This is a genomic window from Tabrizicola sp. T74 (assembly GCF_057219935.1).
This window is the reverse complement of sequence record NZ_JBXVVT010000007.1, coordinates 1-54,022: the sequence shown is the minus strand read 5'-3', so window position 1 is coordinate 54,022 and position 54,022 is coordinate 1. Positions and strand designations below refer to the sequence as shown.

The following is a 54,022-nucleotide window of genomic DNA, read 5'->3' as shown; positions in this document are numbered from 1 at the left end:
CTGGCTCGGCATGCTCTTTACCTTGCTTTCACTGGTGCTTTGGCTCGCGCTCGGCCTTGGGCTTGCCGTGCCGCAGGCCCTCTACTTCCTGCCGCTCGCGCCGCTTGCCCTGATGATGGCGTCCGGGCTTTACCTTTTCTTCCGGCCGTACCTGACCCGGGCGGCCTAAAGCCCCAGGTGCGGGATCTCGATCGCCGGGCAACGGTTCATCACCACCCGCAGCCCGGCGTTCCGCGCACGAGACGCCGCAGCCTCATCCACCACGCCGATCTGCATCCAGACCACCTTGGCGCCGATCCGCACTGCCTCGTCGGCCACGGCGCCTGCTTCTTCGCTGCGACGGAAGATGTCGACCATGTCCACGGGCCCGGCATCCGCCAGCGTCGCCACCACCGTCTCGCCCAGCGCCGTCTCTCCGGCATGGCCGGGGTTGACCGGAATCACCCGATAACCCTTGCGCTTCAGGAACTCGGCCACCCGGTGGCTGGGGCGGTCGGGCTTCGGCGACCAGCCGACCAGGGCGATGGTCTTCACCGATGTCAGGATGTCACGGATGTCGGCATCGCTGGGCATGGAACCTCCTTGACGGCTGGGCGGGTCAAGAAAATGGCGCCCAAGGTGAACCTCGGGCGCCAAGTCGCGGAACGAGGGACAGTGAAGAGAGTACGGGGTTCCGGTCCCGTGCCTCTCCACTGTTATTTAGAAAGGTGAATGAGTGGTTAAAGACCTGTCGCAAAGACGTGAACTCTCACGCGCTCACGTCCGGGTCGCCGCATAGAGCGAAACGGCCGCCGCGTTCGACACGTTCAGGCTGCCGAACGCGCCCGCGAAGGGGATGCGCGCCAGTACGTCGCAGGTCTCGCGGGTCTTTTCGCGCAGGCCCGGACCCTCGGCGCCAAGGACCAGACCGATGGGCCGCCCGCCCACGCCAGCCACCGCGTCGGCCAGCGTCACCGTCGCCTCGCCGTCCAGCCCGATCAGGGTGAAACCCATCGCCTTCAGCTCTTCCATCGCCTCGGCCAGGTTGGTGACCTTAAGGTAAGGCTGCCGTTCCAGCGCGCCGCTGGCAGTCTTGGCCAAGGCCCCGGTTTCCGGCGCCGAGTGATGCTTGGGCGCGATCACCGCGCGGGCCCCGAACACCTCGGCCGACCGCAGGATCGCACCCACGTTGTGCGGATCGGTCACCCGGTCCAGCAGTACGACGAGGGGCAGCCCCTCGCCCGCCGCGCAGACATCGCCGAACCGGCCCCAGTTCAACGGCCGCACTTCGACCGCCGCGCCCTGATGGACCGAGCCCTCGTCGATCGGCGCGTCGAACCGGCGCGGTTCCACCACCTCCGGGGTCATCCCCGAAGCCGCAACCGCTGCCTCAAGCTTGTCGAGCGCGTTCTTCGTGACCACCAGCCGCAGCTTTTCCCGCCGCGGGTTCAAGAGCGCGTCGCGCACCGCGTGCAACCCGAACAGCCAGACGGTTTCCCGCGCCTCGCGCCGCTCGCCACGCTCTTTCTCGACCACCCAGGCCGGTTTCTTTCCGCCCGCCGCCATCTGCCCAACCCTTCGAAAAACCAGCCCGGACCTTTGCTTGCGCCTGCCCCCGGATGCAAGCCGAAAACTTGCCACACGGCCCGCCGACTGCCCTTGACGCCCTCGGCCCCCTTGAGTACACGACGCCGCAGTGGGCGATATGCTACAAGGTGTGGCAGCGGACTGTAACTCCGCCGAGGCGACTCATGCCTGGTTCGATTCCAGGATCGCCCACCATTCCCGGACCGATCAGAACGGCAGCGACGCGCGCATTTCGCGGGCGGCCCGGACGAAGTTGCTGTCCCGTCCTGAGACGGGGAATGAGCCGAGTACGGTCCACAGCTGCTGTGCGCGCTTGACCTCGCCATTGATGGCCGCCTCGACAAAGCGCATCGCCGCCAGATCGGCATCGCCAAGATGGCTGGCAAGTTCGTCCCGCACCCAGTCCACCCAGTCGCCGCGCCCATCGTGGACGGCCTGATACCAGATTGCGGCAATTGCGCTGCGCGACGGCTGCAAGGCGCGCAAAGCGGTGCCTTCGGGGCTATAGAATGCGATCATGCCAGGCCCTCGATCATCTTGCGCAGGGGAACATAGCGGATGGTAAAATCGAGAAGCGGCTCCATCTTCAGTCTTGGCGCAAGCGGGCCAAGCTTGCTGGCGATCTGACGATTCGCCGCCTCAAGAAAGCGCTGCCGCTCTGCGCGGACACGGTCCAGTGTCTGACGGCGCACCTCGTCACGCCCAATGCCTCGGGCCAGCATCGCATCAACCCCTGCACGCACCGCGTCCGGCGTCGGTTCGACAATCAGCGCGGTGTCAATGGTGAACAGAAGCTCGCGCCCACCGATCGAGGGGACCGAGACGATGGGCAGGCCCGCCAGCAGACACTCGACCGAGGCCCGCATGCAGCCTTCCTCGCTGCTCAAGGCCAGGGCAACCCGTGTCCGTGCCATGACAGACGCCAGCTCTTGCCGCCCCAGATAGTGGTACCGCCCGCGGCCAAGCCGGTGATTGATGAAGGACCCCAGCGGGAACTTGCCCCGCAGCCGCTCGAACTGCTCGGCTTCGGACGGATCGCCAGGGTCGCCATAGACGAACAGCGGGTCTTGCAACTGTGCGGCAAGCTCATGCTGCTTCCACGGGGCCAGGCGCGCGACGTAGACCGCTTCGCTGTCGGGCACATCGGGGTGCGGCTCGGAGTCGCCTACGAAGTGGGCTTCGTTGGTGAAGAGGTTCGGATTGCCCGGGACAGACGCAACTCCGACCTCGCGGTACTTCTGCGCCTCGCGGTCCGAGACGTGCATCGCCACGAAGCTGTGGCCCGGATTGCAGGCCTCGGCCCGATGCAGGGTCTCGGCCAAGGGACGCAGGTCGGTCGTCTCCATTGTCCAGGTCGGCTTAAGGAAGTGCACGCCGCGCCGTCTGCCGAACGCCGGGTCTGGCCCTGCCATCCACTCGGCCATGAAGGACCGGCCGTACTGGATGGCGGTAAAGGTGATGACCGGATCGGTGGACACCGCGAAGTTGTAGCCGCCCTGGTCCAGCAGACTGTCGTCCCTCGGGGGCACAGCCTGCGCGGCCATGGCAGGCTTTCGCAACGGTCGGTCGTCCAGCGGCGCGCCCTCTGCATAGGCCAGCAGCCCCAGGCCCGCCAGGGCGGCGGCCGCGTCGAAGGCGTTCGACACCTTGCCGCGCCAGTTGTCGTTCTTGTCCTGCTTGGCCAGCCACCCTTCCGAGTTCGGGTTGAAGCTGGCCTCCGAACACCCGATCTGCTCCAGCACGGCGCGGATCCGGTCGCCGCGCTGATCTGCGGCAATGTCCAGGTCCTCGTCATAGCCCAGATAACCAAAGCGAACGCCGCTCTTGATGACACTGTCGAGCATGGCATCGTACTGCTGGTCGATCTCGAAGGCTTGGCGCAGGAAACGCTGCACGTTCAGCTCGGGGCGCAGCTCGGTATAGTCCTGCTTCACATATGCCTGCGTCAGATGCCCCTTCATTCCCGAGATGAACCGGTCGATCCGGCTGCGCGACAGGAAGATCACGCCAAGGTTCGGCCGGGCCAGGATGCGGTCAAGGTGCGGGATGCTGATCTGGTTGCCGAAGATCTTGCAGGACATCGAACTGAACCCGGCGGCCCGCGTTGCGGCGGACAGCGCGTCGAAGAATGCCGGCGGATCGGCGTCGCGCGCCGCAATCAGGGCGGGATCGTCCTCGGCCGTCGCCGGGCCGAAGGCGGCATAGATGGACCCGGACACCTTGGGAACGTATCGAAGCCCGACGCAGGAATCGTTCTTCATGATTTCGAAGAAACCGGCATTGCCCTCGATGCTGCGCAGGATCGAGCACAAGAGGTTCGACCCCGACCGCCCAGCGCCAAGGACCAGGATTTCCTTGAAGTCCGTCATCACTGCCCCGAACCCTTCCACGTTTCCCAGGCCGGCGACGTGGTCAGCAGCCCCATCCGGGTCAGCTGCCTGTCGCACCTGTAGGTCCGGGCCCAGAGGCCCCGCCTGATTCCATTGCCTTTCAGCTGGGCCAGCATGTCGCGGTAGAACCGCCCGCCCAGAAAATGTTCGCCCCGCTCCACGGCCTCGACGAAGCGCGCCTTTGCGTCGCCGACGAACTTGTAGTGGAGCAGCGCCGTCGTCACGTCGCAAGGTGGCAGATGCGTGTGCAGGTGGTTGTTCTCTAGAAACACCACATCGGGATCGACCCGCACCAGGGGCGACTTCGTGATCAGGAACTGCCGCCCGGTGAACCGTCCCCGCACGCCGCCCTGCACCATCCGGTAGGGCGGCAGGACCGAGGGGAAGCTGACATAGGTGCGGTCGAAATAGCGGTGCCCGCCAAAGCCTTCGCGGGCGGATGCCGGGCTTGCGAACATGTCCAGCATGTAGGACGGGAAACAGCCCGCGCCCTGGCTTTCGGCAAAGTCGACCAGATCGGCCAGCTTGCGGCCCTGGTCGATGCCCGGGAACACCAGGTGCTCATCGATGTCGACAAACAGCGCCCAGCGACCTTGCGCGTGCTCCTGGATCAGTGGGTTGATCCAGGCCACGCCGTGCGCCGAGGCGCGAAAACTGCCGGGCTGGTCGTACAGCACCACATCGGCCGCCTCCGCCAGCGCCTCGCGGGTGCCATCGGTCGACCCGTTGTCGACGATGACGAACCCCTCGACCCCCAGCGCACGGTAGTGGGCCAGGAAGGGCTGCAGATAATCGATGCCGTTGAAGACCACCGCAAAGACGACGACGCGACCCTGCGGCACCCGCCCTGGAACCGCCGGATACGCCGGAGCGGTCTCGGCCGAGAACACCCGGTAGCCGCCATGCCTGGCATGGTCGACCCAGGCTTTCCGCACCCCGTCATGGTCGCCCGCGGCCTGGCGAAAGCTGAACTCGACCTCTCGCACCAGGCGCGAATTGTGCAGGCCTTCGGGCAAGCTCTCCAGATGCGCCCTCGCCGCAGCGGACTGCCCGCAGGCGATCAAGAGCGACAGGTACAGCCGGTGGAAATAGGGATTGCCCTTCGCCAGCGGCAGGCCGGTGCGGACCACGGACAAGGCCTCGGCCAGGTCGGCAGGACGGCGCGCGGCGTTCAGCAGATAGCTGCCGAACTGCATCTCGGGTCCGGCATGCTGGACCCCAAGCCCGCGATAGGCCCGATAGGCCTGCCGCGCCACCTTGCGGGAACAGGACGGGTCCGTCGTCGCAATCCCCAGCCGCAGGCGGATCGCCGCCTCGCCCGCCGGGTCGCCAAGCTGGGCCAGACAGTCCCAGGCCGTCCGGTAGTCATCGGCATCCAGCGCCGCCAGCGCCCGCAGCTCCAGGGCTTCCGGTCGCCCCGCCAGCGCCTCGGCACAGCGATGTAGCCAGGGCGTGACTTCAGCCAGCCGGTCCAGCCGGATCGCGACATAGCGGATCAGCTGCACCACGTTCGCACTGGCCGGAACGCGCTCCAGGAAGGCCATCCCTTCAACCAGACAGTCGTCCAGCCGCCCGGTTGCCTCCAGCGCGGACAGGTAGGATGCGGCCATCGGGGCTTCGGTCAAGGTCGCCATGCCGCCCGCCGCCGCGATCTGGGCGCATAGCTCGGCATGGGCGCTGGCGGCCTGGAAGGTCTCGGCCATCGCCCGGCTCAGATCGGCGTCAACCGATCGGGCCTTTCCCCGGGCAAGGACCAGCGCCTCGTCCAGCCGCCCCGCGGCGACCAGACCGCGCAGCTGGGCCGCCTCGACCCGCGCGGTATCATGATCGGGCGCACAATCGACCAGCTCGGCCAGCCGCTCGGCCCCCGCGTCGAAGTGCCCCAAAAGGAAATCGGCCCGCGCCAGCGCGTCCAGGATCGTGGGCTTCCGACGCTCGTCGGCGGACAGGCTGGACAAGACCGCCCGCAGCGTCCGGACAATCCCGGTCTGGCCTCGGATCGTTTCGTGCAGCATCCAGCGCGCGACCAGTTCCATGTCCTTGGGATAGCGCTTCGCCGCCTCGCGGTCGGCCCATTGCACCCAGTCATCCGCGCCCGTGGCCTCGGCGCGGTCGATCAGAGACAGAAAATCAAGGTAGTCGTCGGCCGCTTCGCGCGCGTCGACGCCTTCTGCCGATGCAAAGGGCGGAAGCAGGTCATGCTTCCGCCCAATGTCTTGCTCTTCTTGCACCACAGCCTGCTGGGATCAGTAAACGTAGACCGACATGAACCCGTTCGGGTCGTTGTCTTCCCAGACGATCCGCTCCACATTGGCTGGCATGTTGACGTAGTTTGCCGTACGCTGCACCACGATCTCGCGGGCGATCGCGGCATACTCCGCCGTCAGGGTCGAGGAACCGCAGGCTTCCAGATAGGCGATGTAGACCTCGGTCTTGTCGGCCTCTTGGACATGCGCCCAAAGCTTGGCGCTCTGCTCGGCATACTCGGGTTTCGAACAAACATCGGAAATCGATACACCACTGCCCTCCTGGGCCAGGACTACCGTCGGGGCGATAGTAGCGGCTCCCAGCGACATCAGGAACCGGCCAACAATCTTCTTCACGACTTTCTCCATTCTTATATTCGCATGTTTACGTATAATCGTCAGGACTCGACGTCAATCATGCCGCAACAGTGGTTCATACAATTCAGGAAACACTGCGACCCGAATGCGGCGGAACTTGGCGGCGCTAGAAAACAATCGCGCCGACACATCTTCCGATAGCAAGGGTCCGCACCCGGCGCGTTCCGCAGCACAGGCGGGCTTCGACGGGCTGACGCTCTGCAAGTCAGCGAAGAAAACTCTCGCCCAGCCCGGTCGATTCGTGTAATGTTAATCCTATTAACAAATGTGAGGCCGTGATGGATCGCCGTCAGTTCACCCTCTCGACCCTTGGCCTTGCCGCAGGTCTGGTGGCACCGCACGCGGCCCTGTCGCAATCCCCAGCCTATCGTGGCCCGAATGTCATCCTCGTCCGCTTCGGCGGCGGCGTCCGGCGGGCAGAGACGATTGATGAGGCCGCGACCTGGGCGCCCTACCTCCGCCATGTCCTGGCACCCCGCGGCACCTTCATCCCCGACCTGCGCATCGACCGGCTGGAGGGCGTGAACACCTCCCACGCCGAAGGCACGCTGAACCTGTTGACCGGTCGTTACCTCGCCTATCGCGATGCATCTGTGGAGTTTCTTGAGGATCGGCTGGAACCGACCGAACCCACCCTGTTTGAGTATTTGCGCACCAGCTTCGACATCCCCTCGCATCAGGTCCTGCTCGTCAACGGCGAAGACCGCCCGCAGGAAGAGTTCTTCACCTTCGGCGCGGGCGATCACTTCGGCGTCGATTACCGGTCCGAGATGCTGTCCCTGCACCGCTACAAGCTGTACCGCACCGCCATGCAACTGGCCGAAGGTCGCCTGCCGGAAGATCAGCTGCTTGCCATTCGGGCCGAACGCCAAGAGCTTCTGACCAAGGACCCGCGCGGGGCAACGCCCGACCCCTCGCCCGAGGTTACCGCCTTCTGGGCGCGCTGGCGGCAGGCCTATGGCGACACCGGCTTCAAGAACCCCCGCGGCGACCGGCTTCTGACCGAGCTTTCGGTCCGCGCCATGGCGGAACTGAAACCCCGCTTCCTGATGGTGAACTACCAGGACCCCGACTATGTCCACTGGGGCAACCCCAGCCACTATACCCGTGCCATCGCCATCATCGACGAGGGCCTGCAGCGTCTGGTCAGCGCCGCCGATGCGAGCCCCTTCTACCGCGACAACACCATCTTCGTGATCACCCCCGACTGCGGCCGCGACGCGAACCCCTTGGCCGAGGTGCCGTTCCAGCACCATTTCAACTCGCGGTCCGCGCATGAAACCTGGGCCGTGCTGTTCGGCCCCGGCATCGGCAAGGGCACCGTCGACAAGCCCATCGACCAGTCCGCCATCGCCCCCACCATCGCCGCCGCCATGGGCTTCCGCGCGGACCGCGCCGAAGGCACCGCCATCGAGGGGGCTTTCCTGTGACCTCCACTCCACTGATTTTTCGTAGAAAAATCGTAACCACGAGTTTTCTGCGAAAACTCGGATCCCGCCCGGACCGGCTGCCATGACCACGCTCCCCCGACCCGCCTATGCCCCTGGCCGTCTTGCCCGCTTCGGTCGCCTGATCCTCGACAGCGCAATCGGCACGCTTCTCTGCACCGGCCCAGTGACGGCCGTGATCGCGCTCGGCTGGCTGACCCGCCGCCAAGGCCATCTCGCCCGCGACCGCTTCGGCAGCGCCGAGGAAGCCCCCGGCTGGCTTATCGGTCCCCGCGAACGGGGCCGCCTTGCCCGCGCCCTCGGCGGTCTCGCCGCCAACATCCGCGGCGGGGTCATCGCCCTGACCGCCCTGCTGGCCTGGACGCTGCCCTTCACGCTTCTGTGGCTTGGCGCCTGGTGGGCGGGGTGGGAAAACTCGTTCAACAAGGGTTATGAACAGGCCTTCGTCGGCCCCTCGGTCTTCCTGTTCGGGGCCCTCCTCGCCGCCCTCATCCTGCCCGCCCTGCCCTTCGCCCTCGCCCATCTCGCCGCCGAGGATCGCCTCTCTGCCGCGTTCGAGCTCCGCCGCCTCCGCTCGCTCCTCGCCCATGCCGGTTGGCGCGTCCCGGCGCTGATGGCCCTGACAACCCTCGCCGCCCTGCCCTTCGCCGCCGCCCGCGGCCTGATCACCACGGCAACCGACTGGGCGCCCTGGGTGCAGGACTTGGCGCCCGAGGACGCCACGGCGCTGAAAGGTCAAATCACCCTTGCCCTTGCCGCAGTCGCGTTCCTTGCCACCTGGACGCTGCGCAGCCTTGCAGCCCGCGCCTATGCCACCGCCGCCCCCCGTGCTGCGGGCCTGAAACCCGGCCTCTGGGACGGTGCCCAGGCGACCGAAGCCGCGATGCCCGCCCGCGCCAGATCCCGCCTCCTGACGGCGCTCTGGTATGGGCTGGCCATGGGCATCACCCTGCCGCTGTCCTTCCTGATCCTCGCCGGACAGTTCCTGGACCACGCCTGGTGGCGCTGGCTTTTCCACCCCGCGCTGACCCTGCCCTGGGGGGGATAGCGGCTTGCGAAGCCCGTCTCGTGATGTCACACAAAGGCATCCCCTCGGCGCGCGCAGGTCATGTCCGTCTCCACCCGTTTCACCCATGCGATCACCAGGGCGCCCGCAGCCTCGATCACCCGCGGCCTCCGCGCCGTCGACACCGGCACCCCGGATCTTGGCCGGATGCAAGCCCACCACGCCGCCTACATCGCCACCCTGCGGGAAACCGGTGCGACGGTCATCGAACTCCCACCCCTCGACGCCTACCCCGACTCTGTCTTCGTCGAGGACACCGCGCTCTGCCTCCCCCAAGGCGCCGTCATCATGCGCCCCGGCGCGCCCTCCCGCCTGGGCGAGGCCGCCGAGATGGCCCCGCACCTTCGGGCGCTCTACCGCGAGGTCGTCGCCATAACCGAGCCCGCCAACTTCATCGAAGGCGGCGATATCCTGGTGACCGAACGCGAAATCCTCGTCGGCCGCTCCGCCCGCACCAACGCCGCCGGCATCGCCGAGCTGACCCGCCTCGTCACCCCCTGGGGCCACCGGGTGCGCGAGGTTCACACGCCCCCCGGCGTCCTCCACTTCAAGACCGACTGTTCGCTCCTCGACGCAGACACCATCCTCTCCACCAAACGCCTCTCCGCCTCCGGTTGCTTCACCGGCTACACCGTGATCGACGTCCCCGAGGGCGAGGAAGCCGCCGCCAACACCATCCGCTTCAACGATCTTGTCCTGATGCCCGCAGGCTTCCCCCGCACCCGCGACGCCATCGCCGCCGCTGGCTTCACCGTGCGCGAGATCGGCAACTCCGAATGCGCCAAACTCGACGGCGGCATGTCCTGCCTCTCGCTCCGCTTCACCCCGTCATGAGCTTCAACATCCTCGCCGTGGCCCAATCCGGCCGCCTGGAACATGAGGCGATCCTCCTTGCCGCCTCGCTCCGTCACTCCGACCCCGGCTTCACCGGCAGCCTCTTCATCGCCGAACCGCAACCCGGGCCAAAGTGGCAGGACGACCCCCGGATCTCCGACCGCACCCGCAAGACGCTTACGAGCCTCGGCGCGCAGATCCTGCCCTTTGAAACCCGCGCCTTCGGCAGCGACTATCCGCACGGCAACAAGATCGAGGCCCTGGCGGCCCTCCCCGACGCGCCGTTCCTGTTTCTCGACACCGACACGCTGGTGACCGGCCCCCTGTCGCAGATCCCCTTCGACTTCTCCCGGCCCTCCGCCTCGATGCGGCGCGAAGGCACCTGGCCCAAGGCCGAGCTTTACGGCCCGACCCTAACCCAGACCTGGAAGTCCCTCTACGACCGTTTCGATCTCGACTTCGAAAGCTCGCTCGACCCGACCTACCCCGACGACTACTGGCAGCGCTTCCTCTACTTCAACGCGGGCTGGTTTTTCCACGAAAGCCCCCGCGCCTTCGGCAACCGCTTCCTGGCCTGGGCCAAGGAGATCCGCGCCAACCCGCCCGAGGAACTGGTCTGCCAGGAGCTTTACCCCTGGCTCGACCAAATCACGCTGCCCCTCGTCATCCACTCCTTCGGCGGTGGCCGCCCCGGGCCGGACTTGTCCGCGCTGGACGGCGACGCCACCTGCCACTACCGCACGCTCCCCCTCCTTTATGCCCGCGAAAGCGACCGCGTGGTCGAGGTGCTGGAAAGCCTCGCTGACCAACTCCGTCCCGACCTCCGCCAGTGGGGGCAGTTCAAGCGGATGCTCATCCAGGGCGAAGGCGCCCAGGCCCGCGCACTCTTCGACCGGGCAAACCTGCCCCGCCGCGAACAGATGATCCGCAACACGCTGAAGCGCGAAGGTCTCTGGGTCCGGTAGGGTGCGCATTCATGGCGCGCCACAAGCCTCACATCTCCAGCGTCACCACCGGCCACAAGGACAGCACCAGAAGCCCCGCCATCGTCCAGTTGAACGCCTTGAGGCGCCCCGGCCCGTCCAGCCAGCGCCGCACCGCCTGGCCCATGCCCGCCCAGACCGACACCGAGGGCAGGTTCACGCAGGCAAAGGCCCCCGCCACCCCGGCATAAGCCCAGACCGAAGGCTCCACCACATAGGCCGACACCGCCCCCAGCGCCATCGCCCAGGCCTTCGGGTTCACCCACTGGAACGCCGCCGCCTGCAGAAAGGTCATCGGCTGCGGCTTTGCCCGCCCCTCGCCCGGCGCGCCCGCATGGGCGATCTTCCAGGCCAGCCACAGCATGTAGGCCACCGCCAAGACCTTCAGCACCGTCAGCGCCAGCGGCCAGGCCTTGAACACCCCCGCCAGCCCCAACCCCACCAGGAACACCATCAGCGCATGGCCGATGCTGATCCCCAGCATGTGCGGCAGCGTCCGACGAAAGCCGAAGTTCACGCCTGACGCCAGCAGCATCATGTTGTTCGGCCCCGGCGTGACCGAGGTGACGAAGGCGAAACCCAGAAGGGCAAGGAACAGGTCATATGTCATGCCCGCAATCCTGCAGCGCACTTGACGGTGAAGGATTGCAAAGATGCGACCTACAGCGCATCATTCGCAACAAATGACGAAGCTTGACGACATCGACCACCGGATATTGCGCGAGCTGACCCGCGACGCCCGCCAGCCCAACCTCGCGCTCGCCGACCGCGTGGGCCTGTCGCCCTCCGCCTGCCTCCGCCGCGTCCAGGCGCTGGAAAAGGCCGGGATCATCAAATCCTACCGCGCCGTCCTCGACCCCGCCAAGCTCGGCATCGGCTTTGTGGCCTATGTCACCGTGGGCCTCGGCAGCCACACCAAGGCCGCGCAAGAGGCCTTCGAACGCGCCGCTTCCCGCGCGCCGGAAGTGCGGGAGTGTCACAACATCACCGGCACCGTGGAATACCTCCTCCGCGTCGAATGCGCCGACCTTGCGGCCTACAAGCACTGGCACACCGACGTCCTCGGCACTCTGCCGCAGGTCCGCGCCATCACCACCTTCGTCGTGATGGGCAGCCCCAAGGACGATCGCGCCTAGGCGAGCAGCAGGTCCAGCCCCGCGGCAGTGACGAAATCCACCTCGGACAGCCCCCTGATTTCGTGCGTGGTGTAGGTGACGCGGACATAGCCCCAGCCAAAGGCCACGTCGGGGTGATGCCCGGTCTTCTCGGCATACCAGGCGCAGAGGTTGGCCAGCTGCACGGGCTTGGCAAAGCCCTTGAAGGCGAAGCTGCGGGTGAGGCTGGCCGCCGCCGCATCCAGCACCCAGTCGGGATGCAGCCCGGCCATCCGGGCCTTGCAGTCGTGGTCGGACAGGCGAGGCGTGGCTTCGGAACAGGGCAGGCAGACCTCGGTCATCAGGCGCTCTCCAGCTTTGGCGGATACTTCGGGGCGTGCTGCCCCAGCCGCCGGGCCGTCGCCACATCGACAAGAAGGTCGCGGTCAGCGGCGGCGAACAGGTCATCCAGCGTCTCAATCACGAAGTAGACCGGCTGGTGGATGTCGATCCGGTAGGGCGTGCGCAGGATGTCGATCACGTCGAAGGGCCGCAGCTCCGGCTCGCCGCTCACCGACCACAGCAGTTCCGACGGCGACGACGCCAGCCCAGAGCCCAGGGTCTTCGTCTCGCCGTTCTCCACGGTCAGCCCGAACTCGATGGAAAACCAGTAGAGCCGGATCAGCCAGGCATAGTCCTCTTTCCCGGCCCGCAGCCCCGCCTGCCCAATGGCCTGCGAGAATCCCGCAAAGCGCGGATCGGTCAGCAGGGGCGTGTGCCCGAAGATCTCATGAAAGATGTCCGGCTCCTCGATGTAGTCGAAGTCGCGCCGCGAGCGGATGAAGCTGGCGGCGGGGAAACTGCGTTCCGCCAGCATCCCGAAGAACCGCCCGAAGGAAATCAGCGCCGGAACCGGCACCACCTGCCATCCTGTCAACTCCCGCAGCTTGCGCGACAGGTCCGGGCATTGCGGCACGCGGGTGCGCGGCATGTCCAGCACCTCCAGCCCCTTCAGATAGGGCTGCGCGGCATGGCGCTGCACCATCGGCCACTGGCGGGCGACCAGATCGCGCCAAACCGCGTCCTCTTCCCCGGTATAGTCGATATACCCCGCCGCATCCGGGGTCTTCGCGGCATAGCTGGTCATGGCCCACCTCCTTGTGCCTTTCCAGTTTGCCCCATTCTGCCGGAATTCCGTTTCTTTCTGCGGCCAATCTGGCACAATCGGGGCAAGCCATTCCGCAAAGGCGCAATGAAATGAAACCCGATTTCCCGCTGGACGACACCGACCGCCGCATCCTCACCGCCCTCCAGCGCGACAGCACGCTCTCGGTCCAGGACCTTGCCGACATCGCCGGCATGTCCACCTCGCCCTGCTGGCGCCGCGTCAAGGCGCTGAAGGATGCCGGAGTGATCCGGGCCGAGGTCGCCCTTCTCGACCGCCGCAAGGTGGGGATGCCAACGCTCGCCTACATCCACCTGTCGCTGATCGACCATTCCGAGGCCACCATACGCAAGCTTGACGATTTCACCCAAAGGCACGACCGCATCGTCGAATGCGCCACGATCACCGGGGCCGACGACTACATGATCAAGGTCATGGCACGCGACCCGGAAGATCTGGAGCGCTTCCTGATGCACGACCTCCTGGCACTTGGCGTCGTCCGCTCCTCCACCACCCATTTCGTCCTGCGCCAGACCAAGTACACCACCGCCGTGCCGCTGGATTGACAAGCGGGCGAAACCCGGCACCCTGCGGCCAAAAGGGGGGACCACGATGACCGTCTGCTACACCACCGACCGCATGCTGCATTTCGGCGATTGCGACATCTCGGGCACCGCCTATTACCCGGCCTACCTCAATATCCTGAACGGCGTGGTCGAGGAGTTCTGGGCCCATATCGGCTGGCCCTGGCACGAGATCATCTGGAACGAACGCTGGGGCACCCCCACCGTGCACCTCAGCTGCGATTTCTCCAAACCCTCGTTCTTCGGCGACAAGCTGACCTTCCGGATCACCATCCTCAAGGTCGGCAAGTCCTCGGTCCGGCTCCACCACACCATCCATTGCGGCGACGAGCACCGCTGGTCGGTGGAACAGGTCCTCGCGGCCTCCTGGCTCGACAAGCACACCTCGATGCCCTGGCCGCCCGAGGTGAAAGCCAAGCTGGAAAGCCTGATGACCCCGCCCGACCCGGCCGAGCGCCGCGCCGTCGGCGCGCCTTAAGTCCGCACCGTGTGCTCCGCGTTGCCGATGATCAGGCTCTTGCCCGAATAGATGTCGCCAGTCATCTGCAGGGCCAGCCGCTCCGCGTCGCGCCGTAGGATGCCCTCCTGGATCGCCCCGATATCGTCGGGGTCCACCCCCAGCACCTCCAGCGCCTCGCTGCCGAGCGCCAGGGCCGAGTGGAACACCTCGCGCATCTGGTGGTCGACGCCCTCGCGGATCAGCTCCAGCGCATGCGCCCGGTCCCAGGCGCGGGCCAACACCACGGCATTCGGGAACTCGTCCTTCACCAGCTTGGCGATCTTCGTGGTCGTTTCCTTCTTGTCGGTGGCAATCAGCACCGCCCGCGCCGTGTCAGCGCCCGCCGCCTTCAGGATGTCCAGCCGCGTACCATCGCCGAACCAGACCTTGAAGCCGAAGGTCTCTGCCGCCCGGATCATCTCGGCATCGTCGTCGATGATGTTGACCGCGATCCGCCGCGCCAGAAGCGGCTGACAGGCGATCTGCCCGAACCGTCCGAAGCCCACGACCAGCACCTGTCCCGACAGCCCCTCGGGTGCCTCAACGTCATCAAGTGACACCTTCGGCGCAGGCTTCGTGCGGTCATGCAGGATCACCATCACCGGCGTCAGCACCATCGAGACAATGACGATCGCATTCAGGATCGCCGCATCCGTCGCACTCAGAAGCCCCACTGCCAGCGCCGCCGAATAGAGGACAAAGGCGAACTCGCCGCCCTGCGCCATCAGCACCGTCCGCTCCAGCGCCTCGGCATGGGACGCCTTGTTCACCCGCGCAACGACGTAGATGATCAGCGATTTCAACACCATAAGCGACACCACGCTGACCGCGATCAGCTGCCAGTTGTCCGCGATCACCGACAGGTCCAGCGCCATGCCAACGGCCAGGAAGAACAACCCAAGCAGGATCCCCCGGAACGGCTCCACATCCGTTTCCAGCTGATGCCGGAAGCTGGATTCGGAAAGCAGAACCCCGGCCAGAAACGCCCCCATCGCCGCCGACAGCCCACCGAGCTGCATCCACAACGCCGCGCCCAGCACCACCAGCAGCGCCGCCGCCGTCATCACCTCCCGCGCGCGGCTGGCGGCCAGCAACCGGAACATCGGGTTCAGCAGGTAAACCCCAGCCACGACCAGCGCCGCAATCGCCGCCAATCCGATCCCGATCCCCTGCGCCCGCTCCATCAGGGTGACCTCCCCGCCCCCCGGCGCGAGGAATGCGACCAATGCCAGCAATGGCACGATGGCTAGGTCCTCCAAGAGCAGGATCGACACGATCCGCTGCCCCTTCGGCGCAGAGATATCGCCCCGCTCCTGCAGCATCTGCATCACGATGGCGGTCGAAGTCAGCGTGAACCCCGCCCCCGCCACTAGCGACCCCGCATACGGATAGCCCAGCGCCACACCCACCAGCCCCAGCAGCGCTACACAGAGCAGGACCTGCACCAGCCCCAGCCCCAGGATATCCCGCCGCATCGCCCACAGCTTCGACGGCTCCATCTCCAGCCCGATGATGAACAGGAACATCACCACGCCCAGCTCGGCCACGTGAAGTATCGCCATCGGGTCCGAAAAGAGCCCAAGGCCAAACGGCCCGATCACCAGTCCCGCCGCGAGGTACCCCAGCACCGACCCCAGCCCGATCCGCTTGAAGATGGGCACCGCAACGACCGCCGCGCCCAGAAGCGTGACCACTGAAACCAGATCAACCCCTGCAGATTCCGTCGCCATGTGCAGCCTCCCTGCCGAAGGATCAGAGTTTCCCGCCCGCCTCCGAAGCGCAACCGAAAACGCATCGTAGGGTGCGCTACAGCGCACCGGACGCCTAACCAATGCACAACCCTTGACATGTACAGCATCCTGCACATATCCCTGCGCAAGGAGAGCCCAATGACCATCCTCACCTACACCGACGCCCGCAACAACCTCGCCTCCACGATGGACCGGGTGGTCGCGGACCGCGATCCCGCGATCATCACCCGCACGGGCCGCGAAGCGGTGGTCATGGTGGCCCAAGGCGAATGGGACGCGATCCAGGAAACGCTGCACCTCCTCTCCTCGCCTAAGAACGCACAGCGCCTGCACGAAGCCATCGCCGAGCTTGACGCAGGCGGCGGTGAGATGCGGTCCATCGAGTGAGACTCCGCTTCGCCGCCCATGCCTGGGCCGACTACCTGCACTGGCAATCTGCCGACCCCACCATCCTCGCGCGCCTCAACACCCTGATCGAGGAATGCCGCCGCCACCCTTTCACCGGCACCGGCAAGCCCGAGCCCTTGAAGGGAGACCTCACCGGCTGGTGGTCCCGCCGCATCACCAGCGAACACCGGCTGGTCTACCGCGTCTCGGGGTCAGGGGCCGACCAGATCTTGGATATCGCCCAGTGCCGGTATCATTACTGATCGGTCGCCGTTAATCCTGTCGCTCCGGACTGCCGCAGTTCCGACCGCACTTGCATCAGGATGTGGCCAAGCTTGTTCAGTCCAGACCCGTCCGGTCCGCATCCCCAATACCCATCCATTGGCGCATTCTCGACGATCATCCGGTCGCCGGTGGACAGAAGAAGTTCCGCCAACTTCGCATGGGCCTGAAATTTTGACCGCACCGCGCCCAGCATCACTCCGTCTTTCACGTCCTCCCAATCCGCACGTAGTGGCAGCTGCCGGGTCATCCCCAGCGCCTTTGCCTCCTTGGGACGACCAGAGCGGCGAATCTTCTCACGGTATTCGGCGTCGTGGAACTTCTGCGCCTGGAAGTAATGTTCCACCGTCGGCCACCAAACACCGTCCATCGCAACGCCGTAAGGCGCAAAGTTGGAGAACTCTGCGTAGGGATCGGTCTGCGCGTAGAAGTATACTGTATCGGTCGGGAACATTCCCTCACCCCTCGAACACCGCCTCCATCCGCGCGAACCCCTTCACCTCGATGGGGTTGCCGCTCGGGTCGCGGAAGAACATCGTCCATTGCTCCCCCGGCTGGCCCTCGAACCGCACCTGCGGCGGCAGGACGAACTCCACCCCCGCTGCTGTCAGCCGGTCGGCCAAGGCGCGCCAATCCGGAAGGTGCAGCACCAGCCCCAGATGCGGCATCGGGACCATGTGGTCGCCGACGCGTCCGGTATTCGTCGTCTTGAGCGGCTCGCCAAGATGCAGGCTGATCTGATGGCCGAAAAAGTCGAAATCAACCCAGGTCTCCGTCGACCGCCCCTCACGGCAGCCCAGCACCCCGCCATAGAAGGCGCGCGCCTCGTCAAGGCTGGTGACGTGATAGGCAAGGTGGAACGGCGTCAGCATCGCGGGCACTCCTTTGGGCCCGCCGATCCAACCACGCAAGGTCACGGGCCGCAACGATCCTTCTTCCGGCCCCAGCGACCAGAGATTAACATTCCCTGAACGCCCGCACCCAAGCCATTGATTTTCCTATCCCGGCAAAGCCTGTCCAGCGTGGACACGAGCCGGTTGCCAGCCCGCGCATTCCCCCCTACCCTGCCCGCCAAACAAGGGAGGACACCATGACCGACAGACCCCTCGGCTTCGAGACGCTTGCCATCCACGCCGGCACCGCGCCCGACCCCGCCACCGGCGCCCGGCAGGTGCCGATCTACCAGACCACCGCCTACGTTTTCCGCGACGCCGACCACGCGGCCAAGCTCTTCAACCTGCAGGAAATCGGATACATCTACTCCCGCCTGACCAACCCCACAGTGTCGGCTCTGGCGAACCGGGTGGTCGCTCTGGAAGGCGGCGCGGGCGGCATCGCCTGCTCCTCGGGACACGCCGCACAGATCATGGCGCTGTTCCCGATCATGGCCCCGGGCAACAACATCGTCGCCTCCACGAAGCTTTACGGCGGCACGATCCAGCAGTTTTCCAACACCATCCGCAAGTTCGGCTGGTCGGCCAAGTTCGTCGACTTCGACGACCCCAAGGCGATCGAGGCAGCCATCGACCCCGACACCCGCGCGCTTTTCTGCGAGACGATCTGCAACCCGGGCGGAGCCCTCTCTGACCTGCCCGCCATCGCCCGCGTCGCGAACCAGGCGCATATCCCGCTGATTGTCGACAACACGACCGCCAGCCCGTATCTCTGCCGCCCGATCGAACACGGCGCGACCCTCGTCGTCCATTCGGCCACCAAGTACTTGACCGGGAACGGCACCGTCACCGGCGGGATCGTGGTCGATTCCGGCAGGTTCGATTGGTCCAAGGACGACAAGTTCCCCTCCCTCTCCCAGCCCGAACCCGCCTACCACGGCCTCGTCTTCCATCCGACCTTGGGCAACATGGCCTTCACCTTCCACTCCATCGCCATCGGCCTGCGTGACCTTGGCATGACGATGAACCCGCAGGGCGCCCATTACACGCTGATGGGGATCGAGACCCTGGCCCTGCGGATGGACCGCCACGTGCAGAACGCGCAGATCGTGGCGGAATGGCTGGAGCAGGATCCTCGGATCGGCAAGGTGACCTACCCAGGCCTCAAGTCCTCGCCCTACCACCACCTGGCCCAGAAGATCACGCCCAAGGGCCCCGGGGCGCTCTTCACCTTCAGCGTCAAGGGCGGGTATGCGGCCTGCGTCAAGCTGATCGACAACGTCAAGCTCTTCAGCCACGTGGCGAACCTGGGCGACACGCGGTCGCTGATCATCCACTCGGCCTCGACCACGCACCGGCAATTGTCGGAAGAGGCGCAGATCAAGGCCGGGGCCGCGCCCGATGTGGTGCGGGTCTCGATCGGGATCGAAAACGTCGAGGATATCATCGCCGACCTTGACCAGGCGCTGGCCAAGGCCACGGCCTGACGCAAGGCCCCGCTGCTCAGCCGTCCTTGGCGGGGGTCAGCGGCGGGGCCACCAATACGCCGTCCGGCAAGGCATCAAGCCAGCCGATGTTCGCGGTTGCCTGCACGGGCTTGCCGGGTGCCCAGTCCAGCGACACCCGTAGGACCCGGCACAATTGGCCCACGGTCTCTCCGGCGCAGGCGTCCTTCGCCGCTGCGAGCGCGGCACCAAGGGCTGCATCCGCGCTTTCAGTCCCGGGCGCGCCTGCCTCAAGCGTCAAGGCAACAGTGGCGGACCGGAAGACATGGGTCGCAAGGTCCGGCACCGGTTCGTCGCCCGCTGGCAGCCGGTAGACCAGCTCCAGCTGGAAAAGGGCCGTGCCAGTGGCCGGATCGACGCTGCCCTCCACCACCCGGGCCGAATTGACCGCACAGTCGGTGGCCGCAGCCTGCAGCACGACCGCGCAGAGCCCCTCGGCCACCCGTGGCGCGCGGATATCGGCCAGAACCTGCAGGTACTCGTTCTCCGGCAGGGCTTCGCCCGATGCCAGAAGGTCGGACAGATTGGCCTGCCGCGTCACCAGAACCATCCGCGCGGGTGCATAGCGGTCTTGCACAAGATAGCCGTAAGCCACGTCCTGTGCGATCAGACCGCCGCTGGGCGAAGCAAGCCAGACCTGCTGCATCGGCGCGGGCACGGGCGTCTCGGCTGCAGGGTCAGCAGCACTCGTCTCAGCCGCAACAGCGGGCGCTGCCGGCAGCGACTGCCAGTATTGCCAGCCGGCCGCCCCGAAGCCCACGGCCATCAGCAAGGCGCCAGTACCGATCAGCACACGCAGCATCAGAAGTCCGCCCCTTGCCGCAAGTAGTTCAGGTCACCGAAGGCGAAGGTCGTGGCGATCGCCTTGACCCTGGATGCAAAATCCTGGCCCGCGGCCACCTGTCCTTCGATGTCGAAATAGGTGCCTTGCGTCGTCCGCAGGGTCGAGCCGAGGATCGATACATAGTCCGCCTTGGCCTCGGACTGCCGCGGCACCGGGCCTACGGCAGAGATCGTGCCCACGTCAAAACCGGCCCGCGTTGTGCTTGCCAGCACGCCGAAGGTGTCGCGGAACCAGTTGTCATAGGCATCGACCGCATCCGAAAGCTCGGCCGGGCTCAGCTGCCCGCCATCGGCGCTGGTTGCACCGCTGGCATTCCCGACCAGAAGCGCGTGGTTGGGGTTCAGCGTATAGGCCGGGCGGACGCCGCAATCGGCCAGCCCCTGCCCCAGGATCACCTCGACCGGCACGACCGGGTCAAGATTGGCCACGCCCGCCTGGTCCCCGCCCAGAAGGACAACCCGTTCGATGCGGGTGCCAGGGGCCACATGGATGTTCCAGATCCGGTTGCCCGCCTGGTTTTCCAGCACCAGATAGACCGGAGCGCGGGTTTCCGTCACCGCGACGTCATAGGCCTCATAGACCGGTCCGCGCAGGATGGCGGAGGGGTCCGCCTCTCCGGCGCGGAAGGCATCGACAAAGGCCTGCACGCCCCGGGCCAGATCGCCGTCATCGTAGGTGGTCAGCGGCAGGCGCAGGCCGCTTTGTCCCGCCGTCACATGGCCCACGACCGTACCCTCGGCAGGCGGGGTCGGCCGGCAGCCGGTAATCGGGCGGATGGTGGTGACCGAGGCCGGAACCGCGTCTTCCGTCACCGTAGCGTAGCCGCTGATCACGTTGTCGATGAACAGGGGCAGGTTCCCTGAGATCGCCGCGATCGGACCGTCGGCGCGCAGACCCTCGGGGCTGTCGACCAGGAACTTGCCGGGGCCATCCTCGGCCGTGGGCTCGACCTTGCGCTTGCCGTCGTCCTTGGAGGCCGGTGCATCGTCCGAAGCCGCCCTGGCCTCGTTCAGCGCGGCCATCATCTCGGTCGGCAGAACGGCATCCAGCACCTGATACCTGACCAAGGCGAAACCGACGCCGATCACGGCGCCGATCACGAAGATCACCATAGCTAAGGGGCTGCGAAACACCTTTAAACCTCTGCCCAGGCCCGGAAGTCTTTTCGTGCCTTGTGCCCGTCGACTTGGGCCAAATCATGACAAATCCCGGCGGAACCCCTTAGAATTCCGCCGTTTGCCTGTCCAGCCCCTACCGTCCGGTCATTCGGCAATAGCAAAGGTGACCATGACGTTGGCGATCAGCCCAAGCTCGCCCCCCACCACGGGCACCGGAGCGGCGGACACCGCCTCGCGGTACATGGGCGCGGGGTCGGTCATCGCGCCGTTGTCGATGATGGACACCACCTGGCCCAGCTTAACCCCTGCAGCCGTGGCCAGCAGTTCCGCCTTCGCCTTCGCATCGGCCACCGCTTCCTTGCGCGCCTCGTTGTAGGCGGGCTCGGGGTCCGCCAGCCCGAAGGTCAGCCCGTTCAGCGTGTTCGCTCCGTCGGCCACGGCCGCATCCAGGATCGAACCCGTGGCATCCAGCGCGCGAACCCGCACCGTCAGCATGTTCGATGCGACATAGCCCGAGATCGTCGGGGACGAGCTGTCATAGCCGGTCCAGTTCGGGTTGATCATCAGGTTCGAGGTCTGCATGTCCCGCGCCTCGATCCCCGAGGCCGTCAGCCGCGCGATCACCGCATCGGTCGCCGCGGTATTGGCCGACAGCGCCTCGGCCGCCGTCGCGCCTTGCGTGGTCACACCGATCATCACCGTCGCCATGTCGGGGGCGGCCTCGACCGTGCCGGTGCCGGTCACGCTGATCGTCCGGGTGGGCGTATCATCGGCCAGCACAGGCGCGGCAAGCGGCAGGACAAGGGCTGCGGACAGGAACAGGACAGACAGCGCACGCATGGGGGGTCTCCTTCATCTGGCGTGACATTTCGCAGTTGTGACGCAGGCCGCAACCGCTTCCTTGGTCGTTTTCCTTCCCTTAGGCGAAAAGCTGCTTTAGTAAGGCGGCAACCGGCTGGGGCACGTTCCAGCGCTTTGACGATCCGTGCTAGACCCGCGACATGAAACCGACATTTGCACTTGACCTGACGCGCGAGACCATCGGTCTCTTGCACCGGACGCCAAAAGGCTGGCTCTCGATCGGCGAAGTGGCCTTCGATGCCCCCGATCTGGGCGAAGCCCTGGACTACATGCGCAAGACCGCGCTTGGCCTGTCGCCGATGGGGGTGGCCACCAAGCTTATCCTGCCGAACAGCCAGATCCTGTATACCGAGGTTCACGCCCCCGGCCCCAGCCGCGACGACAAGCGGCGACAGATCGCCACGGCGCTGGAAGGCCGCACGCCCTATGCGATCGACGACCTGGTGTTCGACTGGTCCGGCAAGGGCGCAACAGTCAAGGTCGCGGTGATCGCCAAGGAAACCCTGGCCGAGGCCGAGGCCTTTGCCGTCGAACACCGGCTGAACCCGGTCTCCTTCGTGGCGATCCCGGAAGATGGCACCTTCGTCGGCGAGCCCTGGTTCGGTCCCGCTGCGGCAGCTGCGGGCATCCTCGCCGAGGACGAGACGGTCGAGCGCGACCGCGATCCGGTCTCGGTCCTCCACCGCGAACTACCGAAGGCCGATCCGGCGCCAGCGGCGGCGGCTGCCTCTGTCGCAACCGCGGCAGCCGCCGATCCGGCCCCGGAGGACGATCCTCTGCCCGGCCTGGAAGAGGCACTGAACGCCGAGCTTCCCGAAATCGCCGAGGCCCCTGCGGCGCCCCAGGTGCCCGAGCCCGGTCTGGACCCGCTGGACGACGGCATCGAGGACGACCCGGCACCGTTCGATGACCCGGCGCCCGTTGCAGCCGCTGATGCCGAACCCTTCGACACCTCGCTCGCGACGGTAACCCTCGACGACATTCCACCTGCTGCCCCTGCAGCCGCAGCCGACAAGCCCGCGCCGGTGGCAGAACCCGAGGAAGCCCCCTTCGCGCATGTCACCGACAGCACGGCCTTCCCCGACGACGACCTGCCCCCTGTCCCGGCAAAGGTCGCAGCCAAGGTGCCCGCTGACGACGATCACGACATTCCGCCCGCGCCGTCCTCGGCCGCGATGGTTGCCTTCGCCAGCCGCCGCGCATCAGCCGCGGATGCGACCGTACGCCCCGTCGACGGGGTGACCCGGCCGGCCGCGACCGCGATCCCGGCCCGTGGCCCGATTGCCCGTCCGACCGCTGCCAAGGGCTTCTCCGGTCTCGTCACTGCCCCCTCGATCCCGGGCACGCGGGCCGCCGGCAAGGCCAAGGTCAAGGGCAGCGACATCCCGCGCCCGCCGATCGGCCCGACCACCGTCAAGTCTCCCGCCCGCCCCGGCGGCACATTCGGCGCAGCGGCCCCGGCCAAGAAACGCACCAGTACCGTCTTCATGGTGCTGGTCGGCCTTCTTCTCCTGTTCCTTGCGCTGATCGGCCTCTGGTCCTCGCTCTATCTCGGCGGCAGTTCCGCGACCGAGGATGTAAGCGCGACCGAGGTCGTGCCGGATGCCGCCGACGAGATGCTGGCCGACATGCAGGACCCCGAGGGGATGACCGATCCCCTGCCCGAGGCCGCGGGGGTCAGCGAAACCGCGGATGTCGGAGAGCTCGCGACCGAAAGCCTGCCGGTCAACCTTGGCGGCGAAGAGCCCGCTGCCGAGGACGTCGCGGCAGCCGAGGACCCGGCGCTGGCCGAGACTGCTGAGACCGCGGAACTGACCGCCGCGACGGAAGCGGTGGTGGAACCGGCCCCCGAGGAAACCGCCGCAGCCGAGCCTGCTGTGGCTGCCGAACCCGCCCCGGAACCCGCTCCCGGCACGACGGTCGCGACCGAAGTCGCCGCCTCGCCCGCCCCGGTCGAGGATCAGGACGAAATCTTCCTGTCGGCGATGGACGCCCCGCCCCCGGCCCTGGACGCCCTGGCCCTGCCGTCGCTGACCGACACGCCCGATGCGCTGCCCGACCCGATGATGCTGCCGCCCGCGCCCGGCACGGTCTACCGGTTTGATGCCAACGGGCTGTTGATGCCGACCGCCGAAGGGATCGTCAGTCCGGACGGAGTGATGCTGATCGCCGGCAAGCCGCCCCTTCTGCCGCCGGCGCGCAGTGAAACCGCTGCAGCCGCCGCCCAGGCGGCTCTTGCCATTTCGGCCCCCGCTGCCGACCCGGTCAACCCGGCCTCCGGGGCCTCGCTTGTCACCGGCGGAGAGGCCGCCGTGGCCGAGGAAACCGCGCTGCCCCCGGCCGACCCCGCGATGGCCGGTTTCCGCCCGCGTCCGCGGCCCGAGGGGCTGGTCCCGGCCCCTTCGGCGGATGACGCGGCCCTTGGAACCGAGGACGCGATCCAGTTCGCCGGCCTCCGCCCGCTGCCGCGCCCCGCCAGCGTGACCGCCGCCGCCGCCGCTGTCCTGCCCACCAGCGCCCCGGCCGACCTTGGGGCGCAGGGCGCCTCGCTGACCGCGCAGGCCGAAGCCAAGCTGGCCGAAGCCGCCGCGCTTGAGGCGCAGAACCCCTCCATTGTGGCCATCTCGATGCGCCCTGCCGAGCGCCCCCGCGACCTTAGCGCTGCCGTCGAGGCCGCCGTCGCCGCCGCCGTCCGCGAACCGGTGCCCGAGGCTGATGCCGGGACGGTCGAAGTCGCCGCCGCCGCGCCCGAGGCGAAGCCGGAAGAGATCGACGAGCTGGACGAACCCGAGACCGCCTCGGCCGCGCCGTCGATACCGACCAAGGCGAACGTCGCCAAGCAGGCGACCTACAAGAACGCGATCAACCTGTCGAAGATCAACCTGATCGGGACCTACGGCACCGACTCGCGCCGGTACGCGCTGGTCCGGCAGGCGAACGGGAAGTACAAGAAGGTCAAGGTCGGCGACAAGATCGACGGCGGCACCGTGAAGGCGATCACCGAGACCGAGGTCCGCTATCAGAAGGGCGGGCGGCTGATCAGCCTGAAGATGCCGAAGGCCTGAGCCTGTCCACGCAGGACGGCCTGGACTGCGCCATACAAATCAAAGGCTTGCCTGTGGACGTTTACCGGGCGTAAACCTTGCGCGAAAGCTCGTCGGGGACTTCGTCCCTCCTCGCGGTGGCCCTCGCGACGAGGAGACGAAGTCGAACGAGGAGCCGCCCGTTACCCTGCGGCGACGCCCGCCTCGGCAAAGGTCGCCATGCCCGAATGGCAGGCCACCGCCCCCTGCACCACCCCGATCGCGAGCGCCGCGCCCGAGCCTTCGCCAAGCCTGAGGCCCAGCGACAGAAGCGGTTCCTTCCCGAGCTTCTCCAGCAGCCGCGCATGCGCCCCTTCGGCGCTTTGGTGCCCTGCAACGCAATGTTCCAAAGCCCCCGGCATGGCCTTCTCCAACACCGCCGCCGCCGCGCAGGCGATGAACCCGTCCAGGATCACCGGCACCCGCGCCATCCGCGCGCCGAGGATCGCCCCCGCCATCGCCGCGATCTCGCGCCCGCCAAGGCAGCGCAGCACCTGCAGCGGATCACCGAGCAGTGCCTTGTGCCGCTCCACCCCCGCAGCGACCGCTGATTCCTTCCGCCGCAACCCCGCGTCATCCACCCCGGTGCCCCGACCCGCCCAGCCGACCCCGCCATAGAGCGCTGTCGCGATAGCGGCGGCCGAGGTCGTGTTGCCGATCCCCATCTCGCCCGCGACGAAGACATCCGCCTCCAGGTTGACCGCCTCATAGCCGCGGCGCAGGGCGTCCACGACCTCGGCCTCGGTCATCGCGGGGCTTTCGGTGAAGTCGGCCGTCGGTTGGTCCAGATCCAGCGCATGGACGTCGAGCTTTGCCCCGAACGCCCGGGCCAGCTGGTTGATCGCCGCCCCGCCATGGGCAAAGTTCGCCACCATCTGCACCGTCACCTCCGCCGGGAAGGCCGAAACGCCCTTGGCCGTAACCCCATGATTTCCTGCAAAGATCACGATCTGGGGCTTATCGGCCGTGGGCTTGTCGGTGCCCTGCCAGCCCGCCATCCAGATCGCCAGCTTCTCCAGCCGACCCAGCGCCCCCGGCGGCTTGGTCAGCTGGCCATTCCTCGCCTCGGCTGCCGCAATCGCCGCCGCATCGGGGGCGGGCAGCGCGGCAAGCATGGCATGGACTTCGGCAAGGGATTGGAAGGGCATCGGTTTCTCCGGATTGATCCTGCTCGGGCTTGGGGCTACCCCAGAGGCGAACCGAACGCCAGCCGGGAACAGCCGCTTTGACCATGCTTCGCGACATCGCCGTCCGGCTGCCCTCCGACCTTCTGTCGGCCTTCGCGCTGTTGTCCCGCCTGCCGCTTCCGAACCACCGGGGGACGGGGGCCGCCTCGGCCTGGGCCTGGCCCCTGGTCGGAGCGATCCTCGGTGCGCTGGGGGCCGCCGTCGCCTCGGGCGCGCTGTGGCTCGGCGTGACACCGGGCGTGACGGCAGTCCTGGTCCTGGCGCTGGGTGCGATGTTGACGGGCGGGCTTCATGAAGACGGCCTCTCCGACACCGCCGACGGGCTGTTCGGCGGCTGGACCCGCGAAAGGCGGCTGGAAATCATGAAGGACAGCCGGGTTGGCAGCTACGGCGTCCTTGCGCTCGTCCTCGTCACCCTCGCGCGCTGGTCTGCACTGACAGCCATGCTCGTCCACGGTGCCCATTGGGAGGCGCTGATCGCGACTGGAGCCCTCTCCCGCGCGCCCATGGCCCTTGTGATGGCCCTCCTGCCCAATGCCCGCAGCACGGGGCTAAGCCACGCGACCGGGCGGCCAAGCCCCGCCACCGCCCTGATCGGCCTGGCCCTTGCAGCGGGGCTTGCCGTGGCCTTGACGGGATGGACAGCGGTGGCGCTGGTCTTCGCAGCACTTGGGGTCAGCCTCTGGCTGGCTTACACCGCGCTCCGCAAGATCGGCGGCCAGACCGGCGACATCCTGGGCGCGACCCAGCAGCTTGCCGAAGTCGCCTGCCTGACGGTCCTCTCCGCCCGGACCTAGCGGACGATTTCTTCGAAGACATCGTGACGGAGCCTTTGAAAGCTCTGGCGCCCGGCTGCGGCAATGCACAGCGGCTCTGCACCCTACCCCCTCTGGCCTTTGCGACCCACCCGCGCTAGAGGGGCATGGAGAGCTTGCGAGGCACTGCCATGTCCGAATATTCCGACGCCATCTCCTCGATCGAAGAGATCATCGAGGACGCCCGCAACGGGCGAATGTTCATCCTGGTCGACCACGAGGACCGTGAAAACGAAGGCGATCTGGTGATCCCGGCCCAGATGTGCACGCCGAACGCGATCAACTTCATGGCGACGCACGGCCGGGGGCTGATCTGCCTGGCGCTGACCTCGGACCGGGTCGACCAGCTGGGCCTGCAGCTGATGGACCGCAAGAACTCCAGCCGCCATTCCAGCGCCTTCACGCTCTCGATCGAGGCGGTCGAGGGGATTTCGACCGGTATCTCGGCGGCGGACCGGGCGCGGACCGTGGCCGTGGCGACCGACCCGACGAAGGGCGCTGCTGACATCGCCAGCCCCGGGCACATCTTCCCGCTGCGGGCGCGGGACGGCGGCGTCCTCGTCCGCGCGGGCCATACCGAGGCCGCGGTGGACGTCTCGCGGCTGGCCGGGCTGAACCCTTCGGGCGTGATCTGCGAAGTGATGAACGACGACGGCACCATGGCGCGCCTTCCGGACCTCATCGCCTTCGGCCAGAAGCACGGGATCAAGATCGGCACGATCTCGGACCTCATCGCCTACCGGCGCAAGCACGACAACCTGGTCAAGGAACGCTCGGTCAAGGCCGTGACCTCGGTCCATGGCGGCGACTGGCTGATGCGGGTCTTCACCGATGACCTGCAGGGTGCCGACCATGTCGTGCTGACCAAGGGCGATCTCACGACGTCGGACCCCGTGCTGGTCCGGGTCCATGCGCTGAACCCGCTGGAGGATGTGCTGGGCCTTGGCGAAGGCTCTGACCTGCCCGCCGCCATGCGGATCATCGCGGCCGAGGGGCGGGGGGCGGTCGTCCTTCTCCGCGACACCACGATGAAGATGGTCGAGGATGGCGAGCATTCGCCCCAGACCCTGCGCCAGTACGGCATCGGCGCGCAGATCCTGTCGGCGCTTGGCCTGTCGGCGATCACGCTCGTGACCAACTCGGTCCAGCCAAAGCTGGTGGGGCTGGAAGGGTATGACCTGACCATCGCGGGCACCCGCGCGATCAAGGAGTAAGGCCCATGGCCACCGCCGAAACGCATTACACGCTGCCGCTGCCCAGCTTCGACAAGCCGGTGAAGCTGTTGATTGTCGTCGCGCCCTACTACAAGGACATCGCTGACAACCTGGTCGCCGGGGCACGCGCGGTTGGGGCGGCCTGCGGGGCCGAAGTGGATCTGGTGGAAGTGCCGGGCGCGCTGGAAGTACCCACGGCCATCGCGATGGCGGAACGGCTTGCCGAATATGACGGCTATGTCGCGCTTGGTTGCGTGATCCGGGGCGAGACGACGCATTACGACACGGTCTGCAATGATTCCAGCCGGGCGATCAGCCTTCTGGGCCTGCAAGGGGCCTGCATCGGCAACGGCATCCTGACGGTGGAAAACCGCGCGCAAGCCGAAGTGCGGGCGGACCCGGCGGGTCAGAACAAGGGCGGCGGGGCGGCGGCGGCGGCCTTGCACCTGATCGCACTTTCGCGCAAATGGGCCGGGAAATCCAAGGGGATCGGTTTCCGGGCATGACGGACAAGCGGACGGAAAAGCGCCAGATGAAATCGGCGTCGCGGCTTTACGCCGTGCAGGCGCTGTTCCAGATGGAGGTCTCGGGCCAGACGGTCGAGGCCGTGACGCGCGAGTTCGAGACGCACCGTTTCGGCGCGACCTACGAAGAAGGCGAGTTCGCCGAGGGCGACGTCGACCACTTCCGCGCCGTGGTGGCGGCGGCGGTGAACTGGCAGGCGAAGATCGACCAGCTGACCGACCGCGCGCTGGTCGCGGCCTGGCCGATCGACCGGATCGACCCGGTCCTGCGCGCGCTGTTCCGCGCCGCGGGGGCGGAACTCGTCGACCTGCCCACGCCCCCCAAGGTCGCGATCACCGAATATGTCGACGTGGCCAATGCCTTCTTCCCGGACGGCAAGGAACCCAAGTTCGTCAACGCCGTCCTCGATCACATGGCGCGCGAGGCCAAGCCCGAGGCCTTCTGACGCGTCGAAAGGGATGAACCATCCAGTGACGGAGCCCGTGACATGCGCCTGCTTCCTGTACTCGCGGCCCTTGCCGTGACCGCCTGCACCGCCGCCGAGGCAGAAGACCCGACCGGCTCCGAATGGGAGCTTATGGCCATCGACGGCAAGGTCGTGGACATTCCGGCGACGCTGAAGCTCGGGCCGGAAGGCGGCGTCAGCGGCAAGGCGCCCTGCAACAGCTATGCCGGCCAGAACCTCGCCACTTTTCCGCAACTGAGCCTTGGGGCCCTGCGGGCAACGCGGATGGCTTGCGACAGGCTGGCCGATGAAAAGCTTTACTTCGAGACCCTGTCCGCGATGACCGGGGTCGAGCAGATCGGGACCCGGAACCTGGTCCTGACCGGGCCGGACGGGCGCAGCATGGAATTTGCGAACGACCTGAAAAGCACACTGACCCGCTGTCTGACCTGCACGCCGAAGGACTAGGGCCCTGGGGTCTGGACGGATCGCGGGCCATGACCCATATCGCCCGCAACGTCCCCAACCGAGAAGGTCTCATGCCCGCACGCGCCGCCGTAGCCGCCTTCCTCGACCGCCCGGCGGTCTCGCGCTTCATCATTGCCGTCATCCTCATCAACGCCGTCACCCTGGGGCTGGAGACCTTCCCCTGGGTCATGACGCGTGCGGGCGGGCTGATCCTGGCCATAGACCGCCTGTGCCTGGGGATCTTCGTCGTGGAACTGGCCCTCAGGCTTTACGCGCTGGGACTGCGCTTTTTCCGGTCGAGCTGGAATGTCTTCGACCTCGTGATCGTTGGCATCTCGCTTCTGCCTGCGACCGGCAGCTTCTCGGTCCTGCGCGCCATGCGCATCCTGCGGGTCCTGCGCGTGGTTTCGGCCGTGCCCTCGCTCCGCCGGGTGGTCGACGGGCTGGGGCGCGCGCTGCCGGGGATGGGGTCGGTCTTCCTTCTGATCCTCATCATCTACTACATCGCCGCGGTCATGGCGACGAAGCTGTTCGGACAAAGCTTCCCGGAATGGTTCGGCAGCCTGACCGCGACCTCCTTCACGCTTTTCCAGATCATGACGCTGGAAGGCTGGTCGGGCGAGATCGTGCGCCCGGTGATGGCGGTCTATCCTTACGCCTGGGCCTTCTTCGTGCCCTTCATCCTGATTACCACCTTTGCGGTGCTGAACCTGATCGTCGGCCTCATCGTCAACTCGATGCAGGAAGCCGCCAGCGAGGCCGAGGAACAGCGCGACCAGGCCTTCGAGGCCAAGGTGATGGAGCGGCTGGACGCCATCGAACGCAAGCTTGACACGAAGGCTTAGCGACCGAGCCGCTAGCGGTTCGCTTCGAACAGGCTCGCCGCGCGGTCGAAAAAGCGTTTGCGCATCGCCGGGCCTTCCATCAGCACCTCGTGCTCGGCGCCAGGGTACAGGTCCAGCTGGCCGTTGGACCAGCCCGCCATCCGCAAATGGATCGGTGGCACGTCGACCACCTTTTCCGCCGTGCCGAGCGCGCAGATCGCCGGAACCCGTGGCGCGGGCAGCGCCGCCAGCGCCGCGCATTCCCGAAGTGCGGCCTTCAGCCAGCCGATCGACGGGCCACCCAGCGCCAGTTCGGGCACTTCGGCGACCTGGCGGCGCATGTAGTCCCACATCTCGCGGTCGGTGGTCAGGACATTGCCCTGGAACGGCGCCTGCAGCAGGTAGGTTTCGGCACTGGTCGAGGGCGCATAGCGGCTAACCAAGCCCAGCGGACCAGCCAGGGCCGAGACGACGGTCGCCACCGGACGCAGCCAGGCCGCCATCGCGATGCCCCACATCGGGGCCGAGAACGCCGCTGCCTTGACCGGCAGCCCCCGCATCAGCCCGCGCAGACCGATGCAGCCCCCCATCGAATGGGCCATCATGTAGAAGGGCTGCGGCAGGTCCAGCCGCGCCGCCTCGGCCAGCATGGCGTCAAGGTCCTGCTGAAACTCGGCAAAATCGCCGACATGGCCCATCATGCGGTCGGGCAGCGCCCGGTCGGCCAACCCCTGCCCGCGCCAGTCGATGGTGATGACGGAAAACCCCCGCGCCACCAGATCGCCCGCAGCGCGACCGTATTTCTCGATGCATTCCGTCCGGCCCGGCAACAGCAGCACTGTGCCCTTCTGTCCGGCCTTCCAGGAGGCCAGCCGGATCCGCGCCGCCCCGACCTGCGCCCAGACGACCACCGCGCCCGGCGGGGCATCGGCGACACGCTCATGAAACGGCGCGGGAAGGGCGCTGTCCTGTTTCACCCCAGGACCGAGCCCAGCTTCATCGCCAGCCCCATGTTGCCGTCCACCGACAGCTTGCCGGTCATGAAGGCCATCGTCGGGTTCATCTCGCCATCCAGGATCGCGCGGAACACGTCCGCCTCAGCCGTCAGCGTCACGTCGGCCTCATCATCGCCCGCGCGCACGCCCTGCCCGTCCAGCATGATCGCGCCTTCGCCCGGGATCACGAACTTGGCAATCCCGTCAAAGCCGCCCGAAAGTTTGGCACCCAGCGCCTTGACGGCCGCATCGATCATTTCGCTCATCGCAAGTCTCCGGTTCGTGACCCTGCCACCACTGGATATCTGGCGCGGATCGGTTACTTTCCAGTTATGCGTGTCCCGGCCGTCATTCTCAATCGTATCGTTGCGGCACTTTTGCCGCTTTTCCTGACTTGCGCCGCGGTTCAGGCCGAAGATGTTGCCAAGCTGGACGGTCTCTTCGAACGGCTGAAAACCGCGGAAGAGGGCGAGGCCGGGCGGATCGAGACGGAAATCTGGATCGAATGGTCGAAGTCGGGCTCTCCGGCGCTGGACCTGCTGTTGCAGCGCGGCCGCGATGCGATGGACCTGGGCGACATTCCCGCCGCGATCGAGCATTTCACCGCGATCATCGACCATGATCCGAACTTTGCCGAGGCGTGGAACGCGCGCGCCACCGCCTATTACATGGCCGGTGAGTTCGGGCCCTCGGTCGCCGACATTGGCACGGTCCTGACGCTGAACCCGCGCCATTTCGGGGCCCTGTCGGGGCTGGCGATGATTCTGGAAGAAACCGGGAAGCCGGAGCGCGCGCTAGAGGTCTACCGGGCCGCCATTGCGATCCACCCGCATATGGAAGGGGCCGCCGAGGCCATCGAGCGGCTGGAGAAACAAGCCGAGGGGCAGGAGCTCTAAGCCATGGACGCCACCCGGCGGGTGACGGCGGTCCTTGGGCCGACGAACACCGGCAAGACGCATCATGCGATCGAACGCATGCTGGCCCATCGGACCGGCGTCATCGGCCTGCCGCTGCGCCTCTTGGCGCGTGAGGTCTATGACCGGATCGTCGCCAAGGTCGGCCCTTCCGTGGTGGCGCTGGTGACTGGTGAGGAACGCATCGTCCCCGACCGCACGCAGTATTGGGTCTGCACCACCGAGGCGATGCCTTTGGAAATCGGCGCGGACTTCGTCGCGGTGGACGAAATCCAGCTTTGCGCCGATGCCGAGCGGGGGCATGTGTTCACCGACCGCCTGTTGCGGGCGCGGGGGCTGAACGAGACGCTGTTCCTCGGCTCGGACACCATGCGCGGGGCGATTGCGGGGCTGGTGCCGCATGTGACCTTCCTGAAGCGCGAGCGGATGTCGACGCTGAAGTACGCGGGGTCGAAGAAGATCAGCCGGATGCCGGAACGGTCGGCCATCGTCGGGTTCTCGGTGGAAAACGTCTATGCCATTGCCGAGCTGATCCGCCGTCAGAAGGGTGGTTGCGCCGTGGTGATGGGGGCCCTTTCCCCCCGCACCCGCAACGCGCAGGTCGCTTTGTACCAGAACGGCGACGTGGACTACCTCGTGGCCACCGACGCCATCGGCATGGGTCTGAACCTCGACATCAAGCATGTCGCCTTCTCGGCCACCGCCAAGTTCGACGGCCGCCGGATGCGGAACCTCTATCCCCAGGAACTGGCCCAGATCGCGGGCCGCGCCGGGCGGCATACCGAGGACGGGACCTTCGGCGTCACCGGCGAGGTGCGGCCCTTTGACGAGGAAACGGTCGAAGCGATCGAGACCCACCGCTTCGCCCCCGTCCGCAAGCTGCATTGGCGCAACGAATCGATGGACTTCGGGTCGGCTGAACGCCTGATCCGCAGCCTGGAGGAACCGACCTACAACGACTGGCTGACCCGCGCGCGCGATGCCGACGACGTGCTGGCGCTGAAGGCGCTCTCCGCGCTACCCGAAGTGCAGGACCGCCTGACCGAACCAAAACGGGTCCAGCTCCTCTGGGACGTCTGCCGCATCCCGGACTTCCGCTCCTCGACCGGGCCCGAGCACACCACCCTTCTGACCCGGATTTTCGAGTTCCTGGTGGGTCGGGGCCTTGGCGGCGGGCGTATCCCGTCGGACTGGCTGGCAACCGCGATCAAGCGCATCGACAAGTCCGAAGGCGACATCGACACTTTATCGCGCAGACTGGCCTATATCCGCACCTGGACCTACGTCACCCAGCGGAAAAACTGGGTCGAAGACGAAACCCATTGGCGCGAGGAAACGCGCGCTGTAGAAGACCGCCTGTCGGATGCCCTGCATGCGGCGCTGACCCAACGATTTGTCGACCGGCGGACATCTGTTCTGCTTCGCCGGTTGAAGCAGAAGGAGGCTCTCGTGGCCGAAGTGAACGACAAGGGCGAAGTGACGGTCGAAGGCGAATTCGCCGGCCGTCTGGAAGGCTTCCGCTTCAAGCAGGACGCGTCTGCGACACCGGATGCCGCCCGCACGCTGGCGCAAGCCGCGATCCAGGCGCTGAAGCCGGAATTCCACCTGCGCGCCGACCGCTTCTACAACGCGCCGGACACCGAGCTTGATTTCACCGAACAGGGCGGCCTCATGTGGGGCACCAACGCGGTGGGCAAGCTCGTGAAGGGCGCCGAACCGGCAAAGCCCACCGTCGAGGCTTTTGTCGACGAAGAAGCCGGCCCCGAGGTCACCGAAAAGGTCCGCCGCCGCCTGCAGCACTTCATCGACCGCAAGGTCGCCGCCCAGTTCGAGCCTTTGCTCAACATGTCCCGCGACGAGACCCTGACCGGCCTCGCCCGCGGCTTCGCGTTCCGGCTGTCCGAAGCAATGGGGGTCCTGCCGCGCGACCAGGTCGCGTCCGAGGTCAAGGAGCTGGACCAGGACGCGCGCGGCGCGCTCCGCAAGCACGGCGTCCGCTTCGGCCAGTTCACCATCTTCCTCCCCGCCCTCCTGAAACCCGCGCCGACCCGCCTGCGTCTGGTGCTGTGGTCGCTCTGGAACGGGCTGCAGGAGTTCCCCGAATCCCCGCCGCCGGGCTTGGTCACCATTCCGAACGTGGCCGAGGTGCCGAAGCAGCATTACACGCTGGCCGGCTACCACCCCGCAGGCACCCGTGCGATCCGCATCGACATGCTGGAACGCCTGGCCGACATCCTGCGCCAGAAGGATTCGCGCGCCGGTTTCGAGGCCACGCCCGACATGCTGTCGATCACCGGCATGACCCTTGACCAGTTCGCCGACCTGATGGGCGGGCTGGGCTACAAGGGCGAAAAGGCCGAACGTCCGAAGGTCAAGGCCGAAGTCGCCAAGGCCCCCGAAATCTCCGAGGAAGCCGCCGCCGCCATCGCCGCCGGCGTGCCGATCCCGGAAGAGGTCTCGATTCTCGCCCCCGTCCCCGAACCCGAGCCGGAAGCGGCACCCGAGATGGAGGCCTTCTATACCTTCACCTGGGCCCCGAAGCCCCGTCCCCGCCCCGAACGCGGTCCGCGCCCCGAGCGTAAGGAGGGCGAAGGCCAGCAGCGTGCGCCCCGTGGCGACCGGCCGCAGGGCGACCGACCGAAGCGTGAGGGTCAGGGTGATCGTCCGCAAGGCGACCGCCCGCGCCACGACGGGCCAAAGCACGACCGCCCGAAAGGCGACCGCCGTGACGACCGCAAGGGGGGCAAGCCGAACCGCGATGACCGGCAGAAGTCGTTCGAGGCCCGCCCGCCGCGCGCCGAAAAGCCCATCGACCCGGACAACCCCTTCGCGGCGCTGCTGGCACTCAAGGGCAAGGTCTGATTGGCCGGGCCTTCCGGCAAACCTGACCCCAATGCGGCCCAGAAACTGCGGCTGGACAAATGGCTCTGGCAGGCCCGCTTCTTCAAGTCGCGCGGCCTGGCCGCCGAGGTGATCACTGAGGGCCATGTCCGCGTCAACGGAACCCGCGTCAGCCGTCCGGGCCGGGACGTCAGCGAAGGCGACACGCTGACCTTTCCGCAAGGCCACCGCATCCGCCTGGTCCGCATCACCGCCCTTGGGGCAAGGCGCGGCCCGGCGACCGAGGCGCAGGGTCTCTATGTCGATCTTGACCCGCAGGACGGCGCAGAGCCGCTTGAATGATCCGCCCGCATGGCCTAACTGGCATGCAAAGGTTTCGCATCAGAGCACGCCCATGACCTACGTCGTCATCGACAACTGCATCGCCTGCAAATACACCGACTGCGTCGAGGTCTGCCCGGTCGACTGCTTCTACGAAGGCGAGAACATGCTGGTCATCCACCCGGATGAATGCATCGACTGCGGCGTCTGCGAACCGGAATGCCCCGCCGATGCGATCCGGCCCGACACCGAACCGGACATGGAGGAATGGGTCTCCTTCAACCGGAAATACGCCGTCCAGTGGCCGGTGATCGTGACCAAGAAGGACCCGCTGCCCGGTTATGAAGACCGCGACGGCGAGAAGGACAAGCTTTCCAAGTACTTTTCCGAGGCCCCCGGCAGCGGCGGCTGACGGCACCCGATTCGGGCACCAATGGGGCCACGAATCGGTGACAACGTGCAAAAGGTAAAGAAACCAACACTTTAGTTCTGAACTGCCCGGTTTCGCGGCAGTTGGAATCAGGCGTTTTTTGTGTTATCATTCGTTTACAAAGCAAGCATGGAAGCCTGACACCGGCTTAGAGCACAGCATCTGGGCCAAAATCCTTTGTGACAATTCAGCTCCACACGCCTGAACAAGGGGGTTCAGGGCGCGGGGCCTTTGTTGCGGAAGGCGGCATCCTTACTGGGGAAGAATGAATGACCAAGTCGAAGAAGCCTGAATTCCGCCCGAACGATTTCGTGGTCTACCCGGCGCATGGCGTCGGCAGGATCATCTCGATCGAAGAACAGCAGATCGCCGGGATTCAGCTGGAGCTTTTCGTCATCTCCTTCGAGAAGGACAAGATGACCCTGCGGGTTCCGACCCACAAGGCCATCGACATCGGCATGCGCGCCCTGTCGGCCCCCGATGTGGTGACCAAGGCGCTGGACACGCTGAAGGGCAAGGCCAAGGTCAAGCGCGCCATGTGGTCGCGCCGCGCCCAGGAATACGAACAGAAGATCAACTCCGGCGACCTTCTGTCGATCGCCGAAGTGGTCCGCGACCTGCACCGCACCGACGACCAGCGTGAGCAGTCCTATTCCGAGCGTCAGCTCTATGAAGCCGCCCTGGAACGCCTGACCCGCGAAGTCGCGGCCGTGTCCGGTGTGGACGAGGCGGGTGCGGCGAAGCAGGTGGACAGCGTCCTGGTCGGCCGCGCGGCCTGATCCTTCGGGGTCATGGAATCCAGAACGGCGGTCCCAAGGGGCCGCCGTTTTCTATTGAAGGCGCGACAAGTATAGGCGGCGAAGGTAAAACAGCGCGGCACTCAGTCCCATCGCAACCAGCCCCGTCGTTACGCCCTGAACGAGGCGCAAGTGGATTGGCGGAGCGAATAGATCGCTTTCCAACCCAGACACCGTAAGTCCTTGCTGCAACTCCGCCTGAAAGTCGTACTCGACGAGCGAAATCACGATCAGCGCCACGCCCCACAGCAAGAGGAGCCATTGCAGTACGGAAAGGACAACATCCCCGATCCGCCTCAGCCGAAATACCGCTCCGCCGGCAGATACCCGGCCAGCCGCCCCGCCGCGCACCAGTCGCGCTCCAGCCCCAGGTCGCCCACCAGGATCACCTGGTCCGACGGCAGCTTGCCGAGTGCCGCGCGCACCCGCTCCCGCATCTCGCCAAACCCCGCCAACGCGTAAGGCGCGGGCGAAACCCCGTCCAGCACCGGATTGGCCGCCTCCAGCATCCCCGGCGTCAGAGGCGCGACAGCCAGTGCCAGCCGCCCGCACTGCACCTCGGCCAGCTTCACCGCCCGCGCCTTGGGCATCGCCGGGCTGACCAAAGAAACCCGCAAGGCATTCGACGAAAACAGAAACGCCACCACGTCATGCCCCGTGGCCGCCCGCACCCCGGCATAGGTCTTGTAATCCAGCCCCAAGGCCTGCGCCCGCTTCACCCGCGTCCGCACCACTTCGATGGGCAACACCGGCAACAGCCGCTCCCGCGCCGAGGACCAGCAGTGCTTCCGCCAGCTGACCCCGCCCTCCATCGAAGGCCCGCCGTTATGCCCGATCTCGCCCATCAGAAACTCCGGACAGTTTGATTCAAATTGTCTTTCTCTTCCTCAAGTATCCCACGGGAGGTCCGGAGGGTGTGAAACCCTCCGGGGCCGGCCACAAGCGAAACCTCAGTCATACTCGCGCAGCCGCGCCACATAGCGGGCCATCGTGTCGACCTCCAGGTTCACCCGATCCCCCACGGCCACCTCGCCCCAGGTCGTCACTTCCTGGGTATGCGGGATCAGGTTCACTCCGAACTCGGCCCCGTCGACCTCATTCACTGTCAGAGATGTCCCGTTCAGCGCCACCGACCCTTTCGGCGCGATGAACCGGGCCAGGGCCTCCGGCGCGCGGAAGGTTACCCGGACCGACCCACCCTCGGGCCTGACCCCGACCACCTCCGCCACGCCATCGACATGGCCCGAGACGATGTGCCCCCCAAGCTCATCCCCCACCTTCAGCGCGCGCTCCAGGTTCACCCGCCGACCCGGAGCCCAGCCGTTGTGGCCGATGTTCGTCTTCGACACCGTCTCGGCCGAAATCTCGACGTCGAACCACCCCTCGGGCTCGGACCCCAAAGCCACCACGGTCAGGCAGACCCCGTCGCAGGCAATCGACGCCCCGATGTCGATCCCGCCCACGTCATACTTCGTCGCGATCCGCGCCCGCAGGTCGCCCGTGACCTTCGTCTCGACGATCCGACCGACATCGGTGACTATCCCGGTGAACATGGGGCACGCTCCTATCCCTGCCACTCCGAGGTAAAGCCGCGCCGCGCGTCTTGCAAGCCTAAGCCCCAAGGCACATGATGTAGTGACTTGTTAACCATCCTGCGCCAAAGATGGGCGCAACGCATGACCCAGGTCCGCTTCGTGACAGACGCCCGCCGCTTCCTGTTCCTGCAGGGCCCCCACGGCCCCTGGTTCCACCTGCTTGGCCAGCGGATGCGCGCGGCGGGGGCGCAGGTCTGGCGCGTTGGCTTCAACCTGGGCGACCGGGTGTTCTGGCCAGGTCCGGGCTACATCGCCTTCCAGGACCCGCAGGAGCAGTGGCCCAAAGTCTGCGCTGACCTGATGACCCGCCACGCGATCACCGACCTGGTCCTCTATGGCGACACGCGCTGGATCCACGCCCAGGCCGTGCAGATCGCACGTGCGCGCGGCATCACCGTCCATGTGTTCGAGGAGGGATATCTCCGCCCCTACTGGGTCACCTACGAACGTGGCGGCTCGAACGGGAATTCCCGGCTGATGGAGCTTTCGGTGCCCGAGATGCAGGGCGCGATGGCCAAGGTCGACCTCGACCTGCCCGAGGTGCCCGCCACCTGGGGCGACATGCGCGAACACATGTTCTGGGGCGCGCTCTACCATGGCTGCGTCGCGGCGGGCCTGCGCGCCTACCGCAACTTCCGGCCCCATCGCGCGCTGACCGTGGGGCAGGAGTTTCGGCTTTATCTGAAACGTTTTCTGCTGATGCCGGTCCACCGGCTGGAACGCCGCATCGCCACAAGGCGCATCCGGCGCGGCGGGTTTCCCTATCACCTGGCGATCCTGCAACTGGAACATGACGCAAGCTTTCGCGACCATTCGCCGTTTTCCAGCATGACCGAATTCCTGGCCGAGGTGATGGCAGGCTTTGCCAAGGGCGCACCGCGGCATCATCACCTGGTCTTCAAGGCGCATCCGCTGGAAGACGACCGTGTCCCCCTCCTGCCCGAGATCCGGCGGCTGGCGAAACTGCACGGGGTCAGCGACCGCGTCCACTTTGTCCGGGGGGGCAAACTGGCCCAGCTGCTGAACGATGCGCGCTCTGCCGTGACGGTGAATTCCACCGCCGGACAACAGGCACTCTGGCGCGGTTTGCCGCTGCGCACCTTCGGCGCGGCGGTCTATGCCAAGCCCGAATTCGTCTCCTCACAACCGCTGGAGACGTTCTTTGCCGCCCCCGAACGCCCCGATACCCGCGCCTACCGCGATTATCGGCACTACCTGCTGGAGACCTCGCAACTGGTCGGGGGCTTCTACTCCTCGCGGGGGCGGCGCAGGCTGATACGACAGGTTGTGGATCTGATGCTTGCGCCCGATGACCCCTATCAGGCCCTGTCGCAAGGCACAGCGGCACCAAGGCAACAGTTGCGGCTTGTCCGCTGATTTCAGCCCGCCGGACTGGCCATCCTCTGGTTGTTTCGCTACTCTCCGGTGGCGAAAACGCGAAAAAAGATCCGAAGCAGAACGCAGGGGATACAGGCAGTGACGATCCGGATATCACACACGGCAAAGGCAATCGCCTTGCTGGCCTCTGTGGCCATCGTTGCGTCTTGCGGTCTGCCACGTTCGGGCCCGAACAAGCGCGAAATCCTTGCCGGGTCGGTCGAAGCGAAAGGCAACGCCCATATCGTCGCCGTGACGCCCGAAGTCACGCGCGTCACCTCGGTGCAGCCGACTTTCGGCTTCAGCGAAGGCTTCCGCAATGCTGGCGTCGTCGCCTCCGACATGATCTCGCCCGGCGACACGATCAACGTGACGGTCTACGAGAACGTCAAGGATGACCCGCTGCTGGGCAACACCGGCCAGCGCGTCTCTGGCCTGACCGCGCTTCAGGTCGACGGTCAGGGCTACATCTACATCCCCTATGGCGGGCGCATCAAGGCCGCGGGCCAGACGCCGGAAGGCTTGCGTCAGGCCATCACCCGCAGGCTGGAAGACCAGACGCCCGACCCGCAGGTCAGCGTGTCACGCAGCCCGGGCGAAGGCTCTACCGTGTCGATCTCGGGCCAGGCCGGCCTGAACGGCGTCTACCCGATCGAGGCGTCGACCCGGACGCTTTCCTCCATGCTGGCCAAGGCCGGCGGGGTGACGGTTGACCCGACGATTGCCATCGTGCGCGTGACGCGCGGCAATCACACCGGCAAGATCTGGCTGAACGACCTGTACGAGAACCCCAATCTCGACATCGCGCTGCGGGCGGGCGACAAGATCGTGGTCGAGGAAGACAGCCGCAAGTTCATGGCGCTTGGGGCGACGGGGGCGCAAAGCACGGTGCCGTTCGAATCCGAAACCCTGTCGGCGCTGGAGGCGATCGCCACAGTGGGCGGCCTGTCCACCATGGCAGCAGACCCGACGGGTGTGTTCGTCCTGCGCGACGAAAGCGAAGAGATCGCCCGTGCGGTCCTGGGTCGGCCCGACCTGATCGGCGACCAGCGGATCGTCTATGTGCTGGACCTGACGGAACCCACGGGCCTGTTCGAGGCGCGCGATTTCCAGATCCGCAACGGCGACACGCTGTACGTCACCGAAGCGCCCTTCGTGCAGTGGCAGAAGACGCTCGGGGCGATCACCGGGACAACCTCGGCGGCGACGGGTCTGGTCGACACCGCGAACGGAACCGAATGACGGCGCCGTGACCGGCGCGGTCAGCCTTCCTGCACTGGCCGGGGTCCCCCGGCGGCTCTATCACCAGAACCTGTCGATCCTGCGCAATGCCCGGCTGCACCGGGTGTTGCAGCTGGCCGGGCATGAGTTGCGCTTCGGCCTTCCCGGCCCCGGCGATGGCGTCCTGGTCTGGGGCCGCAGCCCGACCGCCTGGCGCGGCGAGGCGCTGGCCACTCGGCGCGGCCTGCCGCTGATCCGGGTCGAGGATGCCTTCCTGCGCTCGGTCCATCCCGGGCGGTCACGGGGTGGGCCTGCTATCGGGTTCCTCGTCGATCCGGTCGGCGTTCATTTCGACGTGAGCCGCCCGTCGCGGATCGAGGAGATTCTGGGCGATCCTGGTTTGTACAATTCGAACATTCTGACAGAGGCTCGGCAGCTAACTGATTGTTTGATCGAAGCAGGCTTGTCCAAATACAACAATGCTGATTTCGACCTTGCAGTGCCACCGTCCGGATACGTCCTGGTCGTCGACCAATCCGCCGGGGATGCCTCGATCCAGCATGGCAATGCCTCGGCCGACACTTTCCGGCGGATGCTGGCCCGCGCGCTGGCCGATCACCCGGACCGGCAGGTCGTGATCAAGACCCACCCCGAGACCGCACTTGGGCTCCGCCCCGGCCATTTCGGGCCAGCCGATGCCGGGGACCGCGTCACGCTTCTGACCGCGCCGGTTGCACCGCATCGGCTGCTGGCCAATGCCGCTGAAGTCTACACCGTCTCCTCGCAGATGGGGTTCGAGGCGATCCTGCACGGCCACCGCCCCCGGGTCTTCGGCCAGCCGTTCTATGCCGGATGGGGCCTTAGCCACGACGACCAGACGATCCCCCGCCGCACCCGCCACCTGACCCGGGAAGAGCTGTTTGCCGGGGCGATGCTCTTGGCGCCGCTCTGGTACGACCCCTGCCGCGACCGGCTGTGCGGGCTGGAAGAGGTGATCCGGCAGTTGGAGGCCGAGGCCCGTGCCTGGCGCGAGGATCGGCGGGGCCATGTGGCGGCGGGCATGCGGCTGTGGAAACGTTCGCGCCTGCAACACGTCTTCGGCGGCTCGCGCGGGGTGCGCTTCCGCGACGATCCTGTCGCCGCTGACCGGCTGGCAGCCGCCACCGGGCGCAGCCTCTTGATCTGGGCGGGGAAAGAGCCGCCCGGCTTTGCCCCAAAGGCCCCCTGCCTGCGGGTCGAGGACGGTTTCCTCCGCTCGCGTGGCCTTGGCGCCGAACTGGTGCCGCCCCTGTCGCTGGTCACCGACGACCGTGGCATCTACTACGACCCGACCCGCCCCTCACGGCTGGAGGTCCTGATCGCCACCCCCCTGACCGACACCCAGCGCCAGCGGGTCGAGGGGCTGTTGGAACGGCTCAGGGCCGAGGGGCTGTCGAAGTACAACCTTGGCGGCGATGTGCCCGCCCTGCCGGAAGGCCACCGCATCCTCGTCCCGGGACAGGTCGAGGACGACGCCTCGATTCGCACCGGCGCGAGCGAGGTGCGCACGAACCTGGCTCTCCTGCAGGCCGTCCGCGCCGCCCATCCCGACGCCGTGGTCATCTACAAGCCGCACCCGGATGTCGAGGCGGGCCTGCGCGCCGGGGCGATTGCACCGCAAGACCTGACCGGTCTCGCCGATGTTGTCGCCAGCGCCACCGATCCCGTGCGCCTGCTTGCCGAAGTGCAGGAGGTCTGGACGATGACTTCGCTTCTCGGCTTCGAGGCGCTCATCCGCGGCCTGCCCGTCACCTGCCTCGGCGCGCCGTTCTATGCCGGCTGGGGCCTGACCCGCGACCTTGGCCCGATGCCCGACCGCCGCACGGCACGGCCGGACCTGATGCAACTCGCCCATGCAGCCCTGATCGCCTATCCGCGCTACTGGGATCCGGTCAGCCGCCGCCCCTGCCCGCCCGAAGTCGCCCTCGACCGGCTGGCCAGCGGCGACATCCCGCATCCCGGTCACGCCAACCGCATCCTGTCCAAACTACAGGGCCGGTTCGCGAGCCTCGCGCATCTCTGGCGCTAGGGCTCGTCGATGACTGCGTCACTCCTCGCTGGGCGCCCCGCGAGGAGAAGTCGAAGACGCACGACGAGCTTTACCTAACCAACCGCCAAAACCGCCACATCAGGCTGCCCGCCGCGCAGAAGAGGCCCACCACCAGCCCCAGCCACAGCCCATGCCCGCCGTAGCCCAGCGGGAAGGCCAGCACATAACTGCACGGGATGCCGACCAGCCAGTAGCTGACCGCCGCCAGCACCAGCGGCACGCGCGTGTCCTGCACCCCGCGCAAGAGGCCCAGCGCCATGACCTGCATTCCGTCCGCCAGCTGGAACAGCGCGGCCATCACCAAAAGCGCCGAGCCATAGACCAGGATCGCCGCGCTTTCCGGTTTCTCCAGGTCCAGGAACAGCGCCACGATCGGCTCCGGAATTGCCAAAAGCAGACAGACCGACGCCACCGCCACCCCAAACGAGATCACCACCGCCACCTTCGCCGCCTGGCGCAACGCCACCCGGTCGCCCTGCCCGTCGAACCGCGCGATGCGGATCGTCGAGGCGCTGGACAGCCCGACATGCAGCATGAAGGTCAGCGCCGCGACCTCCAGCGCGATACCATGCGCGGCCAGTTCCACCGTCCCGATCCAGCCCATCATCAGCGCCGAGGCCTGGAACATCCCGCCCTCGGCCAGCCCGGTGAGCCCGATCGGCAGGCCCAGCTTCCAGACCTGCCGCATCGCATGCCAGTCCGGGCGCCAAAAGCGCTGGAACAGGTGAAACCGCCGCAGTTCGGGCAGCAGGTGCGCGTAAAGCGAAAGGATGACCAGCGACAGGACCTGCACCGCCACGGTCGCCACCGCAGCGCCGCGCACGCCCAGTTCCGGAAAGCCCCAGTTGCCGAAGATCAGCGCCCAGTTGATCGCGATATTGACCACCACCGCGGCCAGCGTCACCCACAGCACAACCTGCGTCCGGTGCAGAGCCGAGAGATAGCTTTGCAACACCGTGACGACCAGCGCCGGGGCCATCCCCAGCCCCGCGATGCGCATGTAATCCTGGGCCAGGGCCGAAACCTCGGCGTTCTGGCCCAGCGCCAGCAGGATCGGCTCGGACCACCAGAAGACCGGATAGACCGCCAGGCCATAGCCGATGGACAGCCACAGCCCCATCCGCGTGTCGCGTCGCACCTGGGTTTCGTCGTTGCGGCCCAACGCCGCCGCGACCATCGGCATCACCGCCTTGGCGAACCCCGACCCGACCACAAAGACGATGAAGAAGGACGAGGCCCCAAGGACCACCGCCGCCAGCGACACCACGCCGTACCAACCGACCATGACCGTATCGGTCACATGCAGCGCCATCTGCGCCAGCGACGACCCGATGAGCGGTAGCCCCAGCACGAGCGTTTCCCTCGCGTGGGTGGTGTTGGACATGCCTTGTGTCATGGCCTCGGATTACCCTTCAGGTCTGCAGGGCACAAGCCGGGCTTTCCGCCGCGGTGCGGCGTCAGAACCCGCCGAACAGAAGGCCGAGGGCAGCCACCGCGATCACCAGGCCCACGGCAAGCTCGACCACCGGCATGATCCGCGCGACACGGTCGCCACCGAATTCGAAGATCGTGCCTTCGCGCAGGAAGACTGACAACACGGCGGCACCGCCGGTCACCAGCGCCGTGCCAAGGCCCATCACGAAGGCCCCGGCGATCCCGGTCAGCGCCACGCCCAGCTGCCAGGTCAGGATCAGCACGAACAGCGCCCCGGTACAGGGCCGAAGCGCGATGCCCGCGATCAGCGCCAGCCCGTCACGCCAGCCTTTCACCGCTTCCACCTGCTCCAGCGTCGGCCCATGGGCATGGCCGCAGTGCGGGCCGTGGACATGGCCAGGCCCGCCGTGGTCATGGGAATGCGCGTGGGAATGGTCATGCCCGTGGTCGTGGGCGTGGTCGTGCGGGTGGTCGTCGGCGTGGCTGTGCGCATGGGCATGGCCGTGCGCCGCGCCGTGGTGATGCGCGCCATGATCGGCGTTGCGCCCTGCTGGCATCCGGGCCGCCCACAGCCCCCGCAGCCCGCGCCAGACCAGCCACAGGCCAAGGCCCGCGATCATCGCGTGGCCGAAGGGGGTGACCCAGCGCTCGGCTGCGCCTTCGACCGCCGTGCGCCCCAAGCCAAACACCGCCAGCACGGCATAGACCACCGCCACGGCAACCGCCGCCTGCGCCAGGCTTGCCGCCAGCGCAAGGCCCGTCAGTCGCCCGACCGGCACCCGGCGCGCGAGGCCATAGCCACCGATGACCAGCTTGCCATGCCCGGGCCCGGCGGCATGCAGGACGCCGTAGCCAAAGCACAGCGCCCAGAACAGCGTCACCGCCCCCGGATCGCCCCGCCGGAGCGCCCGGATCGCCCCGGCCAGCTGGTTCTGCGCCTCGCGCTGCACCAGCGCCAGGCCCCGCGCGAGGCCATCGAGCGCCCCGCCCAGCCACAACGCGACCAGGGCCAGGATCAGCACAAGCCCGGTGACGATCAGGGTGCGGCGCATGTCACCCGGACCTCCTCGGCGAAATTGGCGCCGACGGCAGGAAACTCGGCCTCGATGTCGACATCCGGCGTGTATTCCGCCAGCGCCTCCATCAACTGCTGCTGGGCCTCGTCCAGATCGGGGACAAAGGTCTGCGCGGTGCAGCCCGTGCCCCCGGTCACCACCGGAGGGCCGGGGATCGAATAGGCGACGTAATAGCCCGGGTCGTAGGCCTGCAGGATAAGGGGCACGTCACCCACCGGCACCGGGGCGGCAAAGGTCCGCAGATGGGTCGAGGTGATCTTCGCCCCGTCATAGCTGGCCGTCCAATCGGTCGGCCGCGACAGCTCAAGCGCCGTCTCGCCCAGCAGCGCATAGGTGTCGCCGGGAAAGCCCGGGTCCCATTTCATGTCGAAGCCGGACAGCCGCGCCTCCTCCTCGGGGGTCAGCTTGCCGTCCCAGTCCGGGTCCAGACCCATGTCGCCCACGACATACAGCGAATAAAGGTCGTCATAGGTCCAGCTGATCCGGACTCCGGTCGCCTCGTTCCGGTCGTTCAGGATCACCTCGATCCCGGTGTCGATCCAGACATGCGGATGCGCGGCCAGCGGACCGGCAGTCAGAAGCAGGACGGGCAAGGCGACACGCAACATGCCGCGCAACGTAAGGGCGCGACCGGGAAAGGCCAAGGGCCGGAAGGACGCGCTGGCGTCCCCTTGCCGGTGCCTTCTCTCCCGACCCTAGCGCTTCAGCATCGCCGGATGCGTGGCCACGTCATAGATCGCCGGGCCCATGCCCAGAACCTGCGTCGCGCGGCCCACGATCAGCGGGTCCGGAGTGCCCACGACCGCATGGTCCTTGTTCGGATAGTCGATGGTCGACAGGAAATGCCGCATGCAGTTCAGCCGCGCGCGTTTCTTGTCGTTCGACTTGACGATCACCCAGGGCGCGTCGGCGGTGTCGGTGTAGAAGAACATCGCCTCCTTCGCCTCGGTGTAGTCATCCCAGCGGTCGAGGCTCGCCTTGTCGATCGGCGACAGCTTCCACATCTTCAAGGGGTCCGTCTCGCGCGCCAGAAACCGCGCGCGCTGTTCCTCGCGCGTCACGCTGAACCAGTACTTGTAGAGGCGTATCCCCGACCGGACGAGCATCCGCTCCAGCTCCGGCGCCTGGCGCATGAATTCCAAGTACTCGCTAGGAGAGCAGAAGCCCATCACCCGCTCCACCCCCGCCCGGTTGTACCAGGACCGGTCGTAGAACACCATTTCCCCGGCCGTGGGCAGATGCGCGATGTAGCGCTGGAAGAACCACTGGCCCTTTTCGACATCCGAGGGCTTGGTCAGCGCGCAGACCCGGGCGTATCGCGGGTTCAGATGTTCCATGAACCGCTTGATCGTGCCGCCCTTGCCCGCCGCATCGCGCCCTTCCATCAGGATCACGAACTTCTGCCCGGTCTCTTGCGCCCAGATCTGGACCTTGAGGAGTTCCGCCTGCAGCTTGGCCTTCTCGGCCTCATAGGTCGCGCGTCCCATCAGGCGGGCATAGGGGTAGCGACCGGATTCGAAGGCCTGGTGCAACGGGCTTTCCGGCACCGCGCGCGGCTTCGGCTCTGCGACCGGCGCGGCCACTGCTTCGGCGCCCGCGGTCAACGTCTGGGTGGTCTGGGTATCCTCCATGCGTCCTGGCCCTCCTCTTGTGCCCTGCGATAGCCTGCCATGGCACAGGACCGCCGCCCGGTCCTTGATCCCGATCAACGAGGCCGGAAATACGACGGGGCGGCGAGGGTCCAGTCCCCGCCGCCCCGTGTGTGCGCAAGAGGGTTCTTTTGAAAAACGCGTGCCGCCAATATCGCGCGACAGCTTCTGTCTAGCCAACGCCGCGCCGCGCCACATACCCCAATTGCGGTAGTGACGCGAAAAAACCGTCAGGCCTTCACCGCCGCCTGCATCCGCGCGACCTCTTCCAGCACCATCGGCCATTCGGCGAAGAACAGAAGCTGCCCCGTGCCGGGGACAAAACGCACCTCCAACTGCGGATACTCCGCCGCCAGCTCGCGGATCGTCTGCACCGGGGCCTGCGGGTCCTGGTCGCCCTGCAACAGCAGCACCGGCACCCGCACCGCGCGGACCACCGCCGACCAGTCCTTCTCCGACCCGATGCATTCCGCGGTAAAGGCCGCATGCGCCGACCATTTCGCCGCCAGACAGATGTCCGAGCCTTCCAGCATCGCGGCCTTCACCTCGGGCCTCGCAAAGGTCTCCATGTCCGCCGCACTGCCGCCGTTCACCTGGCGGAAGAAGGCATCCTTGCCCAGCCGCCGCGCGAGGCTAAAGCCCGCCTGCACCAGGAACGGCAGCACCTTCGGCGCATGGCGCGCATTGGCCAGGATGAAGCGCTGCCACTTGTCCATGCGTTCATACTGCGCGGGCGTGCGGATCGGCAGCTGGCAGGCCGCTCCCACCACGCCACGCACCAGATCGGGCCGGGTGTTGGCCAGGTTCAGCGCATAGCGCAGGTCCGCGCCAAGGGGGATCACCATCGCCCCCTTCAGGCCCAGATGATCCAGGACCGCCGCATAGTCCCGGGTCACACCCGCAAGGTGGTCCGTCCCCTTCAGGAAGGGCTCGGTCTTGCCGTACCCCGCCCGGACCGGCACGATCACCCGCAAGCCGCGCGCCGCTGCCGCCCGTTCCGCCGTGGCAGGCCAGCGCATCAGACCGAAGTCGAGGTGCATGTAGAGGACCGGCAAACCGCCCGGGTCACCGAACTCGATCCAGGTCAGCCGCCGCCCGTCCGTCCCGTGCATCTCGCGCAAGGGCCGCGGCTCCAGCCCGCCCCGCACCGGCGCCGTCGCCACCCCGCCCAAGGGGGCCAGCGCCACATCCATCAGGCCCAGCACCACCCGCACCAGCTCGGCCTGGCTGTGCGTCTCGGTCTTCGCCAGAACCGACCGCACCTGCGTCCGCACTGTCTCTAACGACCGGCCCCGCGCCTCGGCGATGTCGCGCAGGGGCAGGCCCAGCGTCACGCCGCGCACGATCTCGACCTCGGCCAGCGTCAGCCCGAACGCTTCCTGCACCGTCGCGGCGAACCCTTCGGGCCAGACAAGCTCGGTAGACACAACCAGCGCCAAAGGCCGCGCCCCGCCGCCCTCCACCGGGCTCACGCGCAGGATCACCGGGCTGCCCGTGACCGTGGACCGGATGCGCAGCGTCACCACCTTTTCCGCCTTGCGTGTGGCCACCCGCCGGATCACGCCGGACAGAAGCTCCCGGTCCTCCGCATCGAACGGCAAACGCTGGAACGGCCCGCCCTCCGCGATCCCAAAGGCTTGCTCTGCCGGTCGGTTCGCCGCATGGATCACCGCGCCGCCATCGCTCAGGAACGCCGCCGACCGCGGGATATCGGCCAGAGGAGACCGAGGCGCCTCTTCCCCCTGCGCCGCTTCATACCGGTCCAGAAACACCGTCGCCCGCGCCATATGCGCCTCGATCTCCGGGTCCTCCAGCGGGATCGCCGCATCGCGCAAGGGGGCCGCGCGGCCTTCCCAGACCTCCAGCAACTCCTCCAGCCGGATCGGGTCGACCGCCACGTCATACAGCCGCTCGACGATCTCGGCCCGGTGGTCGCGATCGGCAAAGCTGGCGCTGGTTGTGGATGGCCTGGACTCGGTCATGTCCGATACCTGAGCGGTTTGGCCCCTCACATCAAGGCATCCCAGCGCCGCAGGCCCCTTTTTCTTCGGCGGCCCTCCGCATAGGCTGGCCTTCGCCACCGCAGGAGTCCCCCATGCCCACCCTTTACGGCGTCTTCCGCAGCCGCGCCTCGCGCCCGATCTGGCTGCTTTACGAGTTGGGCGAGGCTTTCGAGCACGTCCCCGTCATCCAGGCCTACCGCCTGCCCCAGGCGAGCGCCCCTGACGCGCCGCTGAACACCACCTCGCCCGCGTTCCTGAAGGTGAACCCCCAGGGCCAGATCCCGGCCTATGTCGAGGGCGACCTGGTACTGACCGAGTCGCTCTCGATCACCAACCACATCGCCCGCACGCGCGGCGGTCTTCTGGGGCCGCAGACCCCGGCGGAAGCCGCATTGATCGACCAGTGGACGCTTTTGGCGGTGACCGCCGTCGAAACCCCGGCGCTGGAAATCCTGAACGTCGTGGGTGCCGAGGGCCACAAGACCCCCGAAGGCCAAGGCGCCATCGCGATCAACGCCGAGAAACTCCGTCGCCCGCTGAAACGGCTTGAGGCGCATCTGTCCGCGCATCCCTACCTCGTCGCAGACCGCTTCACCGTAGCCGACCTGAACCTCGCCGAATGCCTCCGCTACGCCCAGGGCCACCCGACCCTGCTGGGAGAGTTCCCGGCGGTGAAGGCCTGGCTGGAGCGCTGCCAGTCGCGGGCGGCGTTCAAGAAGATGTGGGCAGCGCGGATGGCCGAGCCGGTGTGAGGGATGGCCAAACGCATGACGTACCCAAACCTCGCGCGATTGACGGTTGAACATTACAGTTGATGGATCAGCATATGATCAGCCTTCGGGAAGACGACGACGGTATCTGGCAGACCAGTGCGGTTTTACCAGAATGGTCCGGCTACCAATCTAGGCTTGGCCCCTACGGCTCGAAAGACGGTGCGGGGGTTTCGGATGGCACGGTCAGAATTGGCCTCGCTCCCGACGGTCGACGTGACGGACCTGTTACGCCGGACGAACAGACTTATCTTCGCTGGTTCATGGAAAATCATGCCGAGCAGGCGAGCGCGCTCGTTTCGGCACTCTTCGCTGCCCTACCGACGTTGCGCAGCGACTATATCTCGGCTTGGATGCTGCCCGAAGATGACCAATCCTTTCCGATGATCGAAAGCATGGAAGACCTTCGCAACGTGATAGGACTACATGACGTCCACATCCATGGCCTTGCGAAAGACGGAATTCCCTTCGTCGGGTACGAATTCGGCTGCGATTGGGAAGAGGAGCATGGGCTTGGGGTTCTGATGCACGGAAAACAGGTTCTCGAGATCGGCCACGCAGACAGCAGTTTCACACGCTGGATTGCCAAACGCGCCTCAGTGAAGCTTGCCTGATCGTTCTGCAAAAAGTGCCAGGTTGGCCCTTAGCCTGATTGTGCCCGACCACATCGAACCGCGCAGAACACTTCAGAGGCCTCGCCTCCACCGCCCCATTCCGCGCAGCAGCGCGTTAATCCAGCATTAGGGTTAGCGCGCGCCAGAACTCCATCAACTTTCACCTGTTCACAAATATCCCGCGGGGGTCCGGGGGTGTGAAACCCCCGGTCCGCCGCCAGCCTCACTTCACATACTTCTGCCAGTTGTGCGCTTCCTTGAACCCCAGCACCTCCCGGATCTTCCGGTTGGACAACAGGCTCTCCCGCTCCCCCACCGGCCGCGACAGCGGCACCTTGGGGAAATACCGCGCCAGCAGTTCCGAGTTCGGCTGCGGCACCGAGTTCTCATCGTTCACCGCGTTGAAGACCTGGAAGCCAAGGCCGTCCTTCTTCAGGCACAGGTCCACGATCTGCCCCAGATCGCGCGCATCGATGTAGCTGAAAGTGATCCGCCGCCGCAGCCCCGGGTCCTCCTTCAAGGGCGGGAAGACCGTCGCATATTCATGCGGCTCGATCACGTTGCCGATCCGCAGCGCATAGACATCCGCACCGAAGCGACGCTGCAGGCTCCGCGCCGTGACCTCGTTCACCTTCTTGGACGACCCATAGGTGTCCATCGGGTCGATGTCATAGTCCTCCTCCAGAGGCAGCACCTTCGGGTCCACCACGCCGTCCGAGAAACACACGCCATAGGTCGTCTCCGACGAGGCGATGATCACCTTCCGGATCCCCATCTTCAGCGCGGCCTCCAGCACGTTGTAGGTCCCGACCACGTTCACCCGCCACGTCTCGGTATCCGGCACCATCCCGTAGCGCGGTACCGCCGCGAAATGCACGACCGCGTCGAACAGCTTTGCCGCGCCGTCCTCCATCTCCTCATACCCAGCATGGGTCCGCATCGCCGAGTACACCTGCCCTGCATCGCAAATGTCGCCCAGCAGGTCATGCACCCCGTCGATCCCCAAGGGCACCCGGTCGAAGTTCATTACCTTGTGCCCCTGCGCCACCAGATAGGGCACCACGTGCTTCCCCGCCTTGCCCGACCCGCCCGTAAAGAGTACCCGCATCGTCTTATCCTCCATTGTTGCCTCTAACCTAGGCCGCCCCTCGCCCCCCGACCAGACCCCACATCTTGCGCCCCCTACCCGGCTAATGCTCTAATACCGGCGTTCCTCATAAGGTGACCCCCATGAACGACCTCCTCTCCGGCGCTTCCACCTATGACGCCAGTTCCATCGAGGTCCTCGAAGGCCTGGAACCCGTCCGCAAGCGCCCCGGCATGTACATCGGCGGCACCGACGAACGCGCGCTCCACCACATGGTCGCCGAAATCCTCGACAACGCGATGGACGAGGCCGTCGCGGGCCACGCCAACCGGATCGAGGTCGAACTGCACGCCGACAACTCGGTCACCGTCCGCGACAACGGCCGCGGCATCCCCGTCGACCCCCACCCCAAGTTCCCCGGCAAATCTGCGCTGGAGGTCATCCTCTGCACCCTCCACGCCGGCGGCAAGTTCTCCAACAAGGCCTACTCCACCTCCGGCGGCCTCAACGGCGTCGGCTCCTCGGTGGTCAACGCGCTTTCCGACCTGATGACCGTCCAGGTCGCCCGCGACCGCGAGCTTTACGAACAATCCTTCTCCCGCGGTATCCCCCAGGGCCCGATCCGCAAGCTCGGCCCCACCCAGAACCGCCGCGGCACCTGGGTCACCTTCCACCCCGACCCGGAGATCTTCGGCCACCAGACCCTCAAACCCGCGCGCCTCTACAAGATGACGCGGTCCAAGGCCTACCTCTTCTCGGGCGTCGAGATCCGCTGGAAATCCGCCATCCCCGACGGCGACACGCCGATGGAGGCGACCTTCCACTTCCCCGGCGGCCTCGCCGACTTCCTGAACGAAAGCCTCCGCAAGGTCACCACCTACGCCGAACGCCCCTTCGCCGGCCGCGTCTCGTTCGAGGAGAAATACCAGGTCCCCGGCTCCGTCGAATGGGCGATCAACTGGACGCCGGCGCAGGACGGCTACCTCCATTCCTACTGCAACACCGTCCCCACGCCCGAAGGCGGCACGCATGAGGCCGGGTTCTGGGCCGCGATCCTGAAGGGCATCCGCGCCTATGGCGAGCGCGTCAAGAACCGCAAGGCCGACCAGATCACCCGCGACGACCTCCTCACCGGCGGCTGCGCGCTCCTCTCGATCTTCATCCGCGAACCGAGCTTCGTCGGCCAGACCAAGGACCGGCTCTCGACCGAGGAAGCCGCCCGCTGGGTCGAAAACGCCGTCCGCGACCATTTCGACACCTGGCTCGCCGCCGACCCGAAATCCGCCGGCGCGATCCTCGACTTCCTCGTCCTCCGCGCCGAGGAACGCCTCCGCCGCCGCGAGGAAAAGGAAACCGCCCGCAAGACCGCGACCAAGAAGCTGCGCCTGCCCGGAAAGCTCACCGACTGCTCCGCCAAATCCCGCGAAGGCACTGAACTCTTCATCGTCGAAGGCGACTCCGCCGGCGGCTCCGCCAAGGGCGCGCGCAACCGCGAGACGCAGGCTCTCCTCCCCCTCAAGGGCAAGATCCTGAACGTCCTCGGCGCGGCTTCGGCCAAGCTGAACGAAAACGCCGAAATCCGCGACCTGTGTGAGGCCCTGGGCACCGGCATGGGCACCAAGTTCCGCCTCGACGACCTGCGGTACGAAAAGATCATCATCATGACCGACGCCGACGTCGACGGCGCGCATATCGCCTCGCTCCTGATGACCTTCTTCTTCACCCAGATGCGCCCCCTGATCGACAAGGGACACCTCTACCTCGCCTGCCCGCCCCTCTACCGCCTGACCCAAGGCGCCGTCCGCCGCTATGTCTCGAACGACGAGGAAAAGGCCTACTGGCTGCAACGCGGCCTTGGCGCCAACCGCGGCGGCAAGATCGACGTCCAGCGCTTCAAGGGGTTGGGAGAGATGGACGCCAAGGACCTGAAGGACACCACGATGAACCCCGAGACGCGCAAGCTGATCCGGGTGTCGATCGACGAGGACGAGCCGGGGGACACCTCCGACCTGGTGGAGCGACTGATGGGCAAGAAGCCGGAATTGCGCTTCCAGTACATCCAGGAGAACGCGCGGTTTGTGGAGGAGTTGGATGTGTGATGAGTGAAAAATTCAGCATCTCCAAGTTTGTGCCTGAGCTTTTGAAGGCTCACCCAGAGCAGAGATTTACGGCTAGAGAAATTGCTCTCTGGATCATGAAGACGTATCCGAGCGCAACTCAAAACAAACGCTTAGGGTCAGGACTCGTTCTTGCTTCATAGCCAGAACATGACAGTTGCAGCGAGAGCGACGGCGGAGAGGAAGACCTTGTGGCACCTGTCGTATCGGGTAGCAACACGTCGCCAGTCCTTCAGT

56 protein-coding genes, 1 tRNA gene and 1 pseudogene (1 of these 58 cut by a window edge) are annotated in these 54,022 nt (G+C 66.6%); 30 read left to right on the top strand and 28 right to left on the bottom strand.

What is annotated here, in order from left to right; all coding sequences use genetic code 11:
• Positions 1-169, top strand: the 3' portion of a protein-coding gene (locus tag AC2EAL_RS19305) for a hypothetical protein (RefSeq protein ID WP_484725864.1). Its footprint begins 35 nt before the window's first position; only the last 169 of its 204 coding nucleotides appear in the window; the start codon falls outside the window, past its left edge; its stop codon occupies positions 167-169.
• Here the strand turns inward: AC2EAL_RS19305 and AC2EAL_RS19300 are convergent.
• A complete protein-coding gene (locus AC2EAL_RS19300) occupies positions 166-573 on the bottom strand; it encodes a CoA-binding protein (RefSeq protein ID WP_484725863.1) in 408 nt (135 codons plus the stop codon). The genes AC2EAL_RS19305 and AC2EAL_RS19300 overlap by 4 nt on opposite strands.
• A gap of 183 nt (positions 574-756) precedes the next feature.
• Positions 757-1,545, bottom strand: coding sequence for a 23S rRNA (guanosine(2251)-2'-O)-methyltransferase RlmB (gene rlmB / locus AC2EAL_RS19295; protein ID WP_484725862.1), 789 nt, complete (start codon positions 1,543-1,545; stop codon positions 757-759).
• Between the two features lie 132 nt (positions 1,546-1,677).
• Between rlmB and AC2EAL_RS19290 the strand changes: the two genes are divergently transcribed.
• Positions 1,678-1,761, top strand: a tRNA-Tyr gene (locus tag AC2EAL_RS19290).
• 12 nt (positions 1,762-1,773) lie between these two features.
• Here AC2EAL_RS19290 and AC2EAL_RS19285 read toward each other — a convergent pair.
• Genes AC2EAL_RS19285 through AC2EAL_RS19270 form a run of 4 tightly spaced genes read right to left on the bottom strand, consistent with a single transcriptional unit; the run spans position 1,774 to position 6,559 of the window.
• Entirely contained in the window at positions 1,774-2,085 is a 312-nt protein-coding gene (locus AC2EAL_RS19285; protein WP_484725861.1) for a hypothetical protein, read from the bottom strand.
• Complete coding sequence (locus AC2EAL_RS19280) at positions 2,082-3,935, bottom strand: hypothetical protein (RefSeq protein WP_484725860.1); 1,854 nt, start codon at positions 3,933-3,935, stop codon at positions 2,082-2,084. Before AC2EAL_RS19280 ends, AC2EAL_RS19285 begins: the two co-directional genes overlap by 4 nt.
• Positions 3,935-6,187: a glycosyltransferase family 2 protein gene (locus AC2EAL_RS19275; RefSeq protein ID WP_484725859.1), complete on the bottom strand. Its 2,253-nt coding sequence runs from the start codon at positions 6,185-6,187 to the stop codon at positions 3,935-3,937. The genes AC2EAL_RS19280 and AC2EAL_RS19275 overlap by 1 nt, the downstream gene beginning before the upstream one ends.
• Before the next feature lie 15 nt (positions 6,188-6,202).
• On the bottom strand, positions 6,203-6,559 hold the full coding sequence (locus AC2EAL_RS19270; protein WP_484725858.1) for a hypothetical protein: 357 nt from the start codon (positions 6,557-6,559) through the stop codon (positions 6,203-6,205).
• Positions 6,560-6,858: 299 nt separating this feature from the next.
• On the opposite strand from AC2EAL_RS19270, the gene AC2EAL_RS19265 reads away from it, so the two are divergent.
• The 4 genes from AC2EAL_RS19265 to AC2EAL_RS19250 all read left to right on the top strand — a co-directional run bounded on the left by AC2EAL_RS19265 (position 6,859) and on the right by AC2EAL_RS19250 (position 10,893).
• A complete protein-coding gene (locus tag AC2EAL_RS19265; protein WP_484725857.1) occupies positions 6,859-8,010 on the top strand; it encodes an alkaline phosphatase family protein in 1,152 nt (383 codons plus the stop codon).
• Between the two features lie 82 nt (positions 8,011-8,092).
• Positions 8,093-9,076, top strand: a complete 984-nt coding sequence (locus AC2EAL_RS19260) for a hypothetical protein (RefSeq protein WP_484725856.1) — start codon at positions 8,093-8,095, stop codon at positions 9,074-9,076.
• 60 nt (positions 9,077-9,136) lie between these two features.
• Positions 9,137-9,928 carry a dimethylarginine dimethylaminohydrolase family protein gene (locus tag AC2EAL_RS19255; protein WP_484725855.1) on the top strand — a complete coding sequence of 264 codons (792 nt, stop codon included), beginning with the start codon at positions 9,137-9,139 and terminating at the stop codon, positions 9,926-9,928.
• Entirely contained in the window at positions 9,925-10,893 is a 969-nt protein-coding gene (locus AC2EAL_RS19250; protein WP_484725854.1) for a hypothetical protein, read from the top strand. The genes AC2EAL_RS19255 and AC2EAL_RS19250 overlap by 4 nt, the downstream gene beginning before the upstream one ends.
• A 28-nt stretch (positions 10,894-10,921) precedes the next feature.
• On the opposite strand, the gene AC2EAL_RS19245 is transcribed toward AC2EAL_RS19250, so the two are convergent.
• Positions 10,922-11,521 carry a LysE family translocator gene (locus tag AC2EAL_RS19245; protein WP_484725853.1) on the bottom strand — a complete coding sequence of 200 codons (600 nt, stop codon included), beginning with the start codon at positions 11,519-11,521 and terminating at the stop codon, positions 10,922-10,924.
• Between the two features lie 73 nt (positions 11,522-11,594).
• Here AC2EAL_RS19245 and AC2EAL_RS19240 point away from each other — a divergent pair, with 73 nt between their 5' ends.
• Positions 11,595-12,047, top strand: a complete 453-nt coding sequence (locus AC2EAL_RS19240; protein WP_484725852.1) for an Lrp/AsnC family transcriptional regulator — start codon at positions 11,595-11,597, stop codon at positions 12,045-12,047.
• Here the strand turns inward: AC2EAL_RS19240 and AC2EAL_RS19235 are convergent.
• Together AC2EAL_RS19235 and phhA are read right to left on the bottom strand one after the other, a co-directional pair.
• The gene (locus AC2EAL_RS19235) at positions 12,044-12,367 is read right to left on the bottom strand and encodes a 4a-hydroxytetrahydrobiopterin dehydratase (RefSeq protein WP_484725851.1); all 324 of its coding nucleotides are present in this window, start codon (positions 12,365-12,367) and stop codon (positions 12,044-12,046) included. The genes AC2EAL_RS19240 and AC2EAL_RS19235 overlap by 4 nt on opposite strands.
• Positions 12,367-13,152 carry a phenylalanine 4-monooxygenase gene (gene phhA, locus AC2EAL_RS19230; protein ID WP_484725850.1) on the bottom strand — a complete coding sequence of 262 codons (786 nt, stop codon included), beginning with the start codon at positions 13,150-13,152 and terminating at the stop codon, positions 12,367-12,369. The genes AC2EAL_RS19235 and phhA overlap by 1 nt, the downstream gene beginning before the upstream one ends.
• Before the next feature lie 110 nt (positions 13,153-13,262).
• On the opposite strand from phhA, the gene AC2EAL_RS19225 reads away from it, so the two are divergent.
• Both AC2EAL_RS19225 and AC2EAL_RS19220 read left to right on the top strand, forming a co-directional pair.
• Positions 13,263-13,736 (top strand): Lrp/AsnC family transcriptional regulator, encoded by a 474-nt coding sequence (locus tag AC2EAL_RS19225; protein WP_484725849.1) that lies wholly within the window; start codon positions 13,263-13,265, stop codon positions 13,734-13,736.
• Positions 13,737-13,782: 46 nt separating this feature from the next.
• Positions 13,783-14,232, top strand: coding sequence for an acyl-CoA thioesterase (locus tag AC2EAL_RS19220; RefSeq protein ID WP_484725848.1), 450 nt, complete (start codon positions 13,783-13,785; stop codon positions 14,230-14,232).
• Here AC2EAL_RS19220 and AC2EAL_RS19215 read toward each other — a convergent pair.
• The gene (locus AC2EAL_RS19215; RefSeq protein WP_484725847.1) at positions 14,229-15,983 is read right to left on the bottom strand and encodes a monovalent cation:proton antiporter-2 (CPA2) family protein; all 1,755 of its coding nucleotides are present in this window, start codon (positions 15,981-15,983) and stop codon (positions 14,229-14,231) included. The two genes, AC2EAL_RS19220 and AC2EAL_RS19215, sit on opposite strands and share 4 nt — an antisense overlap.
• A gap of 159 nt (positions 15,984-16,142) precedes the next feature.
• Between AC2EAL_RS19215 and AC2EAL_RS19210 the strand changes: the two genes are divergently transcribed.
• Together AC2EAL_RS19210 and AC2EAL_RS19205 are read left to right on the top strand one after the other, a co-directional pair.
• The gene (locus AC2EAL_RS19210; RefSeq protein ID WP_484725846.1) at positions 16,143-16,391 is read left to right on the top strand and encodes a type II toxin-antitoxin system Phd/YefM family antitoxin; all 249 of its coding nucleotides are present in this window, start codon (positions 16,143-16,145) and stop codon (positions 16,389-16,391) included.
• Positions 16,388-16,654: a Txe/YoeB family addiction module toxin gene (locus AC2EAL_RS19205; RefSeq protein WP_484725845.1), complete on the top strand. Its 267-nt coding sequence runs from the start codon at positions 16,388-16,390 to the stop codon at positions 16,652-16,654. Before AC2EAL_RS19210 ends, AC2EAL_RS19205 begins: the two co-directional genes overlap by 4 nt.
• Here AC2EAL_RS19205 and ybiA read toward each other — a convergent pair.
• Both ybiA and AC2EAL_RS19195 read right to left on the bottom strand, forming a co-directional pair.
• Complete coding sequence (gene ybiA / locus AC2EAL_RS19200) at positions 16,648-17,127, bottom strand: riboflavin biosynthesis intermediates N-glycosidase (RefSeq protein WP_484725844.1); 480 nt, start codon at positions 17,125-17,127, stop codon at positions 16,648-16,650. The two genes, AC2EAL_RS19205 and ybiA, sit on opposite strands and share 7 nt — an antisense overlap.
• 4 nt (positions 17,128-17,131) lie before the next feature.
• Entirely contained in the window at positions 17,132-17,545 is a 414-nt protein-coding gene (locus AC2EAL_RS19195) for a VOC family protein (RefSeq protein ID WP_484725843.1), read from the bottom strand.
• 218 nt (positions 17,546-17,763) lie between these two features.
• On the opposite strand from AC2EAL_RS19195, the gene AC2EAL_RS19190 reads away from it, so the two are divergent.
• Entirely contained in the window at positions 17,764-19,053 is a 1,290-nt protein-coding gene (locus tag AC2EAL_RS19190; RefSeq protein ID WP_484725842.1) for an O-acetylhomoserine aminocarboxypropyltransferase/cysteine synthase family protein, read from the top strand.
• Positions 19,054-19,069: 16 nt separating this feature from the next.
• Here AC2EAL_RS19190 and AC2EAL_RS19185 read toward each other — a convergent pair whose 3' ends face one another.
• From AC2EAL_RS19185 to AC2EAL_RS19175, 3 genes are all read right to left on the bottom strand, one after another.
• Entirely contained in the window at positions 19,070-19,873 is an 804-nt protein-coding gene (locus AC2EAL_RS19185; RefSeq protein WP_484725841.1) for a hypothetical protein, read from the bottom strand.
• Complete coding sequence (locus AC2EAL_RS19180; protein ID WP_484725840.1) at positions 19,873-21,048, bottom strand: hypothetical protein; 1,176 nt, start codon at positions 21,046-21,048, stop codon at positions 19,873-19,875. The genes AC2EAL_RS19185 and AC2EAL_RS19180 overlap by 1 nt, the downstream gene beginning before the upstream one ends.
• Positions 21,049-21,177: 129 nt before the next feature.
• A complete protein-coding gene (locus AC2EAL_RS19175; RefSeq protein ID WP_484725839.1) occupies positions 21,178-21,873 on the bottom strand; it encodes an SIMPL domain-containing protein in 696 nt (231 codons plus the stop codon).
• 161 nt (positions 21,874-22,034) lie between these two features.
• Here AC2EAL_RS19175 and AC2EAL_RS19170 point away from each other — a divergent pair, with 161 nt between their 5' ends.
• Positions 22,035-24,959: a hypothetical protein gene (locus AC2EAL_RS19170; RefSeq protein ID WP_484725838.1), complete on the top strand. Its 2,925-nt coding sequence runs from the start codon at positions 22,035-22,037 to the stop codon at positions 24,957-24,959.
• 161 nt (positions 24,960-25,120) lie between these two features.
• Here AC2EAL_RS19170 and cobT read toward each other — a convergent pair whose 3' ends face one another.
• The gene (cobT, locus tag AC2EAL_RS19165) at positions 25,121-26,125 is read right to left on the bottom strand and encodes a nicotinate-nucleotide--dimethylbenzimidazole phosphoribosyltransferase (protein WP_484725837.1); all 1,005 of its coding nucleotides are present in this window, start codon (positions 26,123-26,125) and stop codon (positions 25,121-25,123) included.
• A gap of 83 nt (positions 26,126-26,208) precedes the next feature.
• Here cobT and cobS point away from each other — a divergent pair, with 83 nt between their 5' ends.
• The 6 genes from cobS to AC2EAL_RS19135 all read left to right on the top strand — a co-directional run bounded on the left by cobS (position 26,209) and on the right by AC2EAL_RS19135 (position 30,476).
• Positions 26,209-26,961, top strand: coding sequence for an adenosylcobinamide-GDP ribazoletransferase (cobS, locus tag AC2EAL_RS19160; RefSeq protein ID WP_484725994.1), 753 nt, complete (start codon positions 26,209-26,211; stop codon positions 26,959-26,961).
• A gap of 149 nt (positions 26,962-27,110) precedes the next feature.
• Positions 27,111-28,193 carry a 3,4-dihydroxy-2-butanone-4-phosphate synthase gene (gene ribB, locus AC2EAL_RS19155; RefSeq protein WP_484725836.1) on the top strand — a complete coding sequence of 361 codons (1,083 nt, stop codon included), beginning with the start codon at positions 27,111-27,113 and terminating at the stop codon, positions 28,191-28,193.
• 5 nt (positions 28,194-28,198) lie between these two features.
• Positions 28,199-28,699, top strand: a complete 501-nt coding sequence (locus tag AC2EAL_RS19150) for a 6,7-dimethyl-8-ribityllumazine synthase (protein ID WP_484725835.1) — start codon at positions 28,199-28,201, stop codon at positions 28,697-28,699.
• On the top strand, positions 28,696-29,163 hold the full coding sequence (nusB, locus tag AC2EAL_RS19145) for a transcription antitermination factor NusB (RefSeq protein ID WP_484725834.1): 468 nt from the start codon (positions 28,696-28,698) through the stop codon (positions 29,161-29,163). The genes AC2EAL_RS19150 and nusB overlap by 4 nt, the downstream gene beginning before the upstream one ends.
• Before the next feature lie 42 nt (positions 29,164-29,205).
• A complete protein-coding gene (locus AC2EAL_RS19140) occupies positions 29,206-29,631 on the top strand; it encodes an META domain-containing protein (protein WP_484725833.1) in 426 nt (141 codons plus the stop codon).
• 71 nt (positions 29,632-29,702) lie between these two features.
• Positions 29,703-30,476 (top strand): ion transporter, encoded by a 774-nt coding sequence (locus tag AC2EAL_RS19135; RefSeq protein ID WP_484725993.1) that lies wholly within the window; start codon positions 29,703-29,705, stop codon positions 30,474-30,476.
• Positions 30,477-30,487: 11 nt separating this feature from the next.
• Here the strand turns inward: AC2EAL_RS19135 and AC2EAL_RS19130 are convergent, their stop codons facing one another.
• Together AC2EAL_RS19130 and AC2EAL_RS19125 are read right to left on the bottom strand one after the other, a co-directional pair.
• Positions 30,488-31,432 (bottom strand): alpha/beta fold hydrolase, encoded by a 945-nt coding sequence (locus tag AC2EAL_RS19130; protein WP_484725832.1) that lies wholly within the window; start codon positions 31,430-31,432, stop codon positions 30,488-30,490.
• Entirely contained in the window at positions 31,429-31,716 is a 288-nt protein-coding gene (locus tag AC2EAL_RS19125) for an SCP2 sterol-binding domain-containing protein (RefSeq protein WP_484725831.1), read from the bottom strand. The genes AC2EAL_RS19130 and AC2EAL_RS19125 overlap by 4 nt, the downstream gene beginning before the upstream one ends.
• A gap of 66 nt (positions 31,717-31,782) precedes the next feature.
• On the opposite strand from AC2EAL_RS19125, the gene AC2EAL_RS19120 reads away from it, so the two are divergent.
• The 5 genes from AC2EAL_RS19120 to AC2EAL_RS19100 all read left to right on the top strand — a co-directional run bounded on the left by AC2EAL_RS19120 (position 31,783) and on the right by AC2EAL_RS19100 (position 36,735).
• Positions 31,783-32,346 carry a tetratricopeptide repeat protein gene (locus AC2EAL_RS19120; protein ID WP_484725830.1) on the top strand — a complete coding sequence of 188 codons (564 nt, stop codon included), beginning with the start codon at positions 31,783-31,785 and terminating at the stop codon, positions 32,344-32,346.
• A 3-nt stretch (positions 32,347-32,349) separates the two neighbouring features.
• Positions 32,350-35,226, top strand: coding sequence for a helicase-related protein (locus tag AC2EAL_RS19115; protein WP_484725829.1), 2,877 nt, complete (start codon positions 32,350-32,352; stop codon positions 35,224-35,226).
• Positions 35,227-35,547, top strand: coding sequence for an RNA-binding S4 domain-containing protein (locus AC2EAL_RS19110; RefSeq protein ID WP_484725828.1), 321 nt, complete (start codon positions 35,227-35,229; stop codon positions 35,545-35,547). It begins immediately after the preceding gene.
• Positions 35,548-35,599: 52 nt separating this feature from the next.
• On the top strand, positions 35,600-35,938 hold the full coding sequence (gene fdxA, locus AC2EAL_RS19105; protein ID WP_484725827.1) for a ferredoxin FdxA: 339 nt from the start codon (positions 35,600-35,602) through the stop codon (positions 35,936-35,938).
• A 287-nt stretch (positions 35,939-36,225) separates the two neighbouring features.
• The gene (locus tag AC2EAL_RS19100) at positions 36,226-36,735 is read left to right on the top strand and encodes a CarD family transcriptional regulator (protein WP_484725826.1); all 510 of its coding nucleotides are present in this window, start codon (positions 36,226-36,228) and stop codon (positions 36,733-36,735) included.
• A gap of 51 nt (positions 36,736-36,786) precedes the next feature.
• Here the strand turns inward: AC2EAL_RS19100 and AC2EAL_RS19095 are convergent, their stop codons facing one another.
• The 3 genes from AC2EAL_RS19095 to AC2EAL_RS19085 form a co-directional block, all read right to left on the bottom strand.
• Entirely contained in the window at positions 36,787-36,993 is a 207-nt protein-coding gene (locus AC2EAL_RS19095; protein ID WP_484725825.1) for a hypothetical protein, read from the bottom strand.
• A gap of 56 nt (positions 36,994-37,049) precedes the next feature.
• Positions 37,050-37,598 (bottom strand): hypothetical protein, encoded by a 549-nt coding sequence (locus AC2EAL_RS19090; RefSeq protein WP_484725824.1) that lies wholly within the window; start codon positions 37,596-37,598, stop codon positions 37,050-37,052.
• 105 nt (positions 37,599-37,703) lie between these two features.
• Positions 37,704-38,306 (bottom strand): riboflavin synthase, encoded by a 603-nt coding sequence (locus tag AC2EAL_RS19085; protein WP_484725823.1) that lies wholly within the window; start codon positions 38,304-38,306, stop codon positions 37,704-37,706.
• Between the two features lie 123 nt (positions 38,307-38,429).
• Here AC2EAL_RS19085 and AC2EAL_RS19080 point away from each other — a divergent pair, with 123 nt between their 5' ends.
• From AC2EAL_RS19080 to AC2EAL_RS19070, 3 genes are all read left to right on the top strand, one after another.
• Complete coding sequence (locus AC2EAL_RS19080) at positions 38,430-39,725, top strand: capsule biosynthesis protein (protein ID WP_484725822.1); 1,296 nt, start codon at positions 38,430-38,432, stop codon at positions 39,723-39,725.
• A gap of 99 nt (positions 39,726-39,824) precedes the next feature.
• Positions 39,825-40,967 (top strand): polysaccharide biosynthesis/export family protein, encoded by a 1,143-nt coding sequence (locus AC2EAL_RS19075; RefSeq protein ID WP_484725821.1) that lies wholly within the window; start codon positions 39,825-39,827, stop codon positions 40,965-40,967.
• 7 nt (positions 40,968-40,974) lie between these two features.
• Complete coding sequence (locus AC2EAL_RS19070) at positions 40,975-43,014, top strand: capsular polysaccharide biosynthesis protein (protein ID WP_484725820.1); 2,040 nt, start codon at positions 40,975-40,977, stop codon at positions 43,012-43,014.
• Positions 43,015-43,084: 70 nt separating this feature from the next.
• On the opposite strand, the gene AC2EAL_RS19065 is transcribed toward AC2EAL_RS19070, so the two are convergent.
• From AC2EAL_RS19065 to AC2EAL_RS19045, 5 genes are all read right to left on the bottom strand, one after another.
• Positions 43,085-44,419 carry an MATE family efflux transporter gene (locus AC2EAL_RS19065; protein ID WP_484725819.1) on the bottom strand — a complete coding sequence of 445 codons (1,335 nt, stop codon included), beginning with the start codon at positions 44,417-44,419 and terminating at the stop codon, positions 43,085-43,087.
• 73 nt (positions 44,420-44,492) lie between these two features.
• On the bottom strand, positions 44,493-45,521 hold the full coding sequence (locus AC2EAL_RS19060) for a nickel/cobalt transporter (protein ID WP_484725818.1): 1,029 nt from the start codon (positions 45,519-45,521) through the stop codon (positions 44,493-44,495).
• Complete coding sequence (locus tag AC2EAL_RS19055; protein ID WP_484725817.1) at positions 45,506-46,153, bottom strand: DUF1007 family protein; 648 nt, start codon at positions 46,151-46,153, stop codon at positions 45,506-45,508. The genes AC2EAL_RS19060 and AC2EAL_RS19055 overlap by 16 nt, the downstream gene beginning before the upstream one ends.
• 87 nt (positions 46,154-46,240) lie before the next feature.
• Entirely contained in the window at positions 46,241-47,176 is a 936-nt protein-coding gene (gene ppk2 / locus AC2EAL_RS19050) for a polyphosphate kinase 2 (protein WP_484725816.1), read from the bottom strand.
• A gap of 248 nt (positions 47,177-47,424) precedes the next feature.
• Complete coding sequence (locus AC2EAL_RS19045; RefSeq protein WP_484725815.1) at positions 47,425-49,176, bottom strand: bifunctional helix-turn-helix transcriptional regulator/alpha/beta hydrolase; 1,752 nt, start codon at positions 49,174-49,176, stop codon at positions 47,425-47,427.
• A gap of 113 nt (positions 49,177-49,289) precedes the next feature.
• On the opposite strand from AC2EAL_RS19045, the gene AC2EAL_RS19040 reads away from it, so the two are divergent.
• Together AC2EAL_RS19040 and AC2EAL_RS19035 are read left to right on the top strand one after the other, a co-directional pair.
• Positions 49,290-49,949 (top strand): glutathione S-transferase family protein, encoded by a 660-nt coding sequence (locus AC2EAL_RS19040; protein WP_484725814.1) that lies wholly within the window; start codon positions 49,290-49,292, stop codon positions 49,947-49,949.
• 74 nt (positions 49,950-50,023) lie between these two features.
• Complete coding sequence (locus AC2EAL_RS19035) at positions 50,024-50,581, top strand: DUF6985 domain-containing protein (RefSeq protein WP_484725813.1); 558 nt, start codon at positions 50,024-50,026, stop codon at positions 50,579-50,581.
• 223 nt (positions 50,582-50,804) lie between these two features.
• On the opposite strand, the gene AC2EAL_RS19030 is transcribed toward AC2EAL_RS19035, so the two are convergent.
• Positions 50,805-51,689, bottom strand: a complete 885-nt coding sequence (locus AC2EAL_RS19030; protein ID WP_484725812.1) for an NAD-dependent epimerase/dehydratase family protein — start codon at positions 51,687-51,689, stop codon at positions 50,805-50,807.
• A 122-nt stretch (positions 51,690-51,811) separates the two neighbouring features.
• Between AC2EAL_RS19030 and parE the strand changes: the two genes are divergently transcribed.
• Entirely contained in the window at positions 51,812-53,767 is a 1,956-nt protein-coding gene (parE, locus tag AC2EAL_RS19025) for a DNA topoisomerase IV subunit B (protein ID WP_484725811.1), read from the top strand.
• A 155-nt stretch (positions 53,768-53,922) separates the two neighbouring features.
• Here parE and AC2EAL_RS19020 read toward each other — a convergent pair.
• Positions 53,923-54,022: pseudogene (locus tag AC2EAL_RS19020) on the bottom strand (IS5/IS1182 family transposase); the annotation flags it as partial.

Coding starts and splice junctions, on each gene's coding strand:
- AC2EAL_RS19100 (WP_484725826.1), top strand. CDS start 36,226: ATGACCAAGTCGAAGAAGCCTGAATTCCGCCCGAACGATTTCGTGGTC.
- AC2EAL_RS19260 (WP_484725856.1), top strand. CDS start 8,093: ATGACCACGCTCCCCCGACCCGCCTATGCCCCTGGCCGTCTTGCCCGC.
- AC2EAL_RS19125 (WP_484725831.1), bottom strand. CDS start 31,716: ATGAGCGAAATGATCGATGCGGCCGTCAAGGCGCTGGGTGCCAAACTT.
- AC2EAL_RS19085 (WP_484725823.1), bottom strand. CDS start 38,306: ATGTTCACCGGGATAGTCACCGATGTCGGTCGGATCGTCGAGACGAAG.
- AC2EAL_RS19060 (WP_484725818.1), bottom strand. CDS start 45,521: ATGCGCCGCACCCTGATCGTCACCGGGCTTGTGCTGATCCTGGCCCTG.
- AC2EAL_RS19220 (WP_484725848.1), top strand. CDS start 13,783: ATGACCGTCTGCTACACCACCGACCGCATGCTGCATTTCGGCGATTGC.
- AC2EAL_RS19210 (WP_484725846.1), top strand. CDS start 16,143: ATGACCATCCTCACCTACACCGACGCCCGCAACAACCTCGCCTCCACG.
- ribB (WP_484725836.1), top strand. CDS start 27,111: ATGTCCGAATATTCCGACGCCATCTCCTCGATCGAAGAGATCATCGAG.
- AC2EAL_RS19235 (WP_484725851.1), bottom strand. CDS start 12,367: ATGACCGAGGTCTGCCTGCCCTGTTCCGAAGCCACGCCTCGCCTGTCC.
- fdxA (WP_484725827.1), top strand. CDS start 35,600: ATGACCTACGTCGTCATCGACAACTGCATCGCCTGCAAATACACCGAC.
- AC2EAL_RS19175 (WP_484725839.1), bottom strand. CDS start 21,873: ATGCGTGCGCTGTCTGTCCTGTTCCTGTCCGCAGCCCTTGTCCTGCCG.
- AC2EAL_RS19030 (WP_484725812.1), bottom strand. CDS start 51,689: ATGCGGGTACTCTTTACGGGCGGGTCGGGCAAGGCGGGGAAGCACGTG.
- AC2EAL_RS19135 (WP_484725993.1), top strand. CDS start 29,703: ATGCCCGCACGCGCCGCCGTAGCCGCCTTCCTCGACCGCCCGGCGGTC.
- AC2EAL_RS19300 (WP_484725863.1), bottom strand. CDS start 573: ATGCCCAGCGATGCCGACATCCGTGACATCCTGACATCGGTGAAGACC.
- cobT (WP_484725837.1), bottom strand. CDS start 26,125: ATGCCCTTCCAATCCCTTGCCGAAGTCCATGCCATGCTTGCCGCGCTG.
- AC2EAL_RS19195 (WP_484725843.1), bottom strand. CDS start 17,545: ATGCTGACGCCGTTCCACCTTGCCTATCACGTCACCAGCCTTGACGAG.
- AC2EAL_RS19055 (WP_484725817.1), bottom strand. CDS start 46,153: ATGTTGCGTGTCGCCTTGCCCGTCCTGCTTCTGACTGCCGGTCCGCTG.
- AC2EAL_RS19090 (WP_484725824.1), bottom strand. CDS start 37,598: ATGGGCGAGATCGGGCATAACGGCGGGCCTTCGATGGAGGGCGGGGTC.
- nusB (WP_484725834.1), top strand. CDS start 28,696: ATGACGGACAAGCGGACGGAAAAGCGCCAGATGAAATCGGCGTCGCGG.
- AC2EAL_RS19065 (WP_484725819.1), bottom strand. CDS start 44,419: ATGTCCAACACCACCCACGCGAGGGAAACGCTCGTGCTGGGGCTACCG.
- cobS (WP_484725994.1), top strand. CDS start 26,209: ATGCTTCGCGACATCGCCGTCCGGCTGCCCTCCGACCTTCTGTCGGCC.
- parE (WP_484725811.1), top strand. CDS start 51,812: ATGAACGACCTCCTCTCCGGCGCTTCCACCTATGACGCCAGTTCCATC.
- AC2EAL_RS19045 (WP_484725815.1), bottom strand. CDS start 49,176: ATGACCGAGTCCAGGCCATCCACAACCAGCGCCAGCTTTGCCGATCGC.
- AC2EAL_RS19150 (WP_484725835.1), top strand. CDS start 28,199: ATGGCCACCGCCGAAACGCATTACACGCTGCCGCTGCCCAGCTTCGAC.
- AC2EAL_RS19120 (WP_484725830.1), top strand. CDS start 31,783: ATGCGTGTCCCGGCCGTCATTCTCAATCGTATCGTTGCGGCACTTTTG.
- AC2EAL_RS19140 (WP_484725833.1), top strand. CDS start 29,206: ATGCGCCTGCTTCCTGTACTCGCGGCCCTTGCCGTGACCGCCTGCACC.
- AC2EAL_RS19285 (WP_484725861.1), bottom strand. CDS start 2,085: ATGATCGCATTCTATAGCCCCGAAGGCACCGCTTTGCGCGCCTTGCAG.
- AC2EAL_RS19240 (WP_484725852.1), top strand. CDS start 11,595: ATGACGAAGCTTGACGACATCGACCACCGGATATTGCGCGAGCTGACC.
- phhA (WP_484725850.1), bottom strand. CDS start 13,152: ATGACCAGCTATGCCGCGAAGACCCCGGATGCGGCGGGGTATATCGAC.
- AC2EAL_RS19035 (WP_484725813.1), top strand. CDS start 50,024: ATGATCAGCCTTCGGGAAGACGACGACGGTATCTGGCAGACCAGTGCG.
- AC2EAL_RS19245 (WP_484725853.1), bottom strand. CDS start 11,521: ATGACATATGACCTGTTCCTTGCCCTTCTGGGTTTCGCCTTCGTCACC.
- AC2EAL_RS19185 (WP_484725841.1), bottom strand. CDS start 19,873: ATGCTGCGTGTGCTGATCGGTACTGGCGCCTTGCTGATGGCCGTGGGC.
- AC2EAL_RS19250 (WP_484725854.1), top strand. CDS start 9,925: ATGAGCTTCAACATCCTCGCCGTGGCCCAATCCGGCCGCCTGGAACAT.
- rlmB (WP_484725862.1), bottom strand. CDS start 1,545: ATGGCGGCGGGCGGAAAGAAACCGGCCTGGGTGGTCGAGAAAGAGCGT.
- AC2EAL_RS19040 (WP_484725814.1), top strand. CDS start 49,290: ATGCCCACCCTTTACGGCGTCTTCCGCAGCCGCGCCTCGCGCCCGATC.
- AC2EAL_RS19280 (WP_484725860.1), bottom strand. CDS start 3,935: ATGACGGACTTCAAGGAAATCCTGGTCCTTGGCGCTGGGCGGTCGGGG.
- AC2EAL_RS19255 (WP_484725855.1), top strand. CDS start 9,137: ATGTCCGTCTCCACCCGTTTCACCCATGCGATCACCAGGGCGCCCGCA.
- AC2EAL_RS19225 (WP_484725849.1), top strand. CDS start 13,263: ATGAAACCCGATTTCCCGCTGGACGACACCGACCGCCGCATCCTCACC.
- ppk2 (WP_484725816.1), bottom strand. CDS start 47,176: ATGGAGGATACCCAGACCACCCAGACGTTGACCGCGGGCGCCGAAGCA.
- AC2EAL_RS19215 (WP_484725847.1), bottom strand. CDS start 15,983: ATGGCGACGGAATCTGCAGGGGTTGATCTGGTTTCAGTGGTCACGCTT.
- AC2EAL_RS19080 (WP_484725822.1), top strand. CDS start 38,430: ATGACCCAGGTCCGCTTCGTGACAGACGCCCGCCGCTTCCTGTTCCTG.
- ybiA (WP_484725844.1), bottom strand. CDS start 17,127: ATGTTCCCGACCGATACAGTATACTTCTACGCGCAGACCGATCCCTAC.
- AC2EAL_RS19115 (WP_484725829.1), top strand. CDS start 32,350: ATGGACGCCACCCGGCGGGTGACGGCGGTCCTTGGGCCGACGAACACC.
- AC2EAL_RS19170 (WP_484725838.1), top strand. CDS start 22,035: ATGAAACCGACATTTGCACTTGACCTGACGCGCGAGACCATCGGTCTC.
- AC2EAL_RS19190 (WP_484725842.1), top strand. CDS start 17,764: ATGACCGACAGACCCCTCGGCTTCGAGACGCTTGCCATCCACGCCGGC.
- AC2EAL_RS19265 (WP_484725857.1), top strand. CDS start 6,859: ATGGATCGCCGTCAGTTCACCCTCTCGACCCTTGGCCTTGCCGCAGGT.